The sequence below is a fragment of the Oerskovia enterophila genome (genome assembly GCF_044748475.1).
In the GTDB taxonomy this organism is placed as follows: Bacteria; Actinomycetota; Actinomycetes; order Actinomycetales; family Cellulomonadaceae; genus Oerskovia; species Oerskovia enterophila.
The window spans coordinates 1,008,556-1,053,215 of the sequence record NZ_JBIVFZ010000002.1 but is presented as its reverse complement, the minus strand read 5'-3'; the positions used below and the strand labels follow the sequence as shown (position 1 = coordinate 1,053,215).

Below are 44,660 nucleotides of genomic sequence, written 5' to 3'. Positions count from 1 at the left end.
CCCGCGCCGGGGCACCCCCCTGGGGGTCGGGCGGGGTGCCCCCGCCCGGGCGCCCCCCCCCCGGGTGGGGGCCCGAGAAGTGAGCAGGTGCCCCTGATCCGACGGGATCAGGGGCACCTGCTCACTTCTCGGCGGGCTGGAGCCCGGAGGGAGAGGTCAGACGGACCGGCGCGCCTCGCTGGGGCGCGACTCGTTCCACAGCCGGTCGAGCGCGGTGACCACGTAGGTGTAGCGGCGCCCGGTGAGCGCGGTCTCGTCCACCCAGTCCTGCACGACGTGCCCAGAGGTGCGGACGGTCGCGACGAGGTTGGCGGCGTCCTCGATGTCGATGCGGCGGGCGTCGCCCTCGACCCGGTAGATCGCGAAGGCCGTGGCCCGGGTCCTGCGAGGGCCCGTGTCGTTCCAGTGCAGCCGGACGCCCTCGGGGACCCGCCGGGCGTTGGCGAGGACCGGGACGCGCAGCGGTGAGACCCCGAGCCGGGGCATCGCGGGCACGAGCGCGGGGTGCCGGTAGTGGTCCTCGAGCACCCGGGTCATGGAGCCCTGCGGGTCGGCGGGGACGTGCTTGGCCGAGAAGTAGACGTTGCCCAGCACGGGCGCGACCTCGGCGTCGACCTGCTGCGTGAAGGTCAGGTGGTTCGACATCTCGGCGGGGTCGGTGAAGACGCCCGACGTGACCTTGTAGAGCGCCTCGCCCACGAAGAGCTGCGTGCCGGACTGCGCCGCGACCTCGGCCCACCACGGCACGAGCTGCGCGTAGTCCGCGACGGCGAGCCCGATCTGCCAGTAGATCTGCGGGTTGATGTAGTCGAGCCAGCCCTCGGTGACCCACTTGCGCGTGTCGGCGAACTGCATGTCGTAGGACTGCGAGCCGCTCGTGGCCGAGCCGCGCGGGTCCGTCGAGGCGTTGCGCCAGATCCCGAACGGGCTGATCCCGAACTTGACCCATGGCTTGGTCGCCTTGATGCGCTGCGAGATGGACTGCACGAACGTGTCGACGTTGTGGCGGCGCCAGTCGTCGACGGTCGCGAAGCCCGCGCCGTGCGTCGCGTAGGTGTGCGCGTCGGGGATGGTCTGCCCCGCGACCGCGTAGGGGTAGAAGTAGTCGTCGAAGTGCACGCCGTCGAGGTCGTAGTTCTCGACCGAGTGCAGGATCGCGCGCTGGATGTGCTCCTGGGCCTCGGGGATGCCCGGGTCGAAGTAGAGCTTGCCGCCGTAGGCCCACACCCACTCGGGGTGCTGGCGGGCAGGGTGCTCGGGGACGAGCTGGGCGGGGTCCGCCTGCATCGAGACGCGGTACGGGTTGTACCAGGCGTGGATCTCGATGTTGCGCCTGTGCGACTCCTCGACGACGAACGCGAGCGGGTCGTAGCCGGGGTCCTTGCCCTGGGTGCCGGTCAGGTACTGCGACCACGGCTCGTAGGGGCTGGGCCAGAACGCGTCGGCCGTGGGCCTGACCTGCACGAACACGGCGTTGAGCCGGTACTGCTCGGCGACGTCGAGCCAGTGCAGGTACTCGGCCTTCTGCTGCTCGGCGCTGAGCCCGGCGGCCGAGGGCCAGTCGATGTTGACGACGCTCGAGATCCACATCGCGCGCAGCTCGCGCTTGCGCGGCACAGGGCCCGACGGCGCCGCTCCCGTCGCAGGGACGGGTGCGGTCGCGGCTGCAGCGGGGGAGAAGGAGCCGATCGTCACGCTCAGCGTGCTGGCCGCGACGCCGGCGGTCGCGAGCGTGAGGAAGCCCCGCCGGCCGAGGCCGGTGACCTCGGGCGAGGGGGTGGTGGGAGCGGGGGCGACCGTGGTGGGGTCGCTCGGGTGGTGCGTCATGTCCATGCCTCCGTTGGTACGGGTCAGATGCATGGAAGAGAATTTCATAGTTCTTATTGATTGTGAAGGATTGCGCCACGATCGAGGTGTCGCGTGGCGGCTCCTGCTCGGCCGAGAACGAGGTTGCGGTCGCCAGGGGGAGGGAGGCGACCGCAACCTCGTTCTCGCGGCGATCGCGGCGATCGCGGCGGTGCGGCGCGTGCGCCGGTGCGCGAGGGTGCGCACCGTCGGAGTGTCGCCCCTTTATGGATTCGTGACGAGAGTATGTTCCTCGGCATGGCATCCAAACCGCTCCAGGAACCCGCGTTCCTCATCCTGTCCGCGCTCGCCGCCGGCCCGCTGCACGGCTACGGCATCGCCAAGGACGTCGAGACCAGCTCGGAGGGGCGCATCACGTTGCGGGTCGGGACGCTCTACGGCGCGATCGACCGGCTCGCCGCCGCCGGGCTCGTCGAGGTCGACCACGAGGAGGTCGTCGACTCGCGACTGCGCCGGTACTACCGGCTCACGGCCGCGGGCGGGGTGCGGCTCGAGGCCGAGGCGCACCGAGCCGAGGCCCAGGCACGTCGCGCCCTGGAACGGTTGGGCGCCCGGCGCAGCCCACGGACCGCCGCGCCCGGTCGCTCGACGGGTGCGGCGCCGTCGGGCCTGGGCACCGGGCCGGTGCCCGCGTGAGCGCCGCCGGTCCCGCGCAGGCGGGCCCCGACGAGCCGCTGCCCGTCGCACCCGTGCTCGTCCGCGACTACCGCCGCCTCTTGCGCTGCTTCCCGTTCGCGTACCGCCGCGAGCACGAGGCCGAGATGCTCGGCGACCTGCTCGACGGCGCCCGCCCGGGGCAGTCGCGTCCGTCGTCGGCCGAGCGTCGCGACCTGGTGGGCGCTGCGGCGAGGGAGTGGCTGAATCTTCTCCTCGGTGCGACGCCCGCGTTCAGGCGAGACGCGGTCGCGGCGCTCGCGGTCGTGCTGCCGGTGCTGCTCGCGGTGCCCGCGACCAAGTCCGTCGCGCAGGCCGCCTGGATGACCACCTACCCGGAGGTGCGCGGACACCTGCTGGCGATCGACCCCCTGCTCGTGTCCTGGGGGGTGTGGTTCGTCGCGCTGGTCGTGCTCCTGTGCGGGGCGGACCTGACCGGGCGTCTCCTCGGGATCGTCGCCACGCTCCTGACCGGGATCTCGCTCGGGCTCCTTGCCTGGCAGGGCGACCTGCTCGTGCTCTCCTACGCGGTGGGGTGGCTACCGGCTCAGGTCCTGCTCGTGGTCGTGCTCGGCGAACGCGCCCGGGCGGGGGACGTCGCGGTGCCCCGTCGAGGGCTCGTCGGACTGGGCGCGCTCGCCGCGGCGGCCTGGGGCATCCTGCTCGTCGGTCCGTTCCAGCACGGCAGCATCGGACGCTGGCACCCCGGCACGGGCGTCCTGGTGGTGCTCGGCGTCGTGGTGGTGCTCGCTCTGCTCGTGCACGCTGGTGCTCGCCACGCCCTCCCGCTCCTCCTCGGGGTCGGAGCGGGGCTGTGGGTGGGGAGGTACGGAGCCTTCGGTTCTCGCGAGCGACCGTTCTACGGGGTCGAGCCGCAGGAGTTCGCGGTGCTCGCCCTGGTGGTCGTGGCGGTCACGCTCGCGGCCCGGTGGGTCGTCGACCGGATCGGTGACCAGGCCGCCGAGCGCAGGAAGAGATCGACCGGCGGAGACCTGACGACGGCCTGACCCGGCATGAGGGTGCCCGCTCCGCCCACGATGCGCCATCGACGCGACGAGAACGGGGTTGCGGTCGCTGTCCGACGGATAACGACCGCAACCCCGTTCTCGGCGGCGGCGCGGATGAGCTCTCGGCAGCCCACAGGCCCGGACTCAGTCCAGGTACTCGCCCACGAGCTGCTCCGCGATGCCCGTGTACGTGCCCGGGGTGAGGTCGGTGAGGCGGCGCGTGACGTCGTCGGGCAGGCCGAGGCCCTGGACGAACTCCCGCATCTCCTCGCCCGTGAGCCGGTGCCCGCGCGTGAGGTCCTTGAGGCGCTCGTACGGGTTCTCCATGCCGGGCACGCCCGCGACCGAGGCGGCGCGCATGGCCGACTGGATGGGCTCGCCGAGCACCTCCCAGTTGGCGTCGAGGTCCGCGGCGAGCAGGTCCGCGTTGACCGCGAGGGCGCGCAGCCCGCGCGCGACGTTGTCCACCGCGAGCAGCGAGTGGCCGAACGCCGGGCCGATGTTGCGCTGCGTCGTCGAGTCCGTGAGGTCGCGCTGGAGGCGCGAGGTCACGAGCGTCGAGGCGAGCGTGTCGAGCAGCGCCGAGGAGATCTCGAGGTTCGCCTCGGCGTTCTCGAAGCGGATCGGGTTGACCTTGTGCGGCATGGTCGAGGACCCCGTCGCACCCGGCACCGGGATCTGCTTGAAGAAGCCGAGCGAGATGTACGTCCACACGTCGGTGCTGAGGTTGTGGAGGATGCGGTTGAAGCGGGCCATGTCGCTGTAGAGCTCGGCCTGCCAGTCGTGCGACTCGATCTGCGTCGTGAGCGGGTTCCACGTCAGGCCGAGGCCCTCGACGAAGGACCTCGAGACCGCGGGCCAGTCGACGCCGGGGACCGCGACCGTGTGCGCGCCGTAGGTGCCCGTCGCGCCGTTGAGCTTGCCGAGGTACTCGGCGCCCTCGATGCGGCGCAGCTGGCGGCGCAGGCGGTGCGCGAGCACCGCGAGCTCCTTGCCGAGCGTCGACGGCGTCGCGGGCTGGCCGTGCGTGCGGCTCAGCAGCGGGACGGCCGCGTGCTCGCGCGCCATGTCCGCGAGCTGGTCCGCGAGGGCCGTCGCGGCGGGCAGCCACACGTCGCGCACCGCGCCCTGCACCATGAGCGCGTACGACAGGTTGTTGATGTCCTCGCTCGTGCACGCGAAGTGCACCAGCTCGCCCGCCGACGGCAGGACCGTGCCCTCGCCCAGGACGCTCGGGGCGGCCTCGAGGCGACGCTTGATGTAGTACTCGATCGCCTTGACGTCGTGCACCGTGACACGCTCGATCTCGCCGAGCTCGGCGATGCCCGCGGCGTCGAAGTCCGTGACGATCGAGCGCAGGTACGCCTTCTCGGCGTCGCTCAGCGTGGGCGCGCCCGGGACCACGGGGCCCTCGGTGAGGGCGATGAGCCACTCGACCTCGACGTGGAGGCGCTCGCGGTTGAGCGCGGCCTCGCTCAGGTGGTCGACCAGGGGCGCGACGGCGCCGCGGTAGCGCCCGTCGAGCGGGCCCAGGGCGATGGGAGGGGTGATGTCGGCGAGCGTGGCGCGCTGGGGGGTGGTCACAGGCGCGGCGGAGTCGGCGGAGTCCGTAGGCATGGCGCCATTCTCCCACGGGTGCCCGACGGCGGAGCGGGTGTCTCGCGGTCGGGCGGCGGGAGGGCAGACACCGGCGGCGGGGCCACCTGGCCGTGCACAGGCCCGGCGCTGACGACGCTTCTCCACAGCCGGTCCCGGCAGCCGGACGAGGCGCCTGGGAGGACCCTACGGTCGTGCGCATGTCGCCCCCTCTTCCTCTGCCCGGTGCCACGTCCACCTGGTCTCCCGCGCTCGACGTGGTCGATCCACGACCCGAGCTGCGCCAGGCGGCCGCTCAGGCGGCCGCAGCGATCCCCCTCGTGGACCAGAGCGTCACGATCGCCTGGCGAGGCGAGGCGTCCGAGGGCTACCGCACCCTCGTCGAGGAGGCCGTCCGCGAGCTGCACCGCGTGGACCGGGTCGCGGACGGAGCCGTGGGTGCGGCCACGAGGTACGTCCGGACCGTCGAGGCCGCGAACGCCGAGGCGAGCCTGCGATGAGCGGGACGTCCGACCCCACCGCAGGGGTCGTGGTCTCAGGGGGCGTCACGTTCGTGGAGACCGCGGACCTGGTGGCGGCCGCGCTCGTGGTCGGGGTGGCCGCGCAGCGCGTCGAGGCCGCGCTCGTCGAGGCACGGCGGGCGCACGGCCTGGTCAGCGGGCTGCTCTCCGGGCCCTCGTCGTCGGTCCGCTGGGTCGACGGGGCTGCGGCCTGCTACCCCGGGGCGCCCTCGCTCGGAGGGGTGCCTGGCTCCTGGGTGCCGGTGCCGGCGGAGGTCGTCGCGGCCCGCGCGGTGCTGCTCGAGGAGATCGTGGCTCTGACCGATGCGCTCGTGTCGGCCGAGGGGACTCTCCAGAGGCTGATCGACCGGCTCCGGAAGGCCGCCGGGATCTACGACGAGGGTGAGTCCGGTGCCGAGGGCGTGGTCTCGTGGCTCGCGAGCGTGCCCGGGGTGGGGATCGGGGTCGTGATGGGCATGGGGGTCGTGGACGTCGTGAAGGGCGTGGCGACGGGTCACGGGATCCAGCTCTCGCGGCTCCTCACCGGCTCCGGCGCCTACCACGACGAGGCCGTCCGGGGATCGAGCGTGGGCATCGTCAGGCAGGTGCCTTGGGCGGGCCTGGCGGGGACGTCGAGCGTGGGCCAGGCCGCGGGGGTGCTGCGCGGGGTGTCGCAGTCGTACCGGGGGTTGTTCGCCCGGGACGTCACGACGACCGAGCTGACGGGCGACGCGCTGCCCACGGGGTTCGGCAAGCCTGTGGCGCACAGTGCCGAGGCACTCCTGTCGGGGATCGACGTGGTCTACGGCAAGGGCAACGACCTGCCCGACTCGGTCGTGTCGGTCGAGAAGTACGTCGGGGCGGACGGCCGTGCGACCTGGGTGGTGACGGTGCCGGGCACACAGCTGGGGAACTCGACGACCCCGTTCAGCATGACCTCGAACTTCGACCTGGTGCAGGGCGCCGACGCGGACAGCACGGCGTTCGTCCTCGAAGCCATGCGGCAGGCCGAGATCCCCGCCGGGGAGGAGGTCGTGATCGTGGGGCACTCGCAGGGAGGCATGGTCGCGATGGCCGTCGCGACCGCGGCGACGGGGGCCGCCGCAGGGGCGGGCACCACCGGGGCGCCGGGGGGTGCCGTCCGCTACGACGTCCGGCACGTCCTGACCGCCGGTGCGCCCGTGGGCGGGGCGAGCCTGCCTGCGGGCGTGCGGGGCACGCACGTCGAGATCGAGCAGGAGGGCGTCTCCCAGCTCGACGGCGCCGACAACCCCGTCGGCCGGGACCGTGTCACCGTCCGCGCGGACCTGGAGGCCCAGGGGGCACCTGGTACCGGGGGGAAGGTGCCGCACGGCGTCCCGTTCCACGTCGCGGTCCTGGGCCGGGCGCGCGAGGTCGGCCAGCCGGGGCTCACCGACAACCTCGCCGCGATCGACGAGGCCGTGTCGGGGCAACGCGTCGAGGCACGCTACTTCCGTGGGGCGCTCGAGCTCGATCCCGCTGCCGCGGCACGCGCCCTGACCCCGCTCGGGGCGGTCGGGGTTCTCGTCGAAGGGCTCGAGGAGTCGCGGGGTGGCTGAGGCACGGCCACGACGGCGGTCCGCCGTGGACGGTTCAGCGAGACAGGTCGACGCCGGCGGCGAAGCGCCGCTGCCAGGGGGTCTCGACCGCGCGCTCGCGGTAGTGCGCACGGACCCAGGCGACGGCGTCGTCGCCCGGGATCCCGGCGAGCCGGGCGAGGATCGCCATCGCGGTGCCGGTGCGGCCCGTGCCGCCGTCGCACGCGATCTCCACCCGCGACGAGGCCGAGCGTTCGAACGTGTCCCGGAGCGCTGCGACCGCGTCCGACGGCGAGCGGGGGAGGCGGAAGTCCGGCCAGCTGATCCACCGCGACTCCCAGGCGACCTCGACGTGCGGCCGCGCGGTGAGATAGAGGGCGAGCTCCGGAGCCTCGGTCAGGTCAGGCGGTCCCGCGTGCAGGCCGCGACCGCGGACACGGCGCCCGTCGGGCAGGACGACGAGCCCGTCCGCCGTGTCGCTCCACAGGCCCATGGGTGTCCCTCTCCAGGGTCGGCGCCGGTCCGGGCGGGTCCTGCCGACGGGCTCGGCCCGCGCTCGGCCCGGGCGCGCGGTCAGACCCGCGACTTGGGCGCGACCACCGCGGAGATCGCGAAGTTCAGGACACCGATGATGAGCGCGGCGAGCATCGCCCACCAGAACCCGCCCTCGATCCGGATGCCCCAGTCCGTCTGCTCGGTGATCCACGCCGTGAGCATCAGCATGAGGGCGTTCACGACGAGCGTGAACAGACCCAGCGTGAGGATGTAGAGCGGGATCGAGATGACCTGGACGATCGGCTTGATGATCGCGTTGACCAACGAGTAGATGAGGGCCACGGCGAGGACGATCACGATCTGGCCGCCGACGGTGTCGGAGCCGACGATCTCGAAGTGGCTGCTCATGAACAGGCTCGTGAGCCAGATCGCGATGCCGGTGACGATGACGCGGATGACGAAGCTCATGCGTGTCATCCTGCCACCGCCCGCTGGGAGAGGTCGCCCGCACACGCGGTCGCCCGGTCGCCCGCACACGCGGTCGCCCGGTCGCCCGCACACGCGGTCGCCCGGTCGCCCGCACACGCGGTCGCCCGGTCGCCCGCAGCACCCGGCCCGCGAGGTGAGCGCCGCCGTCGGGCTGCTGGGCGGGGTGGCATCCTGGAGGGCGTGACCAGCCCCACGCCCTCCGTGCCCACGTCCGCACCAGCGTCAGCGCCCCAGGCCCCCCGCGTGCCCCTGCGTGCCGCGGTCGCCGCCCTGCCGGCCTACGTGCCGGGCGCGCGCCTCGCGCCCGGGTCGAGCGCGTTCAAGCTGTCGTCCAACGAGAACCCCTACCCCCCGCCCGCCGCGGTCGTCGCGGCCATCGTCGACGCGGCCGCGGACACCAACCGCTATCCGGACATGTACGCGACCGACCTGACCGAGGCCCTCGCGACCGACCTGGGCGTCGACGCGGCGCAGGTCGTCGTGGGCAACGGATCGGTGGCCGTGCTCGCGCACATCCTGTCGGCCGTCGTGGACGCGGGCGACGAGGTCGTCTACCCGTGGCGCTCGTTCGAGGCGTATCCGATCGCGGTCGCGGTCGCGGGCGGCACGTCGGTGCGCGTCCCGGTGACCCGGGACGGTCGCCTCGACCTGCCAGCGATGGCCGCGGCGATCAGCGACCGCACGCGGGTGGTCCTGGTCTGCACGCCCAACAACCCGACGGGCCCCGTGGTGCACGCGGGCGAGCTCGACGCGTTCCTCGCGTCCGTGCCGGGCGACGTCCTGGTGGTCCTCGACGAGGCCTACCTCGAGTTCGTGCGCGACCCCGAGGCTCCCGACGGCCTCACGGTCCTCGCGGCGCACCCCAACGTGGTGCTGCTGCGCACGCTGTCCAAGGCCTACGGGCTGGCGGGGCTGCGCGTCGGCTACGCGGTCGCCGAGCCGGCGCTCGCGGCGGGCATCCGCGCGGTCTCGACGCCGTTCGGCGTCTCGCACGTCGCGCAGCGCGCGGCGCTCGCGGCGCTGTCGGTCAAGGACGAGCTGCTCGAGCGCGTCGAGCACCTGGTCGCGCGGCGCGAGCGTCTGGTCGAGGGTCTGCGTGACCAGGGGTGGGACCTGCCGGAGACGCAGGCGAACTTCGTGTGGTTCCCCCTCGGCGGCCCGACGGCGGAGCTCGCCGTGGGCGCGTCGGCCGCCGGTCTGCTGGTGCGCCCGTTCGCGGGCGAGGGCATCCGGGTGAGCGTGGGCGAGGAGGAGGCGACCGAGGCGTTCCTACGGGTCGCGGCGGGCTGGCGGTAGCCGGTACCTGTTGCCGGAGGGGTCCACCGAGAGAAGACTCGCGGCATGGACACTCCCACGGTCGACCAGATCCCGGACGAGTACAGCTGGCTCTTCGGCACTGCTGCCCTGATCATCTGGGCCGCTGTCGCGATCATCTTCCTGATCGCCTACATCCAGATCATCCGCAAGGCCGGCTACTCGGGATGGTGGGTGCTCGTCGGGATCGTGCCCCTGCTGAACATCGTGATGTTCCTGGTGTTCGCGTTCTCGACGTGGCCCGTCACGCGCGAGCGAGACGCACTGCGGGCGCAGGCCGGGTACTCCAGCACGTACCCGCCGGGCTGACCCCCTGGCCCCCGGACGTCGCGGGGGCAGACCCCCGACCGTCCGGCCGACGCGCGAGCGCGCGTCCGGCCGGACGGGCGCCGGACCTGACGGATTGTGCCAACGATGCGCCCCGCCGCTCCCCGTGAGACCTGGGAAAGGGTCACAGGTCGTTGGAGGGAACCTCCAAAGACGGGCGGGCCAGGTTTGTCCTCCAATGGCGGAGGAAGCTACGCACTCGTAGCCTACGCTTGCGTAAGCTACGGTAACGTAGGTTCGGTCGGAGACGACCGAGGACCGACCCCCCGAGCGACCCGGGCCCCCTGCCTCCGGCCGCACCCAAGGAGAGCGTGTGAACCAGCAGAACACCGCCGTTGCAGCAGATCCCGAGGTCGGGTCCTCCGCTGAACCGCAGGTCGACACCGGGGCAGGTCTCCCGGTCGACGCGGAGCTCCTGCAGCTCCTGACCCCGGCCGGCGTCCGGGTCGAGACCCCGGAGAACGCGGCCTACCGCGAGCGCGTCGCCCACCTGGACGCTGACGCGCTGCGCGGCCTGTACCGCGACATGGTCCTGACCCGCCGGTTCGACGACGAGTCCACGTCGCTCCAGCGCCAGGGCGAGCTGGGCCTCTTCCCGCAGTCGCTCGGCCAGGAGGCCGCGCAGATCGGGTCGGGTCGCGCACTGTCCCCGCAGGACTACGTCTTCCCGTCTTACCGCGAGCACGGGGTCGCCCACACGCGCGGTCTCGACCTCGCCGACATCCTGCGCCAGTTCCGCGGCGTCGACCACGGCGGCTGGGACCCGGAGGAGCACAACTTCCACCTGTACACGCTCGTGATCGGCTCGCACACGCTGCACGCGACGGGGTACGCCATGGGCGTCCAGCGCGACGGGCTGGTCGGCACGGGGGACCCGGCCAAGGACACCGCGGTCGTCACCTACTTCGGCGACGGCGCCACGTCCCAGGGCGACGTGAGCGAGGCCCTCGTCTTCGCCGCGGTCAACAACGCGCCGCTCGTGCTGTTCTGCCAGAACAACCAGTGGGCCATCTCCGAGCCCACGACCAAGCAGTCGCGCGTGCCCATCTACCAGCGCGCGCACGGCTTCGGCGTCCCGAGCGTCCGCGTCGACGGCAACGACGTCCTCGCGTGCTACGCCGCGACGGCCGAGGCGATCGAGCGGGCCCACTCGGGTGGCGGCCCCACGTTCATCGAGGCGTACACCTACCGCATGGGCGCCCACACCACCTCGGACGACCCCACGCGCTACCGGACCTCCGAGCAGGAGGCGGTGTGGCGCCGTCGGGACCCCATCGACCGCCTGCGCCTCCTCCTGGAGGCCGAGGGCGCCTGGGACGAGCAGTGGGCCGCGGACCTCGCGGCCGAGGGCGACGCGCTCGGCGAGCGCCTGCGGACGTTCGTCCGCGGCCTGGGCCGCCCCTCGACCGAGTCCATGTTCGAGCACGTCTACGCGACCGAGCACTCGGTCGTCACGGCCGAGCGCCAGTGGTTCGAGGAGTACGAGGCGTCCTTCGCGGACGACGGCGCGTCCCGCACGCACGACCAGCACGGAGGAGCACGATGAGCGCGCCGACCACCACGGCAACCACCACGTCCCGCCTCACGCTGGGCAAGGCCATCAACGAGGGCCTGCGCGCGTCGCTCGCGAGCGACCCCAAGGTCCTGCTCATGGGCGAGGACATCGGCCCCCTCGGCGGCGTCTTCCGCGTGACCGACGGCCTCCAGGCGAGCTTCGGCGAGGACCGCGTGGTCGACACGCCGCTCGCGGAGTCGGGCATCGTCGGCACGGCGATCGGGCTCGCGCTGCGCGGCTACCGGCCCGTGTGCGAGATCCAGTTTGACGGCTTCATCTTCCCGGCCTACGACCAGATCACGACCCAGCTCGCCAAGATGCACTACCGCTCGCGCGGTCGTCTCCAGCTCCCCGTGGTCATCCGGGTGCCGTTCGGCGGCGGGATCGGCGCGGTCGAGCACCACAGCGAGAGCCCCGAGGCCCTGTTCGCGCACACCCCCGGGCTGCGCGTCGTGTCGCCCTCGACCCCGCAGGACGCCTACTCGATGATCCGCGAGGCCATCGCGTCCCCGGACCCCGTGCTGTTCTTCGAGCCCAAGGGCCGCTACTGGGACAAGGGCGACGTCGTGCTCGACGGCCCGGTGGGCGACTCGACGCTCAACTCGGCCGTCGTGGTGCGCGAGGGCACGGACCTCACGCTCGTCGCGTACGGCCCGACCGTCCCGACCGCGCTCAAGGTCGCGGCGGCCGCCGCTGCCGAGGGCACGAGCATCGAGGTCGTCGACCTGCGCAACATCTCGCCGCTCGACACCGCGACCGTCGTCGCGTCGGTCCGCAAGACCGGGCGCTGCGTCGTGGTGCACGAGGCCGCGACCTACCTCGGCTCGGGTGCGGAGATCGCCGCCCGCGTGACCGAGGAGTGCTTCTATTCGCTCCAGTCGCCCGTGCTGCGCGTGGGCGGGTTCCACACGCCGTACCCCGTCGCCAAGCTCGAGCACGAGTACCTGCCGAGCCTCGACCGTGTCCTCGACGCGGTCGACCGCGCCATGTCGTTCTAGGCCCGGACCTCTCGGCCTGCCCGGCCCGTCGCACCACCCCCTGACCACAGCACCACGATCACCCGAGGAGCAGGCAGTGCCCACCTTCGAGCAGTTCAAGCTCCCTGACGCCGGCGAAGGACTCACCGAGGCGGAGATCGTGCAGTGGCACGTCGCCGTGGGTGACGAGGTCACGGTGAACCAGACGATCGTGGAGATCGAGACGGCTAAGTCGCTCGTCGAGCTCCCGTCCCCGTACACGGGTGTCGTCGCCGAGCTGCTCGTCGCCGAGGGAGACACGGTCGAGGTCGGCGTGCCGATCATCGTGGTCGACACCGACCCGTCGGGCGCCCCGTCGGCCGGGGCCCCGGCCGCGGAGCCCGCGGCGGTGGAGTCGTCGGGCAGCGGCGCGGTGCTGGTCGGCTACGGCGTCGCCGAGCAGGCGAGCGCGCGCCGCCCGCGCCGTGGCGCCTCGGTGGCTGCGGCGTCCCCCGCAGGCCCGACGGCGGAGCCCACCTCTCCCGCCGCCGCGCCTGCCGCTCCCGTCGCGTCGCCCATCGAGGGACCGGCGGCCGCCGCACCCGCGCGACCCGCGCCGTCGGGCCCCATCCGCGCCCTGGTCTCGGCCGCGACCGCCGGACGCACCGTCCTCGCCAAGCCTCCCGTGCGCAAGCTCGCGCGCGACCTGGGCGTCGAGCTCGCGTCGGTGCCCGCGACCGGGCCCGGCGGGATCATCACGCGCGAGGACGTGCTCGCCTACAGCGCGCGCTCCGAGCCGCGCACGCTCGCGACCTACGCGGGCGACGACTCGCCCTGGCTCAGCGACGCCGGTACCGGCTCCTCGGTGACGCCCGACGGTCGCCAGACGCGCGTGCCCGTGAAGTCGGTGCGCAAGCGCACGGCCGAGGCCATGGTCCAGAGCGCCTTCACGGCCCCGCACGTGACCGAGTTCCACACGGTCGACGTCACCAAGACCATGAAGCTCGTCGCGAAGCTCCGCGAGGACCGCGAGTTCAAGGACGTGCGCGTCACGCCCCTGCTCATCACGGCCCGCGCGCTGCTGCTCGCGGTGCGCCGCCACCCCGACATCAACGCGAGCTGGGACGAGGCCGCTCAGGAGATCGTCTACAAGCACTACGTGAACCTGGGGATCGCGGCCGCCACGCCGCGCGGGCTCGTCGTGCCCAACATCAAGGACGCGCACCGCCTCGACCTCAAGGGGCTCGCGCAGGGCCTGTCCGACCTCACGGCCACGGCCCGCGCCGGGCGCACCACGCCCGCCGACATGTCCGACGGGACCATCACCATCACCAACGTGGGCGTGTTCGGGATCGACACCGGCACCCCGATCCTCAACCCGGGCGAGGCCGCGATCCTCGCGTTCGGTGCCATCCGCGAGCAGCCGTGGGTCCACAAGGGCAAGATCAAGAAGCGCTGGGTCACGCAGCTCGCGCTGAGCTTCGACCACCGTCTGGTCGACGGCGCGCTCGGCGCCTACGTCCTGAGCGACGTCGCGAAGATCCTCGAGGACCCGGCCCAGGCGCTCGTCTGGGGCTGACCACGGTCGGCTGACGAGGGCGCGGCGAACGGGGGAGGGAAGACCGGGCGTCCTCCGGTCCCCCCGTCGCCGCCGTGCCCGTGCGCTCCGGACCACGGCGCGCCAAGATCAGTTCGTGGAAGCCTGGATCGTCGAGAACGAGCTGGTCCTGACGTTCGTCCTGAACTCGCTCATCGCGATCGGGACGCTCGCTGCGGTGGTGTGGGCCGTGTGGTCCACACAGCGTGAGGTCAGGCGAGGTGAGACGTACCGACGCGAGCACCTCGACCAGGAGGAGCGGCACCAGGCGGAGCGTGTGACCGCGTGGGTCAGGGAGGCGCCCGAGGTCCTGGTCCTCGCGGACGACGACGAGCTGGACGGCGACCAGAACGACGGGCTGCGCGTCCTGCGGGTCATCAACACCTCCGACGCCCCCGTCTACGACGTCACGCTGCGCACCCTGGCCGGCGCCGGGTCGCCCGCGTACGTCGGTCGCTACCTCGAGGTGCTCGTGCCCGCGGACAAGGCCACCGAGATCGAGATCCCCGCGACCGGCATCGCCACCTCCGAGGCCGAGGTGGTCCTGATGACGTTCTCCGACGCGGCCGGTCGGTGCTGGGAGCGCGATGCGCACGGGGTGCTCGTGCGGCGCGCCGACCTCGACGCCGTGCACCGGCGGGTCACGGGGCCGTGATCCGGACGGCCGCTCGCGCAGGCATCGGGTCGGCTCTCCTGCGGAGTCGGTGCCCGGGGCGTCGGGCTCCAGCAGGCCGGCTCAGGCCGGGGCCCGCGCGGGCATCGCTCCCGGGCGCAGAGCCGGTCTGGACCGGGGGAGGACCACGGGACTGCCCGTGTCCGGGTCCGGGATGACGCGGCAGGGCATCCCGAACACCTCCTCGACCAGCTCCTCGGTGACGATCTCCTCCGGAGCCCCCTCGGCGACGATCCGCCCGCCCTTCATCGCGATGAGGTGCGTCGCGTAGCGAGCCGCGTGGTTGAGCTCGTGCAGGACCGCCACGACCGTGCGTCCGTGGGCGCGGAGCTCGGCGACCAGGTCGAGGAGCTCGACCTGGTGCGCGATGTCGAGGTAGGTGGTCGGCTCGTCGAGCAGCAGGACCTGCGTCTCCTGGGCCAGGACCATCGCGATCCACACGCGCTGCCGCTGCCCGCCCGAGAGCTCGTCGAGGGCCCGGTCGCGCAGGTCCGTGACTCCGGTCGCGGCCATGGCGTCGGCCACGGCCCGCTCGTCGGCGCGGGACCAGCGTGACAGGAGCGACTGGTGCGGGTAGCGCCCGCGCGAGACCAGGTCCGCGACCGTGATCCCGTCAGGGGCGAGCGCCGTCTGGGGGAGCAGCCCGACGACGCGCGCGAACTCCCGCGCGTGCCACGCGTGGACGTCGCGGTCGTCGAGCGTCGCTGACCCGTCGGTCGGGCGGAGCAGGCGCGCGAGGGCGCGCAGCAGCGTCGACTTGCCGCACGCGTTCGGCCCGACGATCACCGTGAACGAGCCGTCCGGGATCGCGACGTCGACGCCCTCCAGGACGCGACGGTCGTCGTACCCGACGTCGAGGGCGGTGCCGTGCAGTCGGGTCATCTGGGGGTCCTTGGTCGAGGAGGGGCGAGAGCCGGTCCGGTGGGTGTCGGCGAGGGCGTGGGAGAGGTCATGACCGCCCGGTCTCGGCGGCGAGCAGCCACAGCAGGTACAGCCCGCCGATGCTCACGGTCACGGCACCGACGGGCAGGGGCAGCCCGGGGATCGCGTGCTGCGCCACGACGTCGGCGAGACTGAGCAGGAGCGCACCCACGAGCGCGGTCGAGACGAGCCCCACGGTGCCGTCGGCGCGCGTGAGGCGCCGCGCTACCTGCGGGGCGGCGAGGGCGACGAACGCGATGGGGCCGGCCGTCGCGGTCACGAGGGCCGTGAAGGCGATCCCGACCACGATGAGCAGGACCTTGGACCGCTCGAGCCCCAGGCCGTGGGTCGCGGCGGCGTCGTCGCCGAGCTCGAGCTGGCGCATCCTCGGTGCGACGACGACCGCGACCAGGCACAGCACGAGCATGACGGCGATCGGCGGCCAGGCCTGCGGCCACCGGACCCCGTTGAGGGTCCCGGCACCCCAGACCGCTGCCCTCAGCGCGAGGTCGACGTCGACCTTCACGAGGATCCACGTGTTGACCGAGGTGAGCATCGCGCTGAAAGCGATCCCCACGATGATGAGTCGGAAACCCTGCACCCCTCGCTGGAACGCGAACACGTAGACGAGGAGCGCGGTCGCGAGCCCGCCGACGAGCGAGCCCGTCGCGACGGCCGCCCAGCCCGCTCCGCCCAGGAGCATCACGACCAGGACGCCCGTGTACGCGCCCATGTTGAGTCCGATCACGTCGGGGCTGCCCAGCGCGTTGCGGGTCAGCGACTGGAACATCGCCCCGCTCAGCCCCAGGGCGGCGCCGAACGCGATCGCGAGCACGGCCCGGGGCAGCCGCCAGTCGACGACGACGGTACGGGTCGCCCGGGTGGTCTCACCGAAGAGCGCCTCGAGGACCGCTGCCGGGCGCAGGGTCGTCGACCCGAGGCTCAGCGCGGCGATCAGGGTCGCCACGAGGGCGAGCACGAGCGCCGCGCAGACCACGACCGTCCGTCGGTCGACGCGGAACGAGAGCAGGTCGCGCGGGGTGCGCACGACGAGAGCGCGTCGAGCGGGATGCGCGGCGACGGGAGCGCGGTGGCTCTCCTGCTCGACGGCGGTCACAGGCCCCTCACGTTCTTGCGGCGGACGAGTGCGACGAGCACGGGCGCTCCGACCAGTGCGGTGACGATCCCGACCTCGAGCTCGGCGGGACGGACGATCAGGCGCCCGAGGACGTCCGACCCCAGCAGGAGGACCGGGGCGAGGACCGTGCTGAACGCAAGGATCCATCGTTGGTTGGGGCCCGTGAACCACCGCACGGTGTGCGGCACCATGAGACCGACGAAGCCGATCGGTCCCGCGGCGGCCGTCGCGGCCCCGCAGAGCAGGGTCACGGCGACGATCGTCACGACGCGGGTCGTGCCGATCCGTGCGCCGAGCGACCGTGCCAGGTCGTCGCCCAGCGCGACCGCGTCGAGCGATCGCCCGGCCAGCAGCGCGAGCAGCAGGCCCGCCGCGACGAACGGCAGGATCGCCGCGACCGTCCCCGGCGGGCGGTCGGTGATGCTGCCCGTGCCCCAGAAGCGCATGCGGTCGAACGTCTCGGGCGAGAGCAGGGTCAGGGTCGAGGAGATCCCGGTGAGCACCGCGCCGAACGCGATGCCGACCAGCGTGAGCCGGAGCGGGGTCGCGGCCGCTCCACGGGAGGCCAGGCCGTACACGGCCACGGTCGCGAGGACCGCGCCCGCGAACGCGAAGGGCAGGTACTGCCCGATGGTCGTGACGCCGAAGACCGCGATACCCAGCACGACGCCGAAGCTCGCCCCCGCGTTGACGCCGAGGATGCCGGGGTCCGCGAGCGGGTTGCGCGTGAGCGCCTGGATCAGCGCTCCCGACACGCCGAGCGCGGCGCCGACCAGGACACCGAGGACGGTCCGTGGCACGCGCAGCTCGGTCACGACCAGGTGGGCGTCGGAGCCGTCCGGGGCGCGCAGCGCGTCGAGGACCACGTCGAAGGGCACGGCGCGTGCCCCGACCACCAGGCTCACGAGGCAGACGGCGCCGAGAAGGACGATCGAGAGCGCCAGCCCCAGGGTTCTGGAGCGCCAGGTCCGCGTCGACCGCGCCCGAGGCCCCAGAGGGTCACGGTCGCGGACAGTGCTGGTCCCCGTGGGGTCCGCGGTGCCGTCCGCCGTGAGGTGGTCGCCGAGCGTGCCGGCGGGTGCGGGGGAGAGGGCGCTCACGCGGCGGGCTCGCGGACGGCGAGCTCGCCGTGGGGGTCGGTCATGAGCCGCTCGAGCGGGATGCCGCACTCGCGGCTCAGGGCCTTGAGCAGTCCGTGCCGTGTCGTGAAACCGGCCGCGTGCACGGCCTGGTGCACGCTCTCGCCGTTGCGGAGGCTGACGATGGCCCGGTTGAGGCGCGCCTTGGTGCGCCACCGGGCGAAGGTCAGGCCCGTCTCCTCGACGAAGAGGCGCTGGACGTGGCGCACGCTGAGGAACTGTCGCTCGGCGAGCGCCTCCAGGGTGCCGTCGAAGCTCGCTGCCTCGACCGCGATCGCGTGGGCCGCCGGGTGCTCGGGGAACGTCAGCGGGAAGTACTCCTGGGTGATCGAGCGCAGCACGTCCTCGAACGCCGCGCGGAACGGGAGTCGCTCCTCGTCGGTCTCGGGGGCAGCGCACAGCACGACCATGACGAGCTCGGCGAGCGCGGGGCTCGCCCCGAGGACGCGGATCCGCCCGCCGGGAGGATCCGCGTCGGGCGACAGGATGGGCCCGATCACCATGCTGTCCTCCGCGAGCGTGAGCCCGTGCTCGACCCCCGCGGGGATCCACGCGCTCTGCCCGACCTGGAGCAGGATGTCGTGCCCTTCGACCGCGAGCGTGCCCCTGCCGGCGATCACGTAGACCAGGTGGGGCTCGTCGTGGACGTGCGGCGGGTGCCCCAGGAAGCGCAGGGCGTTGGTCCGTGCGACGGCTCGGCCGAGCTCGACGAAGGTCATGGTCTTCCTTGCCTGGATTGGTCGCGCTGGCGCGTCGGATGTCATTCTGGTCGCGCCTAGACTGACTTAGGTAAGGCTACGCTAGCTGAGCCTGACCCCACCTTGCCAATCGGCTGCGTCACAGCGGAGCCCCACACAGCACGAGGACCCATGCTGCGCCTCAGAACTCCTTTCCTTGCCCTGGCGACCTCCGCCGCGCTCGTCGCGCTGGCCGGCTGCTCGACGACGGTCGACGAGCCCGTGGGCTCCGCCGGCACCGCCGCCCCGAGCGACGCACCCGACCGGGTCGTCACGACCGACCAGGGCGACGTCACGATCCCGGGCGACCCGCAGCGGGTCGTCGTCCTCAACTCGGCGCTCGCCGGCTCGCTCTTCGCGCTCGACGTGCCCGTGCACGCGACGATCCCCGAGGTCCCCGGTCCGGGAGGCGGTGACTACCCCGAGAGCTGGGCGAAGGACGCCGAGGCCGACGGCACCGTCATCCTGCCCTGGGGGGAGGACGGGTTCGACTACGAGGCGATCCTCGCCGAGGAGCCGGACCTGATCGTGGGTGGTGGGCAGGGCTTCCCGGCCTTCCAGGCGACCCAGGCCTACGAGCAGCTCACCGAGATCGCCCCGACCGTGATCGTCAGCAACACGCTCCTCACCTGGCAGGACCAGCTCTCGTTCCTCGCGGAGGACGTGTTCGACGCCGCCGACAAGGAGAAGGACCTCGTCGCCGCCTACGAGTCCCGCGTCGCGGAGGTCGCGGCCGCGATCGAGCTGCCGCCGACCCCGGTCGCCTACGTCGTCCTCACCTCGGACGGGACCCCGTACTCCCTGCCGGAGACCTCTGCGCTGCCGCAGACGCTCGCGGCCGTGGGGCTCGAGCCGTCCCCCGTGATCGCTGACAACCCCGGGTTCGAGGCCTTCGGCACGGGCGACTCGTTCGAGATCTCGACCGAGCAGGTCAGCCAGGTCTTCACGGCGCCCACGGTCTTCACGTTCACGTTCAACGCGCCGTCGGGCGACGTCGCGACGCTCGCGCAGAACCCCGTCTACGCGGCGTTGCCCGCCTTCGCCTCGGGTAACGCCTACGACCTGCCGCACTGGGCGTACCGCGCGGACTACGTACGCACCATGGAGCTCCTCGACGTCGTCGAGGACATGTTCACCCCGGACGCCGGGTAAGGACTCCCGATGGCCCAGCACCAGCACGTCACCCACCCCATCGTCCTGCGACGTCTCGAGGTCAAGGAGGTCGTCGACCTCAACCCGCGGATGCGGCGCGTTACCCTCACGGGCCACGAGCTCGCGGGCTTCGAGCGCGACGGGCTGGACCTGCCGGCCCTGGTGAGCACGGGCTTCGACGACCACGTCAAGCTCGTGCTCGCCGAGGGCGGGGACATCGAGTCCGCGCTGCCCGTGCAGCGCGCGCAGAGCATCGACTGGCCCGAGGCCCCGCACCGCCGCATGCGCGACTACACGCCGAGCCGCTGGGACCCGGTCGCGCGCGAGCTCGACCTCGACTTCGTCCGCCACGGCGACGGCCCCGCTGCGACCTGGGCCGAGAAGGCGCAGGTCGGGGACGCACTGCACATCGCGGGGCCCAAGGCCTCGGTCGTCCTGCCCGAGGGCATCGACTGGGTGCTGCTCGCGGGCGACGAGACCGCGATCCCGTCCGTCGTCCGCTTCCTCGCGGAGCGACCGACCGAGTCCCCGGTCCAGGTCGTGCTCGAGGTCCGTCACCCGGAGGCCGTCCAGGAGCTCGACCTGCGCGAGCGGGACACCGTCCGCTGGTCGGTGATCGGTGAGCACGCACCTTCCGCGCTGAGCACTGCGGTGACCGCGGTCGACTGGTGGCCCGGGAGCGTGTACGCCTGGGCGGCGGGTGAGGGCCGGTCGCTGCTGCCGCTGCGCCGCTGGCTCGCGCGGGACCGCGGGGTCCCCAAGTCGCACCAGAACGTCACGGGCTACTGGACCGAGCAGCCGGCGGCCGTGAGCACGGCCGAGGTCTCGGGTCCCGCGCCCACGGACCCGCACGTGCTGCTCTCGCCCGTGCCGTGGTTCGCGAGCCGCGCCGCGCTGTCGCTCGGCCTGCTCGACGCGGTGGCCGACGCGCCGCGCCCCGTCGGGGCGCTCGCCGACGCCCTGGGGATCGCCGACCAGGCCATCGAGGCCCTCGTCGACTACCTGGTCGTGATCGAGGTCCTCCTGCGTGACGGAGAGGCAGTCCGGCTCGGACCCGTGGGGGAGCTCGTGCTCGACGAGGACGAGCTTCGCGGGGAGCACGACGACGGCCTCGAGGGCCGCGCGCTCGCCGCGCTCGCGGAGCTCGGTCCCGCGGTGGGTGCCGGCCAGAGCGCCTATGCGCGTCATCATGGTCGCTCGCTCTGGGCCGACCTCCAGGACGACCGGGAGCTGTTCGCCGACCAGCTCGGCGAGGCTCGCGGATTCCCGTTCGTGGTCCGAGGGCTCCCGGCGCTCGCTTCCTGGCAGGGGGCCCGGGCCGTGACGGTGACGGGGATCGGTGCCCCGACGCTGGTCGCGACCGAGGGGCTGGCAGACGTCCGGTTCACGGTCGTCGAGCCGCCCGTCCCCGCCGCGGTGCTGCGCGAGGAGATCGCGAGCGCCGAGGTCCGGGTCGAGCACGGCTTCGAGCGCAGCGACCTCGTCGTGGCCGCGCTCGCTCTGCGCTACCGGACCGACGACGAGGTGCGTGCGCTCCTCGCGCAGGCGGCGGCGAGCGCCGATCGTCTGCTCGTCGTCGAGGAGCTCACCGACCCGACCGTGGTCCCGACGGACCACGAGGCCGAGCACCTGCTGCTCCGGCTGTCGGGCACGGGCTCGCCGTCCCGCACGCCCGAGCGCATCGTCGCGCTGGCCGGGGACTCCGGCTGGGACCTGGTCCGGCACACCTCGCTGGGGTGGACCTTCGAGGCGTTCGAGCTCACGCGCACGGGCGCCTGACGAGAGGACCGCGCCCGACGGCGGCCCGCACCTTCGCTGTGAAGGTGCGGGCCGCCGTCGGGCGCGGAGAGACGCCGGTCGTACCCGGCCTCCTCGCCGGGCCCGGCCCGCCCGGCGAACACCTACCGGTTGCCCGGTCCACCTCTCCACCCGAGACTGTCACCACGCGACGAGGAAGGGCGTGCCATGACCGTTGAGACCTCCCGGTTCGGACGAGCGGTGGCGCCCACGCGCCGGAGGCTGGTCGCCTCGACGTCGGTGCTCGTGCTCGGGGTGGTCATGACCTTCGGGGCCGCGGCCCTGGGGCCGTTCGTCGCCCCCGCTGCGGCCGACCAGCTGCCGACGTGCCCGACCGGGGACTCGGACGGGACCGTCGGGCCGCCGCTGTTCACGGACAACGCGGTCGCGGTCTATGTCGGCGGGGACTTCACGGCGAACGAGGACGCGGCCGAGTCGGAGGGCCTGATGGTCGTCCACGGGGACGCGAGCTTCGAGCGGGAGGGGATCTTCAACGTCGGCGTCGTGGGTGCGGGCTCGGGCTCGGTACCCACGCCCGGATCGACCATGCTGGCCGTGGGCGGCGACCTGACCATCGGCCCGACCTCGGCGGTCGACGTCGGTGCCGGGACCGCCGGGGGAGGCGCGGTGCACGTCGGCGGCGTGATCGACGACGACTCCCGGCTCCTGACGAACGGCGCGGGAGCCATCGAGAACATGGGGCAGGGCCCTGCACTGTCCCCGTACGACCCGGACGTCTTCCCTCAGGAGATGATCGACGTCTCGGGCGAGCTGGCCGCACTCGCGGCGAACGGCACGGTGGCCCGCTCGGACGGCACCGTGGTCTTCACGGCGGGAGCCGACGACCCCGCCCACCCGGGGCTCCAGGTCTTCGAGATCGACGCGGCGACGCTCGACGGGGCGACCGCGCTCCAGTTCAACGGCATCCCGGACGGCGACTCGGTCGTGGTCAACGTGACCGGGGGGCCCGTGGACTTCTCGCCGCAGGACTTCACCACGGACGGCGTGCGGGTCGACGCGTTCGGCTTCCCCGGGTTCGGGGCCTTCGCGTCGAGCCTGATGTGGAACTTCACGGGCGACACCCAGGTGTCGATCGGTCAGGACGGTCAGTTCATGGGGTCGATCATGGGCCCGGACATCGACCTCACGGCGACCACCAGCACCAACGGGCGCATCCTCGTCGGCGGTGACCACACGATGGGGGGTGCGGGCACCGAGCACCACAACTACCCGTGGAACTACGCGTTCCCGTGCGAGGACGACGTCCCGCCGCTCCCCACCGAGACCGGCTCGATCACGGTGACCAAGGACGTGGCCCCGGGCTCGGGCCTCACGAACCTCGTCTTCACGGGCTCGGCCCGCTGCACGCTGGCCGACGACTCGATCTTCATCGCCCGGTGGTCCGTCAAGGCCGACGAGGTCACGGTCTTCGACAACCTCCCGCTCGACGTCACGTGCGTGATCCTCGAGAACCTGGACGAGGTCTACGAGGACGTGGACGGCGAGCTCGTGCCGGTCGACGTCGAGGACCGGCAGTGGGCCGATCCCGTCTTCACGGTCGACGGGCGGGTCACCGACGAGTTCACCATCACCGAGGACGGTCAGGACATCGCGATCGGCATCACCAACGTGCTGCTCGGCACGGTCGACGTGACCAAGGTCGTGAGCGGCCCTGCGGCCGGCTACGTGGGCGACCGGACCTTCGACGTCGACTGGCAGTGCTCGGCCGGGGCCTACGTCGACGGAGAAGCCGTCGAGCCCGCGGTGTCCTCGGGGACCGTGAGCGTCGCCGCGGGGGCCACGGCTCGCCCCACCGTGGGGGGAGCGGAGGCCTGGTTCCCGGTCGGGAGCACGTGCAGCTTCACCGAGGCGGCGCTCGTGGCCGAACCCGGGGACTTCTCCGGCACAACGTTCGAGTGGTCGGGTTCCACCGTGGACCCGGCGCAGGTCGTGGTCGGCACGGGCGAGGCGGGCACCGCCGTGGTCACGGTGACCAACACCTACGTCAGCACCGTCGGAGGCTTCACGATCGCCAAGGCCCTGACGGGCGCGGGCGACGCGCGAGTGCCCGACGACACCGTGTTCACGGTGCGTTACACCTACGCGGTGAACGGGACGACGGTCAGCCAGGACGTCCAGGTACCCGCCGACGGGACGCTCGTCCTCGGGCCCCAGGACCTGCCGGTGGGCACGGTCGTCACGTTCGAGGAGATCTCGCTGCCGGGGGTCCCGGGCGTCACGTGGGGCACGCCCACGATCACGGTCGACGGACAGGGGACCAACCGGCTCGTGGTCGCGGGCGGCGCCACCGCCGAGGTGGTGGTCACGAACACGGCCGACACCGCACCGACCCCGACGCCCACGCCCACCGTCCCGACCACGCCCGACGGCGACCTGGCCTCGACCGGTGCCGACGTCGCGCTGCTCGCGGGGGTCTCGGTCCTGTTCGTCGTGCTCGGCCTCGCGATCGTCGCGGCCCGCCGCAGGCACCTCGCAGGGGGCGAGTAGGTCCCGGGTCGAGGCGCCGTCCCTCCGTACCGGCACCACCGGGCGGGAGGGCGGCGTCTGCATGTTCCTGCCCGGCGGCTACCCCTGGTGGGTCGACGCGTGCCACCGGTCCTGCGTGTCGTACGGGAGCTCGTCGTCGTAGTACCAGCCCGCGGGCATGCGCGACGGGTCGAACCAGACGTGGCCACCCCGGGTCCAGCGACGCCGGTACGCGATGATCCGCTCGGGCGTGGTGTCCTCGACCCCGCTCTCGGCCCCGCAGCAGTCGCAGATCGCGTGCGTGGGCCCGTCGAGGGTCCAGCCCGGCTCCTCCAGGTCCCACGCGCACACGCGGCACAGCGTCGCGCGGTTCGCGACGTCCCCGGGGCCGTCGGCCCGTGCGAGGCGGACGAGTGCCGAGAGGGCGCGGAGGGGGTGGGCTGCTCCGAGTGCTGCGATTGTCTGACGCGGCATGCGCGGATCCTTCTGCTCGGTCTCGGCCGTCGGACGTCGGTCCGACGGCGGGCCCACGCCGTCCGAGGCCCCGGAGTGCGCCCTCTCCAGGGGTGGCCGACGCGCGGGCTGGCGTGAGTCTAGACCGCGGAGCCGTGGACGGGACAGGATGAAACGCCGGACTCCTGCTCGTGTCTCGGAGGCGCCCTCCGGACACCCGGGTTCGTGCCGCAGAACCCCTTGCGACCAGACCCGTCACGGTGCCGACCATCGGTCGGCGCGGCCTCTCACAACCCCCCGGGGACGGCTGTGCGCAAAGCCTTACGGACGGGAAACGGGCGGCTCGCCCCCGGGAAACACGCGCTTCCTACCGTCACGGGTACTGGTCGAGCGCCGCTCGACGCGCCAGGTCCCCGCTCCAGGAGGCGCCATGTCCGTCCCCGCAGGTCCCCCCTCGCAGACCACGACCACGATCGACCACCCCGCCACCGACCAGCCCGCGCCCGCGCTCCCGACGAGCGCGGCGCCGTCGGGCACGGGCGTGCGGACCGAGACCGCACCGGGCGCCGCACCGCAGAGCGCCCCGCACCGTCGTGGGCGCTGGATCGACCACTGGGACCCCGAGGACCCCACGTTCTGGCGCGACGGCGGCCGCAAGGTCGCCACCCGCAACCTGTGGATCTCGGTCTTCGCCGAGTTCCTCGGGTTCGCGGTGTGGGCCCTGTGGTCGATCGTCGTGCCGCAGCTCGGCGCGGCCGGCTTCACCTTCACCGTGGACCAGCAGTTCTGGCTCATCGCCGTCCCCAGCCTCGTGGGCGCGACCCTGCGCATCCCGTACACGTTCGCGGTCCCGCTGTTCGGCGGGCGCACCTGGACCGTCGTGTCCGCGCTCCTGCTCCTGGTGCCCACGGTCTCGCTCGCGGTCGTCGTGCAGAACCCCGAGACGCCGTTCGGCGTGATGCTGCTCGTCGCGGCGCTCGCGGGCGTCGGCGGCGGCAACTTCGCCTCCTCGATGGCCAACATCTCCTTCTTCTACCCGGAGAAGGAGAAGGGCAGGGCGCTCGGGCTCAACGCCGCGGGCGGCAACCTCGGGACGGCCGCGGTCCAGTTCGCGGTGCCCCTCGTGATCGTCGCCGGCGCGGGCATCGCGCTCGAACGGGCAGGGCTCATGATGATCCCGTTCATCCTGCTCGCGGCGTTCCTCGCGTGGCGGTACATGGACAACCTGACGCACGCCAAGGCCGACTTCCGCTCGTTCGCCGCCGCGACCCGCAACCGGCACACGTGGATCATCTCGTTCCTCTACATCGGGACGTTCGGGTCGTTCATCGGCTACTCGGGTGCGTTCCCCACGCTGCTCAAGAACCAGTTCCCCGAGGTCACGCTCTCGATCGCGTTCCTCGGCGCGCTCGTGGGCTCGGTGTCCCGGCCGCTGGGCGGGACGATCGCCGACAAGGTCGGCGGGGCGCGCGTGACGATCGTGGCGTTCGGCGTCATGGCGCTCGGGGCCTTCGGAGCGATCCAGGCCCTCGAGTCGCACAGCTTCGGGCTGTTCTTCGGGTCCTTCCTGCTGCTGTTCGTCGCGACCGGCATCGGCAACGGGGCGACCTACCGCATGATCCCCGCGGTCTTCGCGGCCTCGGGGGACCTCGCCGCACGGACCCTGCCCGACGACGAGCGCGCGGCCCACCGCACCCGGATCCGCAAGGCGGCCGCGGGCTGCATCGGCATCGCGGGAGCCATCGGGGCGTTCGGCGGGTTCCTCATCCCGCGCGGCTTCGCGATCTCGAACGACCTGGCCGGGTCGCTCGTCCCGGCCCTGTGGATCTTCATCGGCGTGTACGCGGTCATGGCCGTGGTCACGTGGGCCGTGTACCAGCGCCGGGGTGCGCGCATGGCCGCGGCCGGGATCTGAGCATGGTCGTCCACCCCGCCGCGGTCCCCGTCGCAGGCCCGGCCGGCGCCCCGGCCGCCGCCGCCCGACCCGGGCGCGCGGCGCCGTCGGGCATCGCGGCGGACACGCACTGCCCCTACTGCGCGCTGCAGTGCGGCATGTCGCTCACGCCCGCGCAGGACCGTGGACCCGACGGCGGAGCCTCGCCCCGCGTGGTCGTCGCACCGCGAGAGTTCCCCACCAACAAGGGCGGGCTGTGCCAGAAGGGCTGGACCAGCGCGAGCCTGCTCACCGCGCACGACCGGCTCACGGTCCCGCTCGTGCGCGACCGCACGGTCGACGCGGCGGGGGCCGTGACCCGCGGCGGGCTGCGGCCCGCGACGTGGGACGAGGCGCTCGGGCGGGTCGCCCGCGGCCTCACGGAGATCCAGGCCGCGTCGGGGCGCGACGCGGTCGCGGTCTTCGGCGGCGGAGGACTCACCAACGAGAAGGCATACGCGCTGGGCAAGCTCGCACGGACGGTCCTGCGGACCGCGAACATCGACTACAACGGGCGCTTCTGCATGGCGAGCGCCGCGGCCGGCGCCAACCGCGCGTTCGGTGCCGACCGTGGCCTGCCGTTCCCGCTCGCGGACCTCGCGGGGGCCGACGCGGTGCTGCTGCTCGGCTCGAACCTGGCCGAGACCATGCCGCCCTCGGTCCAGCACCTCGCGGGCGTGCGATCGCGCGGCGGGCTCGTGGTCGTGGACCCGCGACGGTCGGCCACGGCCGCGCTCACGGGCGCGGGGGCGCCCGGCGGTGCGGCGGACGCGCCACCCCAGGGCGTCCACCTGCAGCCCGTCCCCGGCACCGACCTCGTGGTGCTGCTCGCGCTCCTGCACGTCGTGTGGGCCGAGGAGCTCGCGGACGAGGAGTACCTCGCCGCGCGCGTCTCCGGGGTCGACGACGTGCGCCGCGCGGTCGCGGCCTGGTGGCCCGAGCGCGCCGAGACCGTGTGCGGGATCGCGGCCGACGAGCTCCGCCGGGTCGCGCGGCTGCTCGCCGCGGCCTCGCCCGCGCGCGGCGGGCGCGGCGCGTACGTCCTGACGGGGCGCGGCGTCGAGCAGTCGACCCAGGGGACCGCGACCGTCACGGCCGCGATCGACCTGGCGCTCGCGCTCGGGCTGCCCGGCCGGACCGGCTCCGGGTACGGCGCGATCACGGGGCAGGGCAACGGGCAGGGCGGCCGGGAGCACGGCCAGAAGGCCGACCAGCTCCCGGGCTACCGCAAGATCGACGACCCGGCCGCGCGCGCTCACGTCGCCGCGGTGTGGGGCGTGGACCCGGCGTCGTTGCCCGGGCCGGGCAAGCCTGCGGTCGAGCTGCTGCGCTCGCTCGGGACGCCGGGAGGGCCGCGCGCGCTGCTCGTGCACGGGTCGAACGTGCTGGTCAGCGCCCCGGACGCGACGCGGGTCGCCGAGCGCCTCGACGCCCTGGACCTGCTCGTGGTGTGCGACCTGGTGCCGTCCGAGACCGCGCTGCGCGCCGACGTCGTGCTGCCCGTGACGCAGTGGGCCGAGGAGGAGGGGACCATGACCTCGCTCGAGGGGCGCGTGATCCGCCGCAGGCAGGCCGTGACGCCACCGATCGGCGTGCGGTCCGAGCTGTGGGTCTTCGCCGAGCTCGCGCGCCGCCTGGGCTCGACCGTGCCGTTCCCGCTCGACCCGGCCGAGGTGTTCGACGAGCTGGCCCGGGCCTCGGCGGGCGGCGTCGCGGACTACTCGGGGCTCAGCCACGCGCGGCTCGACGCCGACGAGGCCGCGGGCGGGCCGGGACTGTTCTGGCCCGTGCCGGCCGTGCCTGCTCGGTTGTCAGAACCAGGCCGGGCTGGGGACCGGGGAGCTTCTGACAACCCGGCCGGGCGAGGGGCGCACCCCGGCACCCCGCGACTGTTCCTCGACCGCTTCCACACCCCCGACGGCCGGGCGCGCATGGTCGCGGTCGACCACGTCGGGCCCAGCGACGACGTCCGCCCCGACGCTCCCGTCTACCTGGTGACGGGCCGCGTGCTGCAGCACTACCAGTCGGGCGCGCAGACGCGCCGCGTGGCCGAGCTCGACCGGATCGTGCCCGGCCCGTTCGTCGAGATGCACCCGATCCTCGGCTTCCGCCTCGGCATCCAGGACGGGGACCCGGTGCGGCTCACGTCGAGCCGGGGCGAGGTCCGGGCGCCCGCGCGCTGGAGCGACAAGATCCGTCCCGACACGGTCTTCATGCCCTTCCACTGGAGCGGGGCCGGGAGCGTCAACCGGATCACGACCGACGCGACCGACCCGATCTCCGGGATGCCCGAGTTCAAGGTCTGCGCTGTCGCGGTCGCGCCGGACCCGGCCGGGGACCTGCCGTCGGACCCTGCGCCGGGCAGGGCGCCCGGCGCGGCCTCAGGACCGGCGCCCGGCGCGGCTGCGGCGCCGGCCCGCGGCCGGGGCCACGAGCTCTCCGAGGAGGTGGTCGTATGACCGACGGAACTGCTGAGCTGTCAGAACCAGGCCGGGCCATGGCCCGGCCCGGTTCTGACGACCTGCCCGGGGGAGGGGCCCGCGGCGGCGAGCCCCTCGGTGGCGGAGGCCCTGCCGCCGCGGCGCCGTTCCGGGTCGTCGTGGTGGGCAACGGCATGGTCGGGTCGCGGTTCGCCGCCGACCTCCTGGCCACGGCCGGCCCGGACCAGGAGCACCGCGCCCGGCCCTTGCGCGTCACGGTGCTCGGCGACGAGGAGTACGACCCGTACAACCGCGTCCTGCTGAGCGAGGTCGTCGCGGGCCGGGCCGACATCGGCGCGCTGACCCTGCCCTCGACGGGCGACGAGCGCGCCGAGGTCCACCGCGGCGCGCCCGCGATCGCGATCGACCGCTCCTCGCGCACCGTGCTCACGAGCGACGGAGCGTTCCCGTACGACGCCGTGGTGCTCGCGACCGGCTCGTCCGCGCGCATCCCGGACGTGCCGGGGCTCGGGTCGGGGCCCGGCGGGACGCTCCCCGCCGGGGTCCACGCGCTGCGCACGCTCGACGACGCGCGCGAGATCGTCGCCGCGACCTCCAACGCGCGCCGCGCCGTCGTGATCGGTGCGGGCGTCCTGGGTCTCGAGGTCGCGTGCGGCCTGGCCCGACGTGGGCTCGCGGTGACCGTGGTCCACGGCGGGGCGAGCCCCATGGACCGCCAGCTCGGCCCCGACGCGGGCCTCGCGGCCTCGCGCACGCTCGCCGAGCTCGGGATCGCGGTGCGCACCGGGGTGCGGACGCGCGAGGTCGTGGTGCGTGGCGCGGGCGGCCGGGGTGCGGCGGTCGCGGGCGTCGTGCTCGTGCCCGACGCCGGCGACGACGCCGACGAGGTCCCGACCGACCTGCTCGTGCTGGCCTGCGGGACCGTGCCCGAGGCGACCCTCGCCCGGACCGCGGGCCTGACGGTGGACCGGGGCGTCGTCGTCGGGCACGGGCTGGCGAGCCCCGACGACCCCGACGTGTACGCGATCGGGGACTGCGCGCAGCCGCCCGAGGGCGGGACGGGGCTCATCGCGCAGGGGTGGGAGCAGTCGCGGCGGCTCGCGGCGCTGCTCGCCCTCCGCGTGCTGTCAGAACCTGGCCGGGCTCTACCCCGGCCAGGTTCTGACACCTCGGGGGCCGCAGCACGACTCCACGTCCGCTTCACCGACGACGAGCGGCCCAGCATGGCACTGCGGATCGCGCTAGGCGTCGAGCAGGGTGGGAGGAGCCCCGGGGACGAGCGGCTCGAGATGCTGCCAACGGGGGTCAGCAGCCTCCCAGCACCCCCGTTGGCCGCATCTCGTGGCGAGGGGGTGATGACCGGGGCCTCATCCGCTCTCCCGGCCGACTCGCCGGCCGCCCTGTCGGTCGACACACCGGTGGGCTCGGCGGTCGCACCGGCGAGGACGCCCCCCACCGCCCCGACCGACGTGGTGCGCCTCAAGGCCGCGGGGCTCGACGTCGTCGCGATGGGCGTGTGCGGCGCGCGGCGTGCCCACGACCCGAGCCACCGGACGCTCCGCCTGACCGACCCCGACGCGGGGCGGCACGTCGAGGTCGTCGTCGCGGGCGGGTTCCTCGTCGGGGCGACCGTGGTCGGCGCCCCGCAGATCGGTGCCGACCTCACCGCGACCTACACGCGCCGGGTCCCCGTGCCCGCGGACCCGGCCCACCTCCTGCTGCAACCCGTCGCGCAGGCCGCCGCTCCGGCGTCGGACCCCACGCACATGCCCGACCGGACCACGGTCTGCAGCTGCAACGGCGTGACCAAGGGCGACATCGTCGCGAGCTGGCGCGAGGGAGCCCGCAGCACCACGGACATCGCGCGCGCGACGCGCGCGACGACCGGGTGCGGCGGCTGCAAGGACGTCGTGTGCGGGCTCGCGGACTGGCTGCGCAAGGCCGACCCCGAGCAGCCGGGGACGGCGTCCGCCACGCCGCGTGCGGGCGGACGGGCCCCCGAGCCCGTGCCGGTCCACGGCTGACCTGGGCGGGCGACGGTTCAGCGCCGTGCCGGCGCCCCTCCGGATCGACGATCCCTCTTCTCACGCGCACCCCGCCGTGCGCGTGAGAAGAACGTTACGGAGGGGCAAAGGGGAGGGTGCGGCGCGGAAACCGCGCGTCTCTAGTGTCCGGAGCAGCAGCTGCTTCCCGGACACCCGGACCGCACCCCCCAGGAGCCCCCGTGACCACACCATCGAGCTCTTCCCGCCATCTCGTGATCGTCGGCGGCGGCATGGTCGCCCAGCGCCTCGTCGAGGCGCTGCGTGCGCGTGACACCGCCGGCGAGTGGCGGGTCACCGTCTTCGCCGAGGAACCCCGCTACCCCTACGACCGCGTCGCGCTCACCTCCTACTTCTCGGCGCGCGACCCCGAGGAGCTCAACCTCGGGGACCCCGCGCTGTGGGACGACCCGCTCGTGCGACTGGTCCGCGACTGCCGCGTCGACTCGGTCGACCGCGAGGCGCGTCAGGTCACCGACCGCCTGGGCCGGGTCCACGACTACGACGAGCTCGTGCTCGCGACGGGCTCGGACGCGGCGCGGCCGCCGATCCCGGGCAACGAGCTGCCGGGCGTGTTCGTGTACCGCACGATCGACGACGTCGCGGCCCTGCGCGGGTGGGTCGAGGCCAAGCGCGAGGAGCGGGCCGGGACGTCGTACGACCGCCCGGTGCGCGGCGCCGTCATCGGCGGCGGGCTCCTGGGGCTCGAGGCCGCGGGAGCGCTCAAGGCGCTCGGCGCCCAGGCGACCGTCATCCAGTTCGGGACGCACCTCATGGACGCCCAGATCGACCTGGGCGGCGGGCAGGCGCTCGGTCGCCTCATCAACGACATGGGCATCGCGGTGCGCGTGAGCACCGCGACCAAGGAGATGCGGCCCGCGCGCACCACGGGTCACGTGGGCCGCCTCGACTTCGTGGACGGCGGGCGGCTCGACGTCGACGTGGTCGTCATGGCGACGGGCGTCCGGCCGCGCGACAACCTGGCCCGGGACGCGGGCCTGCCGGTCGGTGAGCGCGGTGGCGCGGTCGTCGACCTGTCGTGCCGGACGCCGGACCCGCACGTGTGGGCGGTCGGCGAGGTCGCGTGCATCGAGGGCAGGTGCCTGGGGCTCGTCGCCCCGGGGTACGCGATGGCCGAGGTCGTCGTGGACCGGCTGCTGGGCGGCGAGGCGACGTTCCCCGGTGCGGACACCGCGACCAAGCTCAAGCTGCGCGGCGTGGACGTCGCGAGCTTCGGCGACGCGTTCGCGCGCACCGAGGGCGCCATGGAGCTCGTCTACGCGGACCCGGTCGCGGGCGTCTACAAGAAGCTCGTCCTGTCCGACGACGCACGGACCCTCCTGGGCGGCGTGTTCGTGGGCGACGCGACGCCGTACGCGTCGCTGCGTCCCATGGTCGGGCGCGAGCTGCCGGGCGACCCCGGGGCGTTCCTGCTGCCCGAGGGCTCGTCGGGGGGCGGCGCGGCGGGGCTCGAGCTGCCCGACGACGCGACCGTCTGCTCGTGCAACAACGTCACGGCGGGCACGATCCGCTCGGCCGTGACCGAGCACGCGTGCACCGACGTCGCCGCGGTCAAGTCGTGCACCAAGGCCGGCACGAGCTGCGGCTCGTGCCTCCCGCTCGTCAAGAAGATCACGACGACCGAGCTCGAGAAGGCCGGCATCGAGGTCTCGAACGCGCTGTGCGAGCACTTCGAGCTCTCGCGGGCGCAGCTCTTCGACGCGGTCCGCGTCGCGGACCTGCACACGTTCAGCGAGATCATCGCGCGGTTCGGTCGCGTTCCTGCCGGCGTGCCGGAGACGCCCGACGGCGTCGCCCAGGCGGGGCTCCCGGCCGCGGGCCCCGGCCGTGGTTGCGACATCTGCAAGCCGGTCATCGCGTCGATCCTGGCGTCGCTGGGCAACGGTCACATCCTGTCGGGAGAGCAGGCCGCGCTCCAGGACACCAACGACCACGTCATGGCGAACATGCAGAAGGACGGCACCTACTCGGTGGTCCCGCGCATCCCCGGCGGGGAGATCACGCCCGAGGGGCTGCTCGTGATCGGGCAGGTCGCAAAGGACTTCGGGCTCTACACCAAGATCACGGGCGGCCAGCGGATCGACATGTTCGGTGCGCGGATCGAGCAGCTCCCGCTGATCTGGCGCCGGCTCGTCGAGCACGGCTTCGAGTCGGGCCAGGCGTACGGCAAGTCGCTGCGGACCGTGAAGTCGTGCGTCGGGTCGACGTGGTGCCGGTTCGGCGTGCAGGACTCGGTGGGCATGGCGGTCGAGCTCGAGCTGCGGTACCGCGGGCTGCGCTCGCCGCACAAGATCAAGCTCGGGGTCTCGGGGTGCGCGCGCGAGTGCGCCGAGGCCCGCGGCAAGGACGTCGGCGTGATCGCGACCGACAAGGGCTGGAACGTGTACGTGGGTGGCAACGGCGGCTTCACGCCCAAGCACGCGAGGCTCCTCGCGGAGGATCTCGACGACGCGACGATGATCCGCACGATCGACCGCTTCCTCATGTACTACATCCGCACCGCGGACCGCCTGCAGCGCACGTCGGTGTGGGTCGACGAGGTCGAGGGCGGCCTCGACGGGATCCGCGCGGTGATCCTCGAGGACTCCCTGGGGATCGCCGCGGACCTCGACGCCGCGATGGCGGGTCACGTCGACGCGTACGAGGACGAGTGGCGCGCCGTCCTGGAGGACCCCGAGAAGCTCCGGCGGTTCGGTTCCTTCGTCAACGCGCCCGCGACGGCCGACCCCGACCTCGCGTACGTCGCCGAGCGCGGTCAGCCGCGACCGGCCACGACCGCCGAGCGCGAGGGCGCTGCGACGGGTGGGGTTCTGATCGCCGGGACGACTCTGGAGGTACGCAGATGAGCACGAGCACGTGGGGTTCCGAGGCCGTGGTGGCGGAGCCGGGGGCACGAGGCGCGGGCGGGACGGGCTGGGAGGCCGTCTGCCGGGCCTCGGACCTCGCGGTCGAGCGCGGCGCCGCGGCGCTCGTCGGCGGGCAGCAGGTCGCGCTCTTCCGGCTGACCGACGGTCGGGTGCTCGCGGTCCAGCAGCTCGACCCGTTCAGCGGGGCCAACGTCATGTCGCGCGGGATCGTGGGCACGCGCGGGGGCGTCCCGACCGTCGCGTCGCCGATGTACAAGCAGGTCTTCGCGCTCGAGACCGGGGTGTGCCTCGACCCCGTGGGGTTCCTCCCGGTGCTCGCGGCGGGACCGGACCTGGTGACGTGGCCCGTCGAGGTGCGTGCCGGCGTCGTGCACGTGGGCGTGCCCGCTGCGGACGGGACCGCGTGCTGACCGCCCGGTCACCGGCTCCCTGCCCCGCGGTGCCGGACAAGGTGTCAGAAGCACACCGGGCCATACCCCGGCCACGTTCTGACACCGGATCGGTGACCCTCGTGGGCGGCGGCCCCGGAGCGACCGACCTGCTCACCCTCCGTGGCTACCGTGCGCTCATGACCGCCGACGTCGTCGTGGTCGACCGCCTGGGCCCCCTCCAGGTCCTCGACGACCTCCCCGCGAGCGTCGAGGTCATCGACGTCGGCAAGACCCCGGGCCACCACCCCGTGCCCCAGCACGAGATCAACGCGATCCTCGTCGAGCAGGCGCAGTGCGGCCGCACGGTCGTGCGGCTCAAGGGCGGCGACCCGTTCGTCTACGGCCGCGGCGGGGAGGAAGTCCTGGCCTGCCGCGCCGCGGGGGTCCCGGTCGAGGTCGTGCCGGGCGTGAGCAGCGCCCTGTCCGTCCCGGCGCTCGCGGGCATCCCCCTCACGCACCGCGGGACGGTCGGTGCGTTCCTCGTGGTCAACGGCCACGGCGGTCTGGACGTGGGCGCGCTGGCCGCGGTCCGCGATCGCACGGCTACCCTGGTGATCCTCATGGGAGTGTCGATGCTGAGCGAGATCACGGACCAGGCGGTTGCCGCCGGGGCCGACGTCGGCACGCCCGTCGCCGTCGTCGAGTCGGGTTCCACGGAGCACCAGCGGGTCACGCGCGCCACGCTCGGGACGCTCGTCGAGCGCGCGGCCCAGGTCGGGGTGTGCGCCCCGGCGGTCGTGGTCGTGGGGGACGTGGCCGCCGCGGACCTGCTGGTCCCCGCGCTCGTCCCGGAGATGGCCCTGTGACGGGAGCGGTCCAGGGGTCGGCGGTCCCCGCCACCGCAGCGCAGCGCCCCGCGCTCGGCCAGGTCATGGCCGGCTGCACGGTTCTCGTCACGGCCGACCGGCGCTCGGCCGAGCTCGCCGCGGCCCTGGTCCGCCGGGGGGCCGAGGTGCGCCACGCGCCCGCCCTGAGCATGGTGCCCAACGAGGACGACGAGGCGCTCCTCGCGGGCACGCGCGACCTGATCGCCCGCCCGCCGGACGTCGTGGTCGTCACCACGGGCATCGGGTTCCGTGGCTGGATCGAGGCGGCCGACGCCCACGGGCTGGCCGACGAGCTCCTGGCCGTCATGGGCGGGGCACGCCTGGTCGCCCGCGGACCCAAGGCGCGCGGCGCGATCCAGGCCGCCGGCCTCCAGGCGGACTGGGTCGCGGAGTCGGAGACGTCGGGAGAGATCGCCGACGTCCTGCTCGGCGAGGGCGTCGACGGGCTGCGCATCGCCGTCCAGCACCACGGTGCGGGGGCCGACGGCCTGGACACGGTCTTCGCGCAGGCGGGCGCGGACGTCGCGAGCCTCATCGTCTACCGCTGGGGCCCGCCGCCCGACGAGGCGGCGCTCCGGGCCTCGGTCCACGCCGCGGCGGGCGGCGAGATCGACGCCGTCGTCTTCACCTCGGCCCCGGGCGCCGAGGCGTGGCTCGCGGCCGCGGAGTCGGAGGGCGTCGGCGACGCGGTCGTCGCACGGTTCGCGAGCGGCAGCATGATCGCCGCGGCCGTCGGACCCATCACGGCCCGCCCCCTTGCGCACCGCGGGATCGCGACCCTCCAGCCGGACCGCGGGCGCCTCGGCGCGCTGGTCCGCACGCTCGTCGGTCACTACGAGCACGCCGAGACCCTCGCGCTCGTGACCGTCGCGGGCATCCTGCAGATCCGCTCGCGCGTCGCGGTGCTCGACGGTCGCGTGCTCCCGCTCTCGCCCAGCGGGCTCGAGGTCCTGCGCCTGCTCGCGTCGCGGGCCGGGGAGATCGTGACCCGCGACCAGGTCCTCGCGGCGCTGCCCGGCGACTCGCGCGACCCGCACGCCGCGGAGGTCGCCGTGGCCCGGCTGCGCGAGGCAGTGGGCGAGCGCGCCCTCGTCAAGACCGTCGTCAAACGTGGCTATCGACTGGAGCTGGCATGAGCACGGAGATCCTGGGGTTCCCTTCCGGCGAGACCGAGGGGAGCCCGTCGTCGGGTACAGCAGGTGCAGCGGGCGACCCAGCAGCCGCACCCGTGCTCGTCGGCTGCTCGCACGGGACCAACGACGTCGCAGGCCAGGCCGCGATCCGTGCGCTGCTCGACGACGTCCGTGCGACGCGCCCCGACCTGGACGTCCGGGAGGCGTTCGTCGACGTCCAGCAGCCCGAGGTGGCCGACGTCGTCACGCACGCGGTCGCACCGCGCGCCCCGGGCGAGGGGCCGGGCGGTCAGGCCGGTCAGGCAGGTCAGGCCGTGGTCGTCCCTCTGCTGCTCTCCACGGGCTTCCACGTGAACGTCGACATCACCGAGGCCGTCTCGCCCGAGCACGAGGGGCGAGGTCCCGAGCACGGTGCGGCGACCGCGGCCCGCGCGCTCGGCCCCGACCCGCGCCTCGCGCAGATCCTCGCGGACCGCCTCGCCGCGGCCGGGACGCGTCCGCACGACGCGGTCGTGCTCGCGGCCGCCGGGTCGAGCAGGTCGGGGGCCGCGCGCGACGTCGAGGCCGTCGCCGAGCACCTGCGGGCGCACCACGACGGACCGGTCACGGTCGGGTTCGGCGCCATGGCGACCCCGTCGGTCCGTGACGCGGTCGCGGCGGCGCGCGAGGCGCTCGGCGGGGCCGCGGTCCCGGGCGAGGCGACCACCGCCTCGGGCGGAGGCGCCGACGTGGCCGGCGCGGCGCCGTCGGGCGGTGAGGACGAGCCTCCCCGCGTGGTCATCGCCGCCTACCTGCTGGCCCCCGGTTTCTTCCACGACCGCCTGCTCGAGGCCGGCGCGGACGTCGTCACGGCCCCGCTCGCCCCCGACGCTCGTCTGACCGCGATCGTGCTCGACCGCTACGCCGAGGGCGTCGCGGCGCTGCCGGGTCGCTAGGCGGACCGCACCGCCCGGGCCGCAGCCCGGGCGGCGCCGCGGCTCAGGCCGGGACCCGGGTCCTCGGCGCGACGAACGCCGCGAGCAGCGCGATCACGACCGTCACGCCGAAGCAGATGACGTAGGCCAGGAGGCCGAACGCGTCGTGCAGGGCCCAGAGCATCGACCCGGTCACCGCGAGCGCGATCGCCGCGGACAGCGCGTCCGAGACCTGGAGCGCCGAGCTGTTGGCGCCCTGCTGGTCCTCGGGCGACAGGGCGAGCGTGAGCACCGAGAGCGTCGGGTGGACCATGCCCATCCCCAGGCCCGCGACGGTCCACGAGAGCATGCCGAGGATCGGGGGCACGGAGGGCCACGCGAGGAGCGCGGTGCCCGCGATCCCGCCCGCGATGAGGAACGACCCGACGAGGACGAAGCGCGAGTGCGGCCATCCCCAGTGAGCCTTCCCGCGCAGCCACGCGCCGACCGACCAGCCGATCGCGCCGAACGTCAGGACCCCGCCTGCCTGCGCGGGGGAGAGGCCGCGCTCGTGCGAGAGGAGCAGCGGCAGCAGGACCTCGGTGCCCGTGAAGGCTGCCGCGACGAGGCCGCGGATCGCGATCACCGAGGGCAGCCCGCGCGCCGCGCGCACCGTGCCGCGCGGGAGCAGGTGCGGCACGCTCACCACGACCAGACCGAGCGCGACCACGAGCGCGGCGTACAGCAGCACGCCCTCCTGCTGGCCCGCGAAGTGCAGCAGGCCGATGCCCACGGCCGCGGCCACGGCCCACCACAGGGCTGCGTTCCCGCCGCGGTCGGCGGCGTCCGCCGCGTCCGTCGCGCGGCGGTCCTGCACGACGGCGCGCAGGCCGGGGCGCATCATGAGCACGGCCGGGACCGCGAGGAACGGCACGGCGAGGAAGACCCAGCGCCACCCGACGTGCTCGACGACGAGCCCTGCGATCGCGGGGCCGACGATCGAGGGCACGACCCACGCGGCGGCGAAGGCCGCGAACACCGACGGGCGCCGGTCCTCGGGGAACACCCGGGCGACGAGCACGTACAGCGCGACGATGTACATCCCGGTGCCGAGCCCCTGCACCACCCGCCCCGCGACGAAGACCTCCATGGTCGGGGCGAGCCCTGCGACGACCAGGCCGGCGAGGAAGAGGCCGACGCCGGCCCACAGCGACGGGCTCGGGCCGAACCGGTCGCACCAGCGGCCCGCGGCGACCATCCCGACGACGCTCGCGGCGATCGACCCCGCGAACGCGACCGCGTAGAGCGTCAGGCCGTCGAGGGCCTGCGCGACGGTCGGCATCGCGGTCGCGACGGCCAGGGCCTCGAACGCGCCGAGCAGCACGAGAGCGACCATGCCGATCATGACCGTGCGCTGGGTCGCGGGGGACAGGCCGCCGCTGGTCGGGCCACTGCCCGAGGGGCCGTGGGCGTCGGGGCCCGCTTCGTCCGGAGGCGCGGCCGCCGCGGGGGAACCGAAGGCTGGGGAGTCGGCGATCGCCTCGGCGACGTCGGCCTCGGGCGCCAGGGGGCGTGGTGGTTCCATGATTCCTCGCAGGGGTGGGCGCCGGCCGGGTGGGGCGTCGCGCGACAGGTGCGCTCGGTCGAGCGCTTCGACTAGTCTCGAACCTCAACCATTGTCGAGGTCAAGTGCATCCGGCCCGTCGATGGACGGAGTGACGAATGCCTGGAGCAATCATGCCTGACGAGGGGCCCCACCCCGACGACGAGCTCACGGTCGGCGAGCTCGCCCGCCGCAGCGGCGTCACGGTGTCGGCGCTGCACTTCTACGAGCGCGAGGGACTGCTCACCGCGCGCCGCACCCCGGGCAACCAGCGCCGCTACCCGCGCGAGACGCTGCGCCGCGTCTCGTTCATCAAGGTCTCCCAGCGCGTGGGGATCCCGCTCGCGCTGGTCCGCGAGGCGCTGGGGACGCTCCCGCAGAACAGGACGCCCACCGCCAAGGACTGGCGCCGACTCTCGCGCATGTGGCACGCGGACCTCGACGCCCGGATCGAACAGCTCGTGCGCCTGCGCGACCACCTCACCGACTGCATCGGGTGCGGGTGCCTGTCGCTGCGCAAGTGCGTCCTGGCCAACCCGCACGACGTGCTGGCCGAGGAGGGCCCCGGTCCCCGCACCCTGCTGGTCGACGGGCTCGACGACTGAGGGGTGGGAGCGCACGCCGCGTGCGTCCGCCCCCGAGGTGCGACCTCGAGGTCAGGCCTCGGGCGCGACCGGCGGTCGCCGCAGCTCACCAGTTCTTGGCCGAGCCTCCGCCGCCCTGCTCCTCGCCCGTGCCCCCCGCGGGCTCGTCGCCCCCGTAGTAGTTCCGGTACTCCTGCTGGCTCTGGTCCTCGTCGTCCCGGGCCTCGGAGTTCTGCTCCTGGAGCTTCTCCTGGCGCTCGGCCTCGGCCCGCTCCTCCTCGGTCTGGTCCTGCTCCTGCTCCTGCTCCTGCTCCTCGCCCTCCTGCGGGTCCTGGGGCTCCTGCGGCTGCGCGTCCTTGGCCTGCTGCTGCTTGTCCTGCAGGCGCTGGACCGACTGCTCGTTCTGCTCCTTCTCCTGCTCCGACTGGTCCTCGCACCCGGGCCAGCCGCGCACCTGCTCGGCGGTCGCGAACGAGCGCTCGGCGAACGAGTACCAGGTCGTGGCGTCGTCCTGGACCTGCTCGGGCGTGAGCTCGTTGCCGTCGCCGTAGGGGTCGATCACGCTGGCCTCGTAGTCCTCGCCCGCGGCGCGAGCAGCGAGGGCCTCCTCGAGGGCCTTCTTCTGCGCCATGTAGTCGTCCGCGGTGGTCTTCTCGTAGTCACCGGAGGTCTCGTAGGCGATCGACAGGTTGATCTGGATCCGGCAGCGGACCATGGGTTCCTCGCCCTCGGCGAGGTCGTAGGCACGGTGGAGGTCGCTGATCGCGGTGTAGTCGTCGCCGGTCCGGTGTCGCGCTGTCCCGGTGTTGAACCAGGCCTTCCACGGGTCGACGACGTTCATGGTCTTCTGGAGGTCGAACAGGTCGGCGGCGCCCGAGTGGTCGCCCGCGTCGTAGCGGTCGGAGCCCATCGAGGCGATCACGGGCAGGAACGCGAGCTTGGTGCCGAGCACGAGCGCGGCGATCAGCAGCGGGATCGGCAGGAGGAGCAGGAGCGCCCGACGGCGCAGCCGCCTCGAGCGCAGTGCCGCAGCCTGAGGGGAGCGCGAGCCGGGCAGCTGCGCGCGGGGCGGCTGCGGGTAGGGCGCGCCGGGGCGGACCGTCGACGGGCCTCCCCACGGCGGACCCGGCTGCGAGGGCACGACGGGCCCTCCGGGCTGCGCGGGCTGCTGGGATCCACCCGTCCCGTTCGCGCCGCCCCACGGGGGCTGCTGCGGGGGCGCTCCGTCGCCGCTCATGCGCGCACCCCCACCCGGCGGGCCGCGGACCGGCCCGCGCACCATGCCTCGATCCCGAGGAGGCCGGCCGCGAGGAGCGCGAACGGCCACACGATCGGGCGGTAGGCCGTGACGAGGCGCCTGCCGTCCGCCGCGACCTGCTGCGGGTCGACGCCCGCGACGAGCTCGGCCGTCGGGCTCGTGGTCTCACGGTGCACGTACGGGACCCCCAGCTGCTCGGCGATGGCGCGCAGGTTCTCCTCGTCGATGATCGACAGGGCGTCCGGCACGCCCGACTCGTCGATCGTCGCCTTCGACGGGTCCTCGATGTACTCGGCCGCGGCCGGGTCCTCGCCCGGCATGTACTCCTTCATGCGCCCGCCCTCCGCGGTGCCGTAGCCCAGCACCGCGCCGCCGTCGACGAGCGGTGCGAGCTCCTCGTACGAGCGGGGCTCGCCGTCCGCGGTCTGCTCGCCGTCCGACAGGAAGAACACGAGCCGCACGTTCGACGGGCGCTCGGCCGCGGCCCCCTGCAGGGCCTCGCGCAGCTCGTCGAGCGGCCGGTCGGTGAGCGAACCCTTGGAGTAGAGCGTGATCTCGCGCTTGAACGTGTCGGCCCAGGACGTGATGGCGCGCGCGTCGGTCGTGAGCGGGAGCTGGCGGCTGGCCTGGGAGTCGAACGAGATGATCGAGTAGCGGGCGCCCGGGATGTCGCCCGTGAGGCTCGCGATGTCGTGGCGCACGCCCACGAGGCGCTCGTTCGTGCCGTCGAAGTCCTCGGCCGCCATGGAGCCCGTGCGGTCGACCACGAAGAACATGTCGACGTTCGCGACCGACGTGTCGCGGTCCGTCACGGGGACCGAGGGCCCGAGCCCGATCACGGCGAGCACCGCGACGAGCGCGGTCCGGCGGGCCCACGCACCCCGCGGACCTGCGGGCACGCCCTGCCGGCCGGCAGCGCCTCGCGACGCGCCTCGCAGCGCGACCACGAGCTGCCACACGGCGAGCCCGAGCAGCGGCACGAACACCACGGCCCACGCCCACAGGGGGATCAACGGGTGGAGGGTCATTCGCGCAACCTCCAGGCCACGACGAGCAGGAGCGCGGCGCCCGCGGTCCCCACGAGGAACCAGAGCGTCGGCAGGTCCGTGACGATCACCTCGGGGCTCGCGTCGAGCTCGACCGCCTGCTGCGCCACGACGTCCTCGACCATGCCCTCGACGGCCTGCGGGTCGCCCGCGAGGAAGTAGAGGCCGCCGCCGGCCTCGACCACGTCGCGGTACTCGACCTCCTCGGGCGTGCCCGCGTACAGGTCCGAGCCCCCGTAGATCCCGTGCAGCGTGATGTCGCGCGAGGCCACCAGGGCCGCGGCCTGCTCGAGCGTGTAGATGGGCTCGCCCGCGACGTAGTTGTCGGTCGCGAGGATGATCGAGCGCGAGCGCTCCGTGGCCTCCTCGTCGAACTGCAGCGCGCAGTTGGCCAGGCCGTCCCCGATGAGGCTCGCCGCGGACTCGTTCGCGAGCGTGCCCGCGGTGTACGTGAGGTACTCCAGGATGTCCTTCTCGTCGCCCTCGCGCGTGAAGTCGAGCGTGCTCGGGTCCTTGTCGAACGCCGCGACGCCCGCCGCGAGCTGCTCCTTGACCAGGGTGTAGTCGTCCGTCAGCGGGAACACCGTGCGCGACGTCGAGTTGAAGATCGACAGCGCGATCCGCTCGCCCTCGAAGTTGTCCACCAGCTCCGAGTACACCTTGAGGATCTCGCCGTCGTACGCGGTCATGGAGCCCGACACATCGAGGCACAGCACGATGTCCCGCGTCCCCAGGCGGTCCACGACCACGTCGGTCTCGACCGGCCGCGCCGCGACCGCACCGACCCCGACGAGCGCCACGAGCAGCCCGACGAGCCCCACGACCTGCAGCGTCCGGTAGCGGCGCACCCACGCCGCGAAGGCGGGGACCTGCGCGAGGTAGGACGAGTTCGCGACCCACGTGACGCCGTCGGCGTCCTGCGAGGCCTCGGCCCGTGCCCGACGGCGGCGCGCGAGCCACCAGGCCGTCGCCCCTGCGCCCAGGGTCAGGACCACGACCCCGGCGAGCAGCCACGGCCACAGGATCGAGGCGCCCTGCGGCCCGGGCACGAGGGCGGCAGGCGTCACCACGTCCTCACCACCGTGCGGGCGCGGTCGATCGAGTCCCTGCCCGTGGGCGTGACGCCGTGCTCGTCGAGGAGGGTCAACGGGTCGACGTCGTACTCCGCGAACGACGGACGGTAGTAGCGCGCGATGAGGCGCGTCAGGTGCTGGGTGCCTGTCATGCGCTCGATCTCGGACAGCGTCAGCACCGAGGCGTCCACGCCCAGGCGACCCGACGCGAAGCCGCGGACCTCCTTGGACAGCGCCAGGTGGAGCCCGCGCTCGTCGAGCTCGCCCGCGAGGTAGCGCTGCTCGACCGCGTCGAGGTGCGCCTCGAACTCGGCGCGCAGGCCCGCGTACGGGTCGTACGGTCCCGTCGGCAGGCGCGGCGCCGGGGGCTGGGCCTTCTCCTCGGCCGACGCACGCGTCGAGAGGAAGGCGAACACGATCCAGCCCACCACGAGCAGCAGCAGGAGGACACCGAGCGCCCCCCACCAGCCGCTGTAGAGGACCGGGGCGTAGAGCTCATCGTCGGGCACGCTTCGCCCTCCCCAGCAGCTCGACGAAACGGGGCACGACGTCGTCGGTCCCGGTCACGCTCACGGCCTCCACCTGGAGGGTGCGCAGCAGGGCCACGACCGACTCGCGCCGAGCACGCACGGCCTGCGCCGCGCCCTCCGCGACGTCCACGCGGCCCCGCAGGAACGGTGGCAGGTCGAGCGTGCCGTCGACGTCCGCGACCGGTCTCAGCGTGCTGGGCCCGGGGGCGAGGCCGTCCCCCGCGAGGGGGACCCCGACGGGCGACAGGTCCGCGACCGCGACGACCATGACCTCGTGGCGCACGCGCAGGCGTCGCAGCAGGCGCTCGTGCTCGGGACCGGGGCGGGCCTCGTCGGTCACGACGACCATGATCGAGCGCCGCTGGAACGCGTTGAGCGCCCGGTCGAGCGCGCGGTTCAGGTCGCTCGCTGGCGCGTCGACGCTCAGCTGCTTCTCGACCGTGCGGAGCATGAGCTCGAGGTCCTGCGTGCTGGCGCGGGGCGGGAGCTGGACGATGCGCCCGGCGTCCGCCGCGACGAGCGCGACCCGGTCACCGCGGTCGCGCGCGAGGTAGGCCACGAGCGCGCAGCAGAAGCTCACCGCGTCGGCCTTGGGCTCGCCGCTCGCCGCGGTCGCGCCCATGTTGCGGCCCGTGTCCACGACGAGGACCAGGTTGACGTTGGACTCGCGCACGAACCGGCGCACCACGGGGATGCCCGCGCGGGCGCTCGACTTCCAGTCGATGTCGCCCACGTCCTCGCCGGGCGCGTAGAGGTGGAGGTCGTCGAAGTCCTGCCCGTGCCCCTTGAGGACGGAGCGGTGCCGACCCTCGAGCAGCCCCGAGGCCCGCCGGGCCAGCGGGAGCTCGAGCCTGGCCCGCACCTGGGCCAGTCGCGACACGTCTGCCATGGACCGCGCCCTACGGGGTGGGGACCGCGTCGAACACGGCGTCGATGAGCTGCTCGGGCTGGACGTTGGTCGCGAGCGCGTCGAACGTGCGGACCAGGCGGTGGCGCAGCACCGAGTAGCGCACGGCCTTGATGTCGTCCGGGATGACGAACGCGCGACCCGCCTGGATCGCGAGGGCCTGACCCACGCGCATGAGCGCGATGCCGCCACGGGGGCTCGCGCCCACGCGCACGTGCTGGTCGAGGCCCGGGACGGGGCGCGGACCCGACAGCCGCGTCGTGTTGATGAGGTCGACGATGTAGCGCTTGATCGACTCGTCGACGTACACGTCGTCGACCAGGCGCTGGAGGAACACCACGTCGTCGATGCTGATGGGCTCGGCCGTGATGGGCGCCGTCATGCGGCCCGTCGAGATGCGGTCGAGGATCTCCAGCTCCTGCTGCGGGGCCGGGTACGTCAGCACCTCCTTCATGAGGAAGCGGTCCATCTGGGCCTCGGGCAGCACGTAGGTGCCCTCCTCCTCGATGGGGTTCTGCGTCGCGAGGACCATGAACGGCGAGGGCAGCGGGAAGTTCTCGCCGCCGATCGACGTCTGCTTCTCCTGCATGGCCTCGAGCATCGCCGACTGCGTCTTGGCGCTCGACCTGTTGATCTCGTCGAGCAGGACCAGGTTCGCG

38 protein-coding genes (1 of these 38 running past the window's edge) are annotated in these 44,660 nt (G+C 73.6%); 22 read left to right on the top strand and 16 right to left on the bottom strand.

Translation table 11 applies throughout. From position 1 onward, the window contains the following. Positions 1-156 precede the first annotated feature (156 nt). A complete protein-coding gene (locus tag ACIPWA_RS09205; RefSeq protein ID WP_400289595.1) occupies positions 157-1,860 on the bottom strand; it encodes a glycoside hydrolase family 10-like protein in 1,704 nt (567 codons plus the stop codon). Between the two features lie 243 nt (positions 1,861-2,103). On the opposite strand from ACIPWA_RS09205, the gene ACIPWA_RS09200 reads away from it, so the two are divergent. Together ACIPWA_RS09200 and ACIPWA_RS09195 are read left to right on the top strand one after the other, a co-directional pair. Further along, on the top strand, positions 2,104-2,502 hold the full coding sequence (locus ACIPWA_RS09200) for a PadR family transcriptional regulator (RefSeq protein ID WP_400289593.1): 399 nt from the start codon (positions 2,104-2,106) through the stop codon (positions 2,500-2,502). Further along, a complete protein-coding gene (locus ACIPWA_RS09195; protein ID WP_400289590.1) occupies positions 2,499-3,527 on the top strand; it encodes a hypothetical protein in 1,029 nt (342 codons plus the stop codon). The genes ACIPWA_RS09200 and ACIPWA_RS09195 overlap by 4 nt, the downstream gene beginning before the upstream one ends. 144 nt (positions 3,528-3,671) lie before the next feature. Here the strand turns inward: ACIPWA_RS09195 and purB are convergent, their stop codons facing one another. Continuing rightward, positions 3,672-5,144, bottom strand: coding sequence for an adenylosuccinate lyase (gene purB / locus ACIPWA_RS09190; RefSeq protein WP_400289588.1), 1,473 nt, complete (start codon positions 5,142-5,144; stop codon positions 3,672-3,674). Between the two features lie 179 nt (positions 5,145-5,323). On the opposite strand from purB, the gene ACIPWA_RS09185 reads away from it, so the two are divergent. Further along, positions 5,324-5,623 (top strand): hypothetical protein, encoded by a 300-nt coding sequence (locus ACIPWA_RS09185; protein ID WP_400289586.1) that lies wholly within the window; start codon positions 5,324-5,326, stop codon positions 5,621-5,623. Beyond that, entirely contained in the window at positions 5,620-7,203 is a 1,584-nt protein-coding gene (locus ACIPWA_RS09180; protein ID WP_400289584.1) for a hypothetical protein, read from the top strand. The genes ACIPWA_RS09185 and ACIPWA_RS09180 overlap by 4 nt, the downstream gene beginning before the upstream one ends. A 34-nt stretch (positions 7,204-7,237) precedes the next feature. Here ACIPWA_RS09180 and ACIPWA_RS09175 read toward each other — a convergent pair whose 3' ends face one another. Together ACIPWA_RS09175 and ACIPWA_RS09170 are read right to left on the bottom strand one after the other, a co-directional pair. Continuing rightward, the gene (locus ACIPWA_RS09175) at positions 7,238-7,675 is read right to left on the bottom strand and encodes a protein-tyrosine phosphatase family protein (RefSeq protein ID WP_400289582.1); all 438 of its coding nucleotides are present in this window, start codon (positions 7,673-7,675) and stop codon (positions 7,238-7,240) included. Positions 7,676-7,755: 80 nt separating this feature from the next. After that, complete coding sequence (locus ACIPWA_RS09170) at positions 7,756-8,145, bottom strand: phage holin family protein (RefSeq protein ID WP_400289580.1); 390 nt, start codon at positions 8,143-8,145, stop codon at positions 7,756-7,758. A 201-nt stretch (positions 8,146-8,346) separates the two neighbouring features. Between ACIPWA_RS09170 and hisC the strand changes: the two genes are divergently transcribed. The 6 genes from hisC (at position 8,347) to ACIPWA_RS09140 (ending at position 14,570) form a co-directional block, all read left to right on the top strand. Beyond that, a complete protein-coding gene (hisC, locus tag ACIPWA_RS09165) occupies positions 8,347-9,462 on the top strand; it encodes a histidinol-phosphate transaminase (RefSeq protein WP_400289578.1) in 1,116 nt (371 codons plus the stop codon). Between the two features lie 45 nt (positions 9,463-9,507). After that, complete coding sequence (locus tag ACIPWA_RS09160; protein ID WP_200955864.1) at positions 9,508-9,789, top strand: DUF805 domain-containing protein; 282 nt, start codon at positions 9,508-9,510, stop codon at positions 9,787-9,789. A gap of 331 nt (positions 9,790-10,120) precedes the next feature. Further along, the gene (gene pdhA, locus ACIPWA_RS09155; RefSeq protein WP_400289576.1) at positions 10,121-11,353 is read left to right on the top strand and encodes a pyruvate dehydrogenase (acetyl-transferring) E1 component subunit alpha; all 1,233 of its coding nucleotides are present in this window, start codon (positions 10,121-10,123) and stop codon (positions 11,351-11,353) included. Beyond that, the gene (locus ACIPWA_RS09150) at positions 11,350-12,360 is read left to right on the top strand and encodes an alpha-ketoacid dehydrogenase subunit beta (protein WP_056644568.1); all 1,011 of its coding nucleotides are present in this window, start codon (positions 11,350-11,352) and stop codon (positions 12,358-12,360) included. The genes pdhA and ACIPWA_RS09150 overlap by 4 nt, the downstream gene beginning before the upstream one ends. 76 nt (positions 12,361-12,436) lie before the next feature. Then, positions 12,437-13,897 carry a dihydrolipoamide acetyltransferase family protein gene (locus ACIPWA_RS09145; RefSeq protein WP_400289573.1) on the top strand — a complete coding sequence of 487 codons (1,461 nt, stop codon included), beginning with the start codon at positions 12,437-12,439 and terminating at the stop codon, positions 13,895-13,897. Positions 13,898-14,012: 115 nt separating this feature from the next. Continuing rightward, positions 14,013-14,570, top strand: coding sequence for a hypothetical protein (locus tag ACIPWA_RS09140; RefSeq protein ID WP_056644571.1), 558 nt, complete (start codon positions 14,013-14,015; stop codon positions 14,568-14,570). 81 nt (positions 14,571-14,651) lie between these two features. Here ACIPWA_RS09140 and ACIPWA_RS09135 read toward each other — a convergent pair whose 3' ends face one another. The 4 genes from ACIPWA_RS09135 to ACIPWA_RS09120 all read right to left on the bottom strand — a co-directional run bounded on the left by ACIPWA_RS09135 (position 14,652) and on the right by ACIPWA_RS09120 (position 18,505). Beyond that, on the bottom strand, positions 14,652-15,470 hold the full coding sequence (locus ACIPWA_RS09135) for an ABC transporter ATP-binding protein (RefSeq protein WP_068710340.1): 819 nt from the start codon (positions 15,468-15,470) through the stop codon (positions 14,652-14,654). A 67-nt stretch (positions 15,471-15,537) separates the two neighbouring features. Then, positions 15,538-16,626: a FecCD family ABC transporter permease gene (locus tag ACIPWA_RS09130; RefSeq protein ID WP_400289569.1), complete on the bottom strand. Its 1,089-nt coding sequence runs from the start codon at positions 16,624-16,626 to the stop codon at positions 15,538-15,540. Continuing rightward, positions 16,623-17,747, bottom strand: a complete 1,125-nt coding sequence (locus tag ACIPWA_RS09125) for a FecCD family ABC transporter permease (protein WP_400289567.1) — start codon at positions 17,745-17,747, stop codon at positions 16,623-16,625. The genes ACIPWA_RS09130 and ACIPWA_RS09125 overlap by 4 nt, the downstream gene beginning before the upstream one ends. After that, the gene (locus ACIPWA_RS09120) at positions 17,744-18,505 is read right to left on the bottom strand and encodes a helix-turn-helix transcriptional regulator (protein WP_400289565.1); all 762 of its coding nucleotides are present in this window, start codon (positions 18,503-18,505) and stop codon (positions 17,744-17,746) included. The genes ACIPWA_RS09125 and ACIPWA_RS09120 overlap by 4 nt, the downstream gene beginning before the upstream one ends. Positions 18,506-18,655: 150 nt before the next feature. Between ACIPWA_RS09120 and ACIPWA_RS09115 the strand changes: the two genes are divergently transcribed. The 3 genes from ACIPWA_RS09115 (at position 18,656) to ACIPWA_RS09105 (ending at position 23,980) form a co-directional block, all read left to right on the top strand. Beyond that, the gene (locus ACIPWA_RS09115) at positions 18,656-19,675 is read left to right on the top strand and encodes an ABC transporter substrate-binding protein (RefSeq protein ID WP_400289563.1); all 1,020 of its coding nucleotides are present in this window, start codon (positions 18,656-18,658) and stop codon (positions 19,673-19,675) included. Positions 19,676-19,684: 9 nt separating this feature from the next. Next, positions 19,685-21,454: a siderophore-interacting protein gene (locus ACIPWA_RS09110; RefSeq protein WP_400289560.1), complete on the top strand. Its 1,770-nt coding sequence runs from the start codon at positions 19,685-19,687 to the stop codon at positions 21,452-21,454. A 186-nt stretch (positions 21,455-21,640) separates the two neighbouring features. Next, a complete protein-coding gene (locus tag ACIPWA_RS09105; RefSeq protein WP_400289557.1) occupies positions 21,641-23,980 on the top strand; it encodes a choice-of-anchor A family protein in 2,340 nt (779 codons plus the stop codon). A 78-nt stretch (positions 23,981-24,058) separates the two neighbouring features. Here the strand turns inward: ACIPWA_RS09105 and ACIPWA_RS09100 are convergent, their stop codons facing one another. Continuing rightward, the gene (locus ACIPWA_RS09100; protein ID WP_400289554.1) at positions 24,059-24,433 is read right to left on the bottom strand and encodes a hypothetical protein; all 375 of its coding nucleotides are present in this window, start codon (positions 24,431-24,433) and stop codon (positions 24,059-24,061) included. Between the two features lie 409 nt (positions 24,434-24,842). Between ACIPWA_RS09100 and ACIPWA_RS09095 the strand changes: the two genes are divergently transcribed. From ACIPWA_RS09095 to ACIPWA_RS09060, 8 genes are all read left to right on the top strand, one after another. Then, positions 24,843-26,327: an MFS transporter gene (locus ACIPWA_RS09095; RefSeq protein WP_400289552.1), complete on the top strand. Its 1,485-nt coding sequence runs from the start codon at positions 24,843-24,845 to the stop codon at positions 26,325-26,327. 137 nt (positions 26,328-26,464) lie between these two features. Continuing rightward, positions 26,465-28,804: a molybdopterin oxidoreductase family protein gene (locus ACIPWA_RS09090; RefSeq protein WP_400289679.1), complete on the top strand. Its 2,340-nt coding sequence runs from the start codon at positions 26,465-26,467 to the stop codon at positions 28,802-28,804. Next, complete coding sequence (locus ACIPWA_RS09085) at positions 28,801-30,810, top strand: FAD-dependent oxidoreductase (RefSeq protein ID WP_400289549.1); 2,010 nt, start codon at positions 28,801-28,803, stop codon at positions 30,808-30,810. Before ACIPWA_RS09090 ends, ACIPWA_RS09085 begins: the two co-directional genes overlap by 4 nt. A 200-nt stretch (positions 30,811-31,010) precedes the next feature. Next, positions 31,011-33,695, top strand: coding sequence for a nitrite reductase large subunit NirB (gene nirB, locus ACIPWA_RS09080; protein WP_400289547.1), 2,685 nt, complete (start codon positions 31,011-31,013; stop codon positions 33,693-33,695). After that, positions 33,692-34,126: a nitrite reductase small subunit NirD gene (nirD, locus tag ACIPWA_RS09075; protein ID WP_082608353.1), complete on the top strand. Its 435-nt coding sequence runs from the start codon at positions 33,692-33,694 to the stop codon at positions 34,124-34,126. The genes nirB and nirD overlap by 4 nt, the downstream gene beginning before the upstream one ends. A 29-nt stretch (positions 34,127-34,155) precedes the next feature. Then, positions 34,156-34,953 (top strand): uroporphyrinogen-III C-methyltransferase, encoded by a 798-nt coding sequence (gene cobA, locus ACIPWA_RS09070; RefSeq protein WP_400289678.1) that lies wholly within the window; start codon positions 34,156-34,158, stop codon positions 34,951-34,953. A 65-nt stretch (positions 34,954-35,018) separates the two neighbouring features. After that, positions 35,019-36,110: a uroporphyrinogen-III synthase gene (locus ACIPWA_RS09065; protein WP_056761464.1), complete on the top strand. Its 1,092-nt coding sequence runs from the start codon at positions 35,019-35,021 to the stop codon at positions 36,108-36,110. Further along, a complete protein-coding gene (locus tag ACIPWA_RS09060) occupies positions 36,107-37,042 on the top strand; it encodes a sirohydrochlorin chelatase (protein WP_400289544.1) in 936 nt (311 codons plus the stop codon). Before ACIPWA_RS09065 ends, ACIPWA_RS09060 begins: the two co-directional genes overlap by 4 nt. 43 nt (positions 37,043-37,085) lie before the next feature. On the opposite strand, the gene ACIPWA_RS09055 is transcribed toward ACIPWA_RS09060, so the two are convergent. Further along, positions 37,086-38,585 (bottom strand): MFS transporter, encoded by a 1,500-nt coding sequence (locus tag ACIPWA_RS09055; protein WP_400289542.1) that lies wholly within the window; start codon positions 38,583-38,585, stop codon positions 37,086-37,088. 152 nt (positions 38,586-38,737) lie between these two features. Between ACIPWA_RS09055 and soxR the strand changes: the two genes are divergently transcribed. Further along, entirely contained in the window at positions 38,738-39,208 is a 471-nt protein-coding gene (gene soxR / locus ACIPWA_RS09050; protein ID WP_056644581.1) for a redox-sensitive transcriptional activator SoxR, read from the top strand. A gap of 85 nt (positions 39,209-39,293) precedes the next feature. Here the strand turns inward: soxR and ACIPWA_RS09045 are convergent, their stop codons facing one another. The 6 genes in view from ACIPWA_RS09045 to ACIPWA_RS09020 are tightly spaced (at most 10 nt apart) and all read right to left on the bottom strand, a layout consistent with a single transcriptional unit that may run on beyond the window. Continuing rightward, positions 39,294-40,424, bottom strand: coding sequence for a tetratricopeptide repeat protein (locus ACIPWA_RS09045; RefSeq protein WP_400289540.1), 1,131 nt, complete (start codon positions 40,422-40,424; stop codon positions 39,294-39,296). Next, positions 40,421-41,473, bottom strand: a complete 1,053-nt coding sequence (locus tag ACIPWA_RS09040; RefSeq protein WP_400289538.1) for a vWA domain-containing protein — start codon at positions 41,471-41,473, stop codon at positions 40,421-40,423. The genes ACIPWA_RS09045 and ACIPWA_RS09040 overlap by 4 nt, the downstream gene beginning before the upstream one ends. Further along, positions 41,470-42,561: a vWA domain-containing protein gene (locus tag ACIPWA_RS09035; protein WP_139107703.1), complete on the bottom strand. Its 1,092-nt coding sequence runs from the start codon at positions 42,559-42,561 to the stop codon at positions 41,470-41,472. Before ACIPWA_RS09035 ends, ACIPWA_RS09040 begins: the two co-directional genes overlap by 4 nt. Next, the gene (locus ACIPWA_RS09030; protein ID WP_400289535.1) at positions 42,555-43,073 is read right to left on the bottom strand and encodes a hypothetical protein; all 519 of its coding nucleotides are present in this window, start codon (positions 43,071-43,073) and stop codon (positions 42,555-42,557) included. The genes ACIPWA_RS09035 and ACIPWA_RS09030 overlap by 7 nt, the downstream gene beginning before the upstream one ends. Further along, positions 43,060-43,983, bottom strand: a complete 924-nt coding sequence (locus ACIPWA_RS09025; protein WP_400289534.1) for a DUF58 domain-containing protein — start codon at positions 43,981-43,983, stop codon at positions 43,060-43,062. The genes ACIPWA_RS09030 and ACIPWA_RS09025 overlap by 14 nt, the downstream gene beginning before the upstream one ends. 10 nt (positions 43,984-43,993) lie before the next feature. Further along, positions 43,994-44,660 carry the 3' portion of an AAA family ATPase gene (locus ACIPWA_RS09020; RefSeq protein ID WP_056644605.1) on the bottom strand. It continues 332 nt past the right edge of the window, so the window shows 667 of its 999 coding nt (coding positions 333-999); its start codon lies off the right edge, out of view — the gene reads right to left on this strand; it ends in the stop codon at positions 43,994-43,996.

Excerpts from the sequence above, each read along its gene's own strand:
- ACIPWA_RS09205 (WP_400289595.1), bottom strand. The coding sequence starts at position 1,860 with ATGCATCTGACCCGTACCAACGGAGGCATGGACATGACGCACCACCCG.
- ACIPWA_RS09200 (WP_400289593.1), top strand. The coding sequence starts at position 2,104 with ATGGCATCCAAACCGCTCCAGGAACCCGCGTTCCTCATCCTGTCCGCG.
- purB (WP_400289588.1), bottom strand. The coding sequence starts at position 5,144 with ATGCCTACGGACTCCGCCGACTCCGCCGCGCCTGTGACCACCCCCCAG.
- ACIPWA_RS09185 (WP_400289586.1), top strand. The coding sequence starts at position 5,324 with ATGTCGCCCCCTCTTCCTCTGCCCGGTGCCACGTCCACCTGGTCTCCC.
- ACIPWA_RS09180 (WP_400289584.1), top strand. The coding sequence starts at position 5,620 with ATGAGCGGGACGTCCGACCCCACCGCAGGGGTCGTGGTCTCAGGGGGC.
- ACIPWA_RS09175 (WP_400289582.1), bottom strand. The coding sequence starts at position 7,675 with ATGGGCCTGTGGAGCGACACGGCGGACGGGCTCGTCGTCCTGCCCGAC.
- ACIPWA_RS09170 (WP_400289580.1), bottom strand. The coding sequence starts at position 8,145 with ATGAGCTTCGTCATCCGCGTCATCGTCACCGGCATCGCGATCTGGCTC.
- ACIPWA_RS09160 (WP_200955864.1), top strand. The coding sequence starts at position 9,508 with ATGGACACTCCCACGGTCGACCAGATCCCGGACGAGTACAGCTGGCTC.
- ACIPWA_RS09150 (WP_056644568.1), top strand. The coding sequence starts at position 11,350 with ATGAGCGCGCCGACCACCACGGCAACCACCACGTCCCGCCTCACGCTG.
- ACIPWA_RS09135 (WP_068710340.1), bottom strand. The coding sequence starts at position 15,470 with ATGACCCGACTGCACGGCACCGCCCTCGACGTCGGGTACGACGACCGT.
- ACIPWA_RS09120 (WP_400289565.1), bottom strand. The coding sequence starts at position 18,505 with ATGACCTTCGTCGAGCTCGGCCGAGCCGTCGCACGGACCAACGCCCTG.
- ACIPWA_RS09115 (WP_400289563.1), top strand. The coding sequence starts at position 18,656 with ATGCTGCGCCTCAGAACTCCTTTCCTTGCCCTGGCGACCTCCGCCGCG.
- ACIPWA_RS09110 (WP_400289560.1), top strand. The coding sequence starts at position 19,685 with ATGGCCCAGCACCAGCACGTCACCCACCCCATCGTCCTGCGACGTCTC.
- ACIPWA_RS09105 (WP_400289557.1), top strand. The coding sequence starts at position 21,641 with ATGACCGTTGAGACCTCCCGGTTCGGACGAGCGGTGGCGCCCACGCGC.
- ACIPWA_RS09100 (WP_400289554.1), bottom strand. The coding sequence starts at position 24,433 with ATGCCGCGTCAGACAATCGCAGCACTCGGAGCAGCCCACCCCCTCCGC.
- ACIPWA_RS09095 (WP_400289552.1), top strand. The coding sequence starts at position 24,843 with ATGTCCGTCCCCGCAGGTCCCCCCTCGCAGACCACGACCACGATCGAC.
- ACIPWA_RS09090 (WP_400289679.1), top strand. The coding sequence starts at position 26,465 with ATGTCGCTCACGCCCGCGCAGGACCGTGGACCCGACGGCGGAGCCTCG.
- ACIPWA_RS09085 (WP_400289549.1), top strand. The coding sequence starts at position 28,801 with ATGACCGACGGAACTGCTGAGCTGTCAGAACCAGGCCGGGCCATGGCC.
- nirD (WP_082608353.1), top strand. The coding sequence starts at position 33,692 with ATGAGCACGAGCACGTGGGGTTCCGAGGCCGTGGTGGCGGAGCCGGGG.
- ACIPWA_RS09065 (WP_056761464.1), top strand. The coding sequence starts at position 35,019 with ATGGCCGGCTGCACGGTTCTCGTCACGGCCGACCGGCGCTCGGCCGAG.
- ACIPWA_RS09060 (WP_400289544.1), top strand. The coding sequence starts at position 36,107 with ATGAGCACGGAGATCCTGGGGTTCCCTTCCGGCGAGACCGAGGGGAGC.
- ACIPWA_RS09055 (WP_400289542.1), bottom strand. The coding sequence starts at position 38,585 with ATGGAACCACCACGCCCCCTGGCGCCCGAGGCCGACGTCGCCGAGGCG.
- soxR (WP_056644581.1), top strand. The coding sequence starts at position 38,738 with ATGCCTGACGAGGGGCCCCACCCCGACGACGAGCTCACGGTCGGCGAG.
- ACIPWA_RS09045 (WP_400289540.1), bottom strand. The coding sequence starts at position 40,424 with ATGAGCGGCGACGGAGCGCCCCCGCAGCAGCCCCCGTGGGGCGGCGCG.
- ACIPWA_RS09040 (WP_400289538.1), bottom strand. The coding sequence starts at position 41,473 with ATGACCCTCCACCCGTTGATCCCCCTGTGGGCGTGGGCCGTGGTGTTC.
- ACIPWA_RS09025 (WP_400289534.1), bottom strand. The coding sequence starts at position 43,983 with ATGGCAGACGTGTCGCGACTGGCCCAGGTGCGGGCCAGGCTCGAGCTC.